Source organism: Pseudomonas ovata, from assembly GCF_003131185.1.
In the GTDB taxonomy this organism is placed as follows: Bacteria; Pseudomonadota; Gammaproteobacteria; order Pseudomonadales; family Pseudomonadaceae; genus Aquipseudomonas; species Aquipseudomonas ovata.
The window spans coordinates 281080-329724 of sequence record NZ_QFFU01000005.1 but is presented as its reverse complement, the minus strand read 5'-3'; the positions used below and the strand labels follow the sequence as shown (position 1 = coordinate 329724).

Genomic DNA, 48645 nt, shown 5'->3' with positions numbered 1-48645 from the left:
AGGCGCTGCCTTAGTAGTGCAACTTGCTCTTCGAGCACGCCCATCCTGGACTGCATCTTCGCAAGCATCTGCTTGAGCAATTCAGGATCATCAGGAAGGTTGTCGGGCACGAAATTCATTCCCTGGATTATACCGAATCAGGCCACGAATCGCGGCGTCAAAACCTGATGGGGACGGTTACGCCAAAGGTCAAAGCCGTCGAGCATCCAATTGAGCTCCTGGACAGTCAGGACAATTGCTTCGTCGGTCACATCGGGCGATGTTTTGAAACGCTCAGACTCCAGGCGCTTGAGCCAAAGGCAGAAGCCGTTGCGCTCCCAGTACAAGATCTTCACGCGGTTGCGTGGCTTATTAAGGAAGACGAATAGCACGGGGTCGAACACCGCAACCTTGATGTCCAACTCGACCAAGGCTGCCAGACCGTCGATGGATTTTCGGAAGTCGACGGGCTTGGGGTACAGATACACTTTTTCGACTTTTGCATCAGGACGCATCATGGTTGGCGGGCTCCAGAAAGAAATCGGGAGCACAGCATCCGGGATCAATCAGCGGCTTTGAATGTGGGGTTCATGGAGCGCTTACGACCGGTCGGGCCGTTGCTCAGCGTGTTCGCCACCGGGTCGTAGATCTTGAACATCGTGGAGCTGTACGGGATCAGCAGGATCCGGCCATCGGGCAACTCTTCAGCACCGCTGAAGTACGGGCTGCCGGTCAGTCCGTGAGCCGGGCCCAAGGTGAACTCGTTGGTCACCGGGTCATAGATACCGATGTTGGCCGAGGTGCCAGGCACCAGGATCACCTTGCCCGTGACGCTGGAAACGACGGCGCCGAAGTAGCCGATGCTGCCGGTGCCCAGGTTGGGGCCCAGGCGAAACTCGCCAGTGCGGATATCGTACAGGCCGATGTTCGGCGACAGGGTCGGAGCCATCACCACCAGGCCGGTTTCCGGGTGCAGGCACCCGCCACGGAAACGGGCCGATCCGACAGGCACCGCAGGACCGTCCGAATAGGTCATGCGCACCGGATCGTACAGACCGATGTTGCCTTTGCTGTACGGGATAAACAGCACCTTGCCATCGGGCAAGTTCACAGAGCCATAGAACTTGTCGGCAACGGTAGTTGTAGACGGCCCCGAAGCAAATGTATTTGGCTTGGTGGTCGAAAGTCCTTCAATGGCCTTACGAACTTTGTAGGCGTGTGGGAAGAACGAAAGAACTTTATGATCGAATGCAGATACGCGCATGATATTCCTTAAGGGGTAGCCGGGTTGCTGACAATTTTCACAACAGGAACACTGGTTCCCGCGACGATTTCTTTTTCCATTACTTTGGCAATGCGGATCTGCCGTTTGCCCGCTGTTCGTTCGTTATCGTAAATAACGAAGATTTCGCCGTTATCGCCAAACTCGACAATCGGGTAAGAGACCTGGCCGGTGGAACTGGGCTCAAGTACGACCCGGTAGGGATAGGTGGCGCCGTCGTCGTCCGACAGCCCCACGGTCAAGGTCCGGCGGATCAGGTCGTTGTTCCAGCAGAACAGCAGGCGGCCCGAGGGCGTGCGGCCCAGCCACATGCGAGACGATGAACTCGGGGCGCAGGTGTTGTAGTCCTGCCAGGCGGTCCAGCTCTTCATCAGGTCGGTGCTGACCGAGTACAGGATCTGCGAGGACTCACCTGTCCAGCGCAGCAAGGCCAGCACGCTGCCGTCCGATCGCTGTACAAACTCGGTCTCGAAAAAACCACTGTGTTGCGTGCCGTTGTTAGGCGGCAACTGCGACAGGTGTTTGATCTTTTGATTGCGCCAGTCGAACGTATCCGATCCATGATCCCCACCTACCGCAAAGCAGTGATCAGGTTTACCGTGGCATCTCTGGCGAGCAGTTCCACGGCAGCAGCGCTTCGTAGTCTGCTACCGAAGAGGCATGCGGCAGCCGCTCCAGTACGTGGCGCAGCCACGTATAGGGCTCCTGGCCGTTGATCTTGGCGGTCTCGACCAAGCTATAGATCTGTGCGCTGGCGGTGATTACCTGTTCAGGGGCCTTCTCACGCAGCTGCTGCAGCCAGCCTTTGTTGACATCCTGCAGCATCGGGTACGTGACTTTGTTGGTCTGCACGGCCGCGTTCAGACCATGGAAACCGACCATGATGCGGTCCAGAGCGATTTGCTTCTGGACAGCGGCCGAGTACTTCGCATGGAAATCCAGAAACTTGGCCCAGGCGTCAATCTTCGCGTAGGACAGGCTGACATCAGATTCAGTACCAGAAGGAGCTGTACCAGGCGAAGCTGAACCCGCTGACCGCCCGGATCCGCAACATTCTGAAAAGCCGGCAGGTCGGCCTGACCTACTACTTCGCCGGCGAGGCCTTTATCAAGGATGGCAACGTCTATCCCATCAACAACGAGGACTATTTTGAGTTCGGCAAGCTGCGTTTGAAGACGCTGCAGAAGGGTGTTCAGGTCAAGCTGGAGCGCGACGGCAAGCGGTACAACGAAGAATGGCTGCGCCTGTTGTGGATCTGCTTTGGCAGCCAAGGGATTGCCGCCTTGCTGTTCTTCTTCGGATCGTTGTTCTGTGAGCAGATCCGCGCCAGGTTCCAGTCGTATCCGTTTCTGGAACTCACCGGCCAAGCCGGTGCCGGCAAGACCACGTTGCTCAACCTGTTGTGGAAACTGTTGGGAAGGGAAGGGTATGAGGGCTTCGACCCGATGAAGTCCACGAAGGCGGGGCGGTCCCGTCTTATGGGCCAGGTGTCAGGTATGCCGGTGGTGTTCCTGGAAGCCGATCGGAAGGAAGAAGATAAGCACTATGTCAAAGCCTTCGATTGGAACGAACTCAAGGACTTCTTTGGCGGCGGCACGCTGGCCACCAAGGGCATGAAAACCGCTGGTAACGAAACCTATGAGCCGCCGTTTCGCGGGACCATCGCCATCAGCCAGAACGCAGCAGTGGTTTCCGACGAAGCCATCATGACCCGTATCGCCAAGCTGCACTTTGTCCGCCCGACTGTTACGCCGGAGAGCCGCGCTGCAGCTGATCGCCTGAATGCTTTGGACGGTACAACCTTGAGTCACTTCCTGTTGCAAGCGCTGCGTAAAGAATCTGTGGTGATGGACATGTTTGGCCAAAGCATGCCAGGCCATGAGACTACGCTGCGTCGCCTGAACACGCACTGCTACGCCTGCAGTACTGAGCTGCCGGCCGAGAGTGGTTGCAAGCAGTGTGGCAACGCTTTGCGTGGCTCGATCAGGGTGGAGCGGATCATCAAGAACCACGCCCAACTGTTGAGCCTGCTCGACAGCATCCAACTGGTGGTGAAGCTGGAGCCGTACCAAGTCGAGGCGACCCAGCGGCAGATTATTGAAATGGCCTTGGAGCGGCAGAGCGTCACCAGCGCCGATCATCAAACTGTTGCGGAGTTCTGGCAGGTCTATGAGTACCTGGAATCGATCTACGACGACCCGTTGGTCAACCACAGCAAGAACCCGGATGTCATCGCCATCAACCTCAACGAGTTTGCTGAGCGGGCTGCCGAGCACCGTCAGAAACTGGCAGATGTCACCACCCTGAAAAGCCTTCTGAAAGAGTCTCGCAGTCGCAAATACCTTGATTACAAGGCGGTGGACAGTGCTGTGCGCTCGGCGCAGGCCATGCGTAATTCATTGGTAGGACGGTGCCCGACGGTTAAGTGCTGGATCTTCAAAGCCGGGGACTGATCGCCATTTGCTGACGCCGGCAGTGCCGGCATAAAGAAAGGCGCAGAGGAGCTGCAACTCCCCTGCACCAACCACCACCAGGAGTAACGCTATGGACGCACAACACCAAAGCGGCAGCGAGACGAAGGCTACCACATCGTCCCGAAAGCTGTTGGCCACCGCCATGATCGGCGCGGCCTTGATTGGCTATCAGGTGCACAAGACGCCCGATGCCCGAACCCGGCTTGAGAGCCTGGCCAGCTTGGCTTATCGGATGGGGGACATCAGCGAAGTGGAGGCGGCCATTGTATACAAGGCTATGGCGCGTACTGGCCAACATCTGAGGACTGCATGAATAAGACCAAAAGTTTTCCGTGGAACATTGACCTGCCCAGCGTCTGCGACCAGTGCGGCCGATGGCGGGTGCAGGGTAATCATGCTCAATGCAGCAAGCGTCGGCAGCAACAAAGTGCCCAGCTTAGAGCCCAGCAAAAGCAGTGATCACGTCCAGTAGAAGATGACCTGCAGCACACTAGGCCCGGAAACGGGCCTTTCTTTTTTATAGCGTCAGACTATTGCTACACGCTTAAGCATAAGGGCACACCATGAACGGAGTCGAAGCCAGGGGCAATTCGGTCCGCATCTATTTTCGCTACAACGGGGATCTGTGTCGTGAGCCTGTTCCGGGTGGTAACACCGAGGCCAGCCGGGCTCAGGCCAAGCGACTGGTCGACATCATCGAGTACGAGATCCAGGCCGGCACCTTTGAATATTCCCGTCATTTTCCCAACTCAGCCAGGCTGACCGATAACACCTTTGGTCATTACCTGGACCTGTGGTTGAGCATCCAGAAGAACAATGTCGCGGCCACCACCTATCGCGGTTACTCCAACAAGGCAGAGGTTCACGTCAGGCCCAAGTGGGAGAAGGTGCAGATCGACAGAATCGATCACCTGGATCTGCAGGAGTGGATACAGGGCACGCTGTCGGCACGCCTCGGCAACAAGACCATCCGCGACATCATCAGCAATGTTCGACAGGTGTTCAGGCTGTACCGCATGCGTAAGAGGGTGGCGCACGATCCGACCGAAGGTTTGCATGTGCGTTTGCCCGATCCGGCGCAGCCGGACCCATTCACCAAGGCGGAGATCGCGCAGATTCTGAGCACGCCCACCAGCCGGACTTACGAGCTGCTGATGATGCAGTTCATGATCTGGGCCGGGCCGCGTGTATCCGAGGCGCTGGCCCTGGCGTGGGAAGACGTCGACCTGCAGACAGGGACTGTGACATTCCAGCGATCAAAGGTTCACGGTGCGTATCGAGTGACGAAAACCCGGCGCTCGACGCGCAAGGTGCAACTGTTGCGACCGGCGCTCGATGCGCTGCGCAAGCTCAAGGTCTTATCGGCCAGATCAAAGCCGCATACGGTCGACGTGGTGTAGCGTGACAACCGGACTGTTCGGCAACACAAGTTGCACTTTGTGTTCCTCAATACCACCACGGGCGAGCCGCACGTCAATGACTTCAGCATCCGCGATCGGTTCTTCAAGACGCACCTGGAGTATGCCGGCGTGAGGTATCGCGGGCCTGGCCAGTGCCGGCACACCTATGCCAGCCAGTTGCTCAGCAGCGGGGTGGTTTCGATCGACTGGATCGCTGAGCAGATGGGTCACACCAGCAGCAACATGATCCGCAAGCACTATGGCACCTGGATCAACGAGGACGGCCCGGATGTGATCAGCATGCTGGAGCACGCCCTGCAGATGTAGTGCTAATTCCCAAAATGTTCCCATGGAGCGTCCCATGGGCCATTTTTCAGACGACGAAAACCACGAAGCCCCTGATTTTCTTCAATGAAATCAGGGGCTTCGCGTTTCTTCAATATGGCGGTGAAAGAGGGATTCGAACCCTCGATACGATTTCTCGTATACACACTTTCCAGGCGTGCTCCTTAAACCACTCGGACATCTCACCGTATCTCGCGTCACATGTTGTGTCTGCCGAGGCGCGCTAATTTAGTCGAAGGTCCTTGCCAATGCAAATCTTTTTTTCAGATTTTTCATGTGCTTAAGCAGAAAACCGGTTTTCGCTGATCAGCGGTTCTGCAGGAACACCACATAGCCCGCGAACCCCGGGCTGTCTTGCAGGTAATCCGGGGCTTGCCATTGGCCGCCCTGGATCAGGCCGACCTTGAAGGGCAGGCCCAGTCGGCTCAGGCGCGGCAGGTAGGCGCCGTAGTCGGGAATGCTGTGGCGGCCCTGGTAGGTTTGCACCACCACCTCGTCAATCACGCCCTTGAGCTGGCCGATGGTGCTGGCGTCGGCGTTGCTGCTCCAGTCCATCAGGCCGGTGATGCTCAGTCGGTAATCAGCCGGCAGGCGCTGGCGCAGGTCACGCAGGAAGGCCACGTATTCGTCCAGGTAACGGGTGCGGGCGTCGAAGTCGATCTGGATGCCCATCACCGGGTTGCCGGCCTGGCGCCAGCGTTCGACCTGGCCGAGCAACTGGCGGTACACCGAGTCCGGCCAGCGCAGGGTATGGGCGCGGTACACCACCCACAGTTGCGCCTGCGGCAGGCGCGCCACGCTTGGGCCCTGGGCGACGAAGCGCACCTGCGGATCGCGGCGCGACTGGCTGATCTGCCCTTGCAGCACATACAGCGTGCGCGCCTTAGCCAGCACCGGCTGGGAGGCGACGCCGCCCCACAGCCAGAAGGCATCGTAGTCGCGGGCATCGACGGTGGCCTGCGCGGGCAGCGTGCCCAGCAGGCCGAACAGGGCCAGCCAGCGCCAGGCCTTGTAGGCGATCACCAGTAGTACTGCAGGGTCTTGCCCCACTGCGTGGTGGCGTAGCTGCTTTTCAGTTGCTTGAACCAGGCCTTGCGCACGGCCGGCTCGACCTCCTGGCCGCCGCAACTGTTGTAGCCGGCCGGACCGTAGCAGTTGATGGCGCGAAACAGCGCATAGGCCTTGTCAGTGGCGGCGGCCTTGGGGTTGGCGATCACCAGGCGGTAGCCGTCGAGTCGCGAGAACACCGGTCCGCTGAAACCCGGTGCGCTGCCGCCCAGTGTGTCGGCGTCACGACGCTGGTCCAGCGGCATGCCATCGAGGCGGTTGCGCAGGATGAATTCACCCAGGCAGTTGAGCGCCTGCGGGTTTTTCGCATCGGTTTGCAATGTCGCTGCCGTTTGCACGATGGCCGGGCAGGTGTAGCCCGACTCGGCCTTGTCGCCTTGCCACTGAAACAGTGCCAGCGACGGGCCGGGTTGATAGACGTAGCCCAGGCCGTAACCGAGCTTTTCATCGGGCAGGGGCGAGGGCAGGCGTTTGAGGTCTTCGGCGAAGTCGTTGTACCGACCGCGCATCAGGTCTTTATACAGGAGCACGAACAGTGCCAGATTACGCTCGCTGGCATCCAGGCCCTGGCTGGCCTGCTGGCGCAGCAGGTCGGCATCGGCGACATGGCTGAGCAGGATATTGCGTACCTGGCGCGACGTGATCGGTGAGTCACTGGCGAAAACGCGGGACAGTTGTTCGTCGCGCTCGAAGCTCATGGCCAGCGCCAGTTCCAGTTGTTCGCGCTGCAAGGGCGCCTGCGCCTTGGGCAGCAGGTCCAGCCAGGTCTGTTGCGCGCCTTTCCAGTCCTGGCGCGCCTCCAGTGCCAGGCCGCGCAGGATGTGCCGGCTCAAGCCCAGGTAATCCAGGCGTTCGCCCGGCGTCGGGGCCGGCGGCAGGTGCTTGAGGGCTTGCCCGGGGTCGTCCTGGCGATACAGCGCATGGGCGGCCAGCAGGTATTCGTACAAATCAGGCTGGTCGGCAAACACCGCCCGCTGGGCCTGCAGGTCGGCCAGGGTCAAGGGCGGGGTCGCCTGCTCGCGCATTTTCATCAGGTCGCTGACGGCCATCAGCATCGGGTCCTGCAATGGGCCGGTGCTGCGCATCAACAGCTTGATATCGACCTCGTTGACCAGTTCATCCAGGCTCAGGTTACGCCGTTGATCATCGGCTTGCGCCAGTTGCCAGGCGTAATCGTCGGCCAGCGCAGGGTCGTTGCCGCCCAGCCAGTGCACACGGCGCAAAAGCCCCTTGGCCGACACCGCATAGGCGCCGTCGGGCCAGGTGCTCAGGTAGTGGGCAAATCCCTGTTCGGCCTGTTGCAGCAGGGTTTTGTCCACGCGCGCCAGGTCAAGCTCGCTGTATTCGTTGAAGGCCGTTTCCTGCACATGATTGAGTGCCGTACGCGCGCCCATGTAGGTGGCGGTCTGTTGCAGCCAGGGCTGGGGGCTGTTGGCCAGGCTGGCAAAGCCCTGGCTGGCCTCGTTAAAACGTCCACTGTAGAAATCGCTGGCCGCACGCAGGTAAGTGGCGAACGCCTGGGCGCTGGCCGATGACAACTGTGTCGGCATCAGGCTGACTTGTTGCTCAGGCGTCCAGCTGCATGCGCCGAGCATTTGCAGGCGGCTGTCGGCCAGTGCCTTGCGCTCGCTGTCCGAGGTGTCGGTGCTGTCCAGCACCTGGCCGATGAATGCCGCGGCGCTGTCGCGATCATTGCTGCGACAGCGGCTGCCTTCACCGTTGAGCAGGTCGGCGCCTGCGGTGCTTTGCGGTACGGTCAGGCCCAGGCGTTGCAAAGGAGCGACCAGAGGATCGGAGCGCTCGACGGCGGCTTGATCGGCGGCGGGTGCGACCGGGTAGAGCCGCGAAGCAGGGAAGGGCACCGGGCCATAGCCTTGCTCAAGGTCGGTGGCATTCAACGGCTGCGGCTTGAGTGCCAGCGCGCCCTTGTCGGCCAGCAGCAGGCGCAGGTTGACCTGGCTGTCGTTGCCCGGGCTGAGAAAGGCCAGGCTGCTGCAGATCGACAGGTCCTCCTTGATCATTGACCAGCGTGGGTAGCATGAATCATCGCCGCTGGCGTAAGCGCCGGTGGCGAAGGTGGAGCCGGCAATCAGGGCAGTCAACAACTGCGTGCGCATGAAATGTCCTTGAATTCAAAGGCAGAATAAAAGAGAGGCGAAACAGGTCGGCGCGCATCATAGCCTGCGGTTTTAATCGTGCGCCTGCATGTGTCGAAAATTCCCACCTGCTTTACAGCATTCGCTTGAGCGTATCGTCCTTGCGAATGAAGTGATGCCAGAGCGCCGCTACCACATGCAGACCGGCGACATAATAGAACAGGGTGGCAAACAGCTTGTGCAGGTCTTCGAAATACTCCGCCGTCCGCCCTGACGTCGGCAGCGGCCAGGGAATGGCGGCGTCGGTGAACAGGATCGGCAGGGCGCCTTTTTCCACCATCACCGTCAGCAGGCCCAGCACCGGCTGGACGAACAGAAAAGCGTACATCAGGTAATGCGTCAGGGTGGCCACGCGGCGCAAGGTGCCCTGCAGCGGCGGGGTAATGGCCGGTGGTGCATGGCGGCGGCGCTCGGCCAGGCGGAAAAAGGCCAGGCCCAGCAGCAGCAGGCCGGTCCAGTAATGGCTCTGCACCACCAGTACGCGGTACTCCGACCCCCGGGTGAACTGGGTGCGGCTCAGAATCAGGCAATAGGCCAGGATCACCAGGCCGGCCATGAGCCAGTGCAGCCAGCGAGCTCTGTGAGAATAGCGTTGGTCAGGCAAATCAGCCAAGGCAGGGTCCTTGTGGTCAGCAAAGCGCCATGAAAAGGATTGTTGTGTAATCGCAAGCAAGGTACATGCCTGAGTCCTGGCTGATCATTGCGTGGTCTTGAGCTGGAAGATGCCACCGTTGTTTTCACAGTCGTTGCGGGCCTGGGCCTGCTGTTCGATCTGGTAATACCAAGTGATGATTTGTGCGCCTTCGGGAATGGTCGGTGGGTCCTGTCCGGGATCGCGGCTGGCCGAGCGTTCGTTGCTCAATGATTCGGCGGTCAGGGTGGCCGTGCAGGAGGCCCGTGCATCGGCCGGGCAGTGCGCCACCCTTTGCTTGGTGCTGGGGCTGACCCCCTGGTCTTCACGGCTGCATGACCAGTTGATCGAACCCTCGGGCATGTGCGCGTACTCGTAACAGATGTGCGTCTGCACCACCGGCACCTGCTCGCTGGCCTGTTCGGTGCGTACATCGCACGCCTCGCCCCACGCCAGCGAATACCCCAGGCTGGCAATCAATGCGATCACACCTTTCATGATCGATCCCTCAATCAATGACAGGCCTGTGCTTTTGTGCGGACCTGTATTCGGATGAGCCCTGGCGGCCTCGAAAAGTTCAGTCCCGGTTGACCGGCGGTTGCCTGTATTCATTGGTTATTCAGCACGGAACCTGCCCGTTCGACAGGCTTCATATGCTTTGAATAATGTGGCGCCCGGTGTCTGTTTGCCGCCGCCGGACGAGATAAGGAGTGAGCGTTCTTGACCCGAGCCAATACGCCTGTCGGCCACCCACAGCCGGTATCGGCCCTTTCGATCAATGTACTGAGCATGAACATGCACATGGGCTTTGGCTTTCTCAATCGCCGCTTCATCCTCCCGGAGTTGCGCGATGCCGTGCGCAGCGTGTCAGCCGACATCGTGTTTCTCCAGGAAGTGCATGGTGAGCACCAGCGCCATGCCAGTCGCGTCAAAGGCTGGCCGACGCTGTCGCAATACGAGTTTCTGGCCGACAGCATGTGGAGCGACTTCGCCTACGGGCGCAATGCCGTGTACCCGGACGGCGATCATGGCAATGCACTGCTGTCCAAATACCCGATCGTGCGCCACGAAAACCTTGACGTTTCGATTCATGGCACCGAGCAGCGCGGGCTGCTGCATTGCGTGCTGGATGTGCCTGGTTGCGGCCATGTACATGCGATCTGCGTGCACCTGGGCCTGCGTGAAAAACACCGCGAAGAGCAGATCGGCCTGATGGCGCAACTGGTCAAGCGTCTGCCCGAAGGGGAGCCTGTGATCGTTGCCGGCGACTTCAACGACTGGCGCCAGCGCGCCGATGCCTTGCTTGAGGGCACCGGCTTGCATGAGGTGTTCGTGCGTCATGCCGGGGCACCGGCCAAAAGCTTTCCGGCCCGCTGGCCCTTGCTGCGGCTGGACCGTATCTACGTGGCCAATGCCACATCCAGAAGACCACACGTGCTGAGTAACCGGCCCTGGTCACATCTTTCCGATCATGCACCGTTGGCGGTGGAGGTGACTTTATGAGTGAAGCACAATGGTGCGACGGTAACTCGGTGGAGTTGCTGATCAATGGCGAGGATTTCTACAGTGCGGTGTTCGACGCCATGCGTCAGGCGCGTCGACAAGTGCTGGTGGAGACGTTCATCATTTTTGAAGACCGCGTCGGCGAAGCGCTGCAACAGGCGCTGATCCAGGCGGCGCACAACGGCGCGCAGGTGGTGGTGACGGTCGACGACTACGGCACCTGCGATTTGAGTTCGGTGTTCGTCAAGCAGATGATCGATGCCGGCATCCAGATCCAGCTGTTCGACCCGCAGCCACGGCTGATGGGCATGCGCACCAACCTGTTTCGCCGCCTGCACCGCAAGGTGGTGGTGATCGACGGCGAACAGGCGTTCATCGGCGGCATCAACTACAGCGTCGACCACATGACCGACACCGGGCTGACTGCCAAGCAGGACTATGCCGTACGGGTGCGTGGGCCGATCCTGGCTGACATTCACCGCAGCACCCTGCAGATGCTCAGCCAGACCGTTCGCGAAGGGCTCAAGCCGGTGCCGCTGACACTCGAACGTGCCGGCACCGCGCGCATGCTGCTGGCCGAGCGCGACAACCGCCAGCACACCACCGACATCGAAGAGCAGTACCTCAAGGCCATTCGCCAGGCCAGATCGCGCATTACCCTGGCCAACGCCTACTTCTTTCCCAGCTACCGTTTTTTGCGCGAGTTGCGCAATGCCGCCCGGCGCGGGGTCAAGGTCACGCTGATTCTGCAAGGCAAGCCGGACATGCCGTTCGTGCGGGTCTGCTCGCGCCTGACCTACACCTACCTGCTGCGCGACGGCGTGGTGATCCACGAGTACAAGCAGCGTGCCCTGCACGGCAAGGTGGCGCTGATCGACCATGAATGGTCCACGGTAGGCTCCAGCAACCTGGACCCCTTGAGCCTGGCCCTGAACCTGGAAGCCAACCTGTTCATTCGTGATGCGGCCCTGAATCAGCACCTGCAGGATCACCTGCTGGGGCTGGCCGCTGCGCACAGTGTGCCGATCACGCTCAAGGGCGCGGCGCGCGGGCAATGGTGGCGGGCGCCAATGATCTTTCTGTGCTTTCACTTCCTGCGTCATTTTCCGGCGATTGCCGGTCTGTTCCCGGTCCATGGCCTGCGCCTGAAGCCCTTGCGGGCGGCCGACATCATGCCGGAGGCAAAGGTCATCAAGCAGCAACAGGATGCGGTTCAGGAAATGCCCAGTCAGGAGAAACCATCATGAGCCAGGCCAGCGCTACGCAAGATTCCAGTCAGGCTTCGCCACGTTGGGTATGGGCCAAGCGTCTGCTCAAGCTGTTTTTCTTCATTGCCGTACCGATACTGCTGTTCATGCTGATCAAGAACATCGACTGGCAGGAGGTCAAGAAGGCTCTGCAATCCTACAAGGCCAGCACCCTGGCCATCGCGGCACTGGTGGCGGCGGCCAGCTACCTGACCTACTGCGGCTTCGACATTCTGGCGCGGTATTACACCCGGCATAAACTGAGCGTCGCGCAGATCATCCCGGTGACGTTCGTCTGCTATGCCTTCAACCTCAACCTCAGTTCCTGGGTCGGCGGTATCGCTTTGCGCTACCGGCTGTATTCGCGACTGGGACTGGATGTACCGACCATTACGCGGGTGCTGAGCCTGAGCCTGATCACCAACTGGCTGGGCTACATGCTGCTGGCCGGGTTTGTGTTCGCCATGGGCTTTCTGAAGTTGCCACCGGAGTGGTCCATTGGCAGCGGCAGCCTGCAACTGATCGGTGTGGCCTTGCTGGCGGTGTGCCTGGCGTACCTGCTGGCCTGCCGGTTTTCCAAGCGGCGTTCATGGACGATCCGTGGCCAGGAACTGACCCTGCCGTCGCTGACCCAGGCACTGATCCAGGCCAGCCTTGGCGCGCTGAACTGGTCGCTGATGGCCATGGTGATTTTCACGCTGTTGCCGGAAAAAGCCTTTTACCCGGCCATTCTGGGCGTGCTGCTGATCAGCAGCATTGCCGGGGTCATCACCCATATTCCGGCCGGGCTCGGGGTGCTGGAAACCGTGTTCATTACGCTTTTGGCACACCAGTTTTCCAAGGGCACCTTGCTGGCCGCGTTGATCGGTTACCGGGCGATCTACTTCCTGTTGCCGTTGATGCTCGCCGTGGTGGTGTACCTGGTGCTGGAGAAGAGCGCCAAGCGCATCAGTGCGAAAAACCGCGAGAAAACGCAAGGCCAGTCGGGGGACTAGTCCCCCGGCGGTCAATCAATGCCCCAGCCGGGCAAACATCTTTACGGCGTCCACCGCATTGTTGGTGCCTTCGCTGATTTTGACGATCACAGAGCCGGCCTGGTCTGCCAGGTCGACACCCTTGATCGCATTGCTGCGGGTGTTGTCCATGCTGTCGATGGCCTGGCGGGTTTCGGTCTGGATCATGCCGATCATTTCGGAGATCTCGGCCGTCGAACGGCTGGTGCGACCGGCCAGTTGCCTTACTTCATCAGCCACTACTGCAAAACCGCGGCCCTGATCGCCAGCGCGGGCAGCCTCGATGGCGGCATTGAGGGCCAGCAGGTTGGTCTGGTCGGCAATGCTGCGAATGGTGTTGACGATGGCGGTGATCTGCTCGGAACGGGCGCCCAGTTGCGCAACGATGCGTGAAGAATCCTCGATGTTCATCGAAATCTGACGCATCTCACTGGCCGCCTGCTGAATCACCTCAGTGCCGTGTTCAGTGACCTTACGGGTCTCTACCGAAATGTGATACGCCTGGGCGGCGCTGCTGGCATCGCGTTCGTGCTCCTCGACCCGCGGAGTGATGTCGGAGGCAAACTTGACGATACGGTGCAGTTTGCCATCAGCGTCGTACACCGGATTGTAGGTGGCCTCCATCCAGCGGACCTGGCCATGGCGGCCTACACGTTTGAACTGCCCGCTGAAGAATTCGCCCTTGTTCAGGCGCCGCCAGAAGTCGGCGTATTCGCTGCTGTTGGCCACCTCGCTCGGGCACAGCATGCTGTGGTTCTTGCCGACCAGTTCGGCCTCGCTGTAGCCCATGGTCTGGCTCAGGTTGGCGTTAACCTTGAGAATGCGGCCCTCAAGGTCAAACTCGACGATCGCCATCGCGCGGTCAATGGCGTGCAGCTTGTTGCGCGCTTCATTGGCCTCCTCGATGCGGGCGGTGACATCGGTGGCGTACTTCACGACCTTCAACACCTTGCCGGTGCTGTCGCGCACCGGGTTGTAGCTGGCCTCGAGCCAGACGGTACGGCCTTCGCGCCCGACCCGGTGAAACGTCTGGCTGACGAAATCGCCGGCGCGCAGGCGGGTCCAGAGCTTGTCGTACTCGGGGCTGCGTACATCGTCGGCGGTGCAGAAGATCCGGTGGTGCTTGCCCAGGATGTCTTCCAGACGATAGCCCATGACTTTGAGAAAGTTTTCGTTGGCGTGCAGGACGTTGCCATTGAGGTCGAACTCGACGCTGGCCATCGAGCGATTGATGGCTTCCAGCAGGCACGCTTGCTGGTCGATGGTCTGCTGGAGGGCGGCGAGGACTTTCTTGTTGGAATTGAATAGCATCATGGTATGACTCGCAAAGAGATGGCACACGGTTTCGGTCCATGTCTTCTATGTACCTGGCCCGGATCCTGGGGCGCCCGGTGGGGCTGGGAGCAGGCACACATGCTGTCCTGTGCAGTGATGGCACTATAGAGGGCATTCCTGATTTTTGTACAACCCATTTGTCAGCCGCCGACAGAAGGGAAAGGCCCGGTGCAGAACGCCCGAGGCCGCGTTCGACGCGGCCTCGGGCAATAGTGGCACTTGCTGCCTGACGCGGACATTCAATCCTCCAGATCCACCTGCTCGTGAATCTCGTCGACCTTCAATTCCAGCCGGTACGCCACGGCGATAAAAAGCGCCTGGCACAGGCACAAGGTGGCACTCAATGAGCGGAAGGCGAACGAGCTGCCTTCATTGACCAGCAACACCGAATTGGCCCGCTTGGCCAGCGGCGACAGGTTGCTGTCGGTAATGATCAGGGTCTTGGCCTGGTTGTGCTGGGCGATGCGCAGGCAGTGCTGGGTTTCCTTGCCGTACGGGGTAAAGCTGATGGCGATCAGCAGGTCGGTGGAACGGATGCTGCGCATCTGCTCGCGATAGCCGCCGCCCAGCCCGGAAATCAAATGGATGCGCTTGTTGGTGTGCTGCAGGTTGTAGACCAGGTAATCCGCCACGGCAAACGAGCGGCGCACCCCCACCACATAGATGTTTTCAGCGTTGACCACCAGGTCGACGGCTTTCTCGAAGGCTTCGTCATCAAGGTCGTCGCTCAGGCGCTCCAGGCCAGACAAGGTTGCATTCACACATTCACGTGCCAGGTCGCCGGCCCCGGCCTTGTGCGCCTTGTCGGCGATCATGCTGCGGATGCGTTGCTGGTAGTTCTGCACCGGCGTGGTCTTGTGCGTATAGGCATCGCGAAACAGTGCCTGCATTTCGCTGAAGCCACTGAAACCGAAGCGCTGCGAAAACCGCACGATGGCCGAAGGGTGAACCTCGCACTCGCGGGCGATATCGCTGATGCGATCGACCATGATCCGCCCGCTCTGCTGGCTCATGTAGCTGGCAATGCGCTTGAGCTGGCGCGGCAATTCTTCGTACTGCTCGGTGATCATGCGCAACAGGTCGTCGGCGCTGATCGGAACGGCAGCGACGGTGTCTGGCTGGGACGGCGGCTCGATGCTGGACATGACTTCAATCCTTCTTGCTTGTTCTTCTATGGCGCGCGTTTCGTCAGGCAAACCCGATCGATCACGGCCCAGGCAACCACGGTGGGCAGGCAAAGCCCCTGGCCACTTTAACCTACCTCGACGGGTAACGGGGCGCCTGGCTGGTTGTGGAATAAATTTTCCAATAGAAAAAATTATAGAATAAATATTGATTGGTGGGGCGAGACGTTCTAGTCTGCCCACACCAAGAACATTTCGCGCGGCAGTTGTGCGTGATGCAGGCTGATAAAAATAACAGGAGCCACCATGGGCCAGACTCGCTTTGCCACTGGGCGTCAGTTGGATCTGATATGCCTCGGACGCCTGGGCGTCGATCTCTATGCGCAGCAGGTCGGCGCACGCCTTGAAGACGTGTCCAGTTTTGCCAAATACCTGGGCGGCTCGTCCGCCAACATCGCCTTCGGCACAGCCCGGCTGGGCCTGAAGTCAGCCATGCTCAGCCGGGTGGGCGACGATCACATGGGCCGCTTTCTGGTCGAGTCGCTGGCTCGCGAAGGCTGCGATGTCAGCGGTATCCGCTGCGACCCCGAACGCCTCACCGCCATGGTGCTGCTGGGCCTGAAAGACCGCGAGACCTTTCCGCTGGTGTTCTACCGCGAGAACTGTGCCGACATGGCGCTGCGTGCCGAAGACATCGACGAGCAACTGGTCGCCTCCAGCAAGGCGCTGCTGATCACCGGCACGCACTTCTCCACCGAGCAGGTGTTCCGCGCCAGCAGCCAGGCGCTCGACTATGCCGAAAAGCACAACGTACGGCGGGTGCTGGACATCGATTACCGTCCGGTGCTGTGGGGCCTGGCCGGCAAGGCTGATGGCGAGACGCGCTTTGTGGCCGACCAGAAGGTCAGCCAGCATGTACAGCGCATCCTGCCGCGCTTCGACCTGATCGTCGGCACCGAAGAAGAATTTCTGATTGCCGGTGGCAGCACCGACTTGCTCACGGCCTTGCGCAAGGTGCGCGAACTGAGCGCCGCGACCCTGGTGGTCAAGCTTGGTCCGCAAGGCTGCACGGTCATTCACGGCGCCATTCCGGCGCGCCTGGAAGATGGCGCGATCTATCCAGGTGTGCGGGTCGAGGTGCTCAATGTACTGGGCGCCGGCGATGCCTTCATGTCCGGCTTTCTCAGTGGCTGGCTCAAGGACGCCGATGATGAACGCTGCTGCCAGTTGGCCAATGCCTGCGGCGGCCTGGTGGTGTCGCGCCATGCCTGCGCCCCGGCGATGCCGACCCCGGCCGAACTCGATTACCTGTTCAACAGCCCGGTACCGATCACCCGGCCCGACCAGGACGTGGCCTTGCAACGTCTGCATCAGGTCAGCGTGCCGCGCAAGCAATGGAAGCAACTGTTCATCTTTGCCTTCGACCACCGCGGGCAACTGGTCGAGCTGGCGCAACAGGCCGGCCGCGAACTGAGCAGCATTCCTTACCTCAAGCAACTGTTCATTCAGGCCGTGGCCCGGGTCGAAGCCGACCTGGCCCGGCGTGGCATCGAGGCTGATGTCGGGCTGCTGGCCGACCAGCGTTTCGGCCAGGACGCGCTCAATGCCGCCACCGGGCGTGGCTGGTGGGTGGCCCGTCCCGTGGAAGTGCAGGGCTCGCGGCCGCTGGCCTTCGAGCATGGCCGTTCGATCGGCAGCAACCTGATCAACTGGCCGGCCGAGCAAATCATCAAGTGCCTGGTGCAATACCACCCCGATGACGAGCCGCTGCTGCGCCTGGAGCAGGAAGCGCAGATCAAGGGCTTGTACGAGGCGTCCAAAGCCAGCGGCCATGAACTGCTGCTGGAAATCATCCCGCCCAAGGATCATCCGTCCACCCATCCCGATGTCATGTACCGCGCCTTGAAGCGCCTCTACAACCTGGGCATCTACCCGGCCTGGTGGAAGATCGAGGCGCAGGACGCCGACGTCTGGCGCCAGCTCGATGAGCTGATCCAGGAACGCGACCCGTACTGCCGTGGCGTGGTGCTGCTGGGCCTGAATGCACCGGTGCAGGCGTTGGCCGAAGGCTTTGCCCAGGCACGTGACAGCCAGACCTGCCGCGGCTTTGCCGTGGGTCGCACGATCTTTCGCGAGCCCAGCCGCGCCTGGCTCAACGGCGAGATCGACGATGAAGGCCTGATTGCCCGGGTGCAGGACATCTTCAGCGGCCTGATCGAGTCCTGGCGCACCAGCCGCGCCTGAAGCACACCCTTAACGAATGATTCAGCGATAACAACAAAAAGGTACAGCCATGTCTGTTTCCGACACCTCTATTCGCATTGGCATCAACCCGATTTCCTGGAGCAACGACGATCTGCCGGCGCTGGGCGGCGAGACGCCGCTGGCCACGGCGTTAAGCGAGGGCCAGCAGATCGGCTACGAAGGCTTTGAACTCAACGGCAAGTTTCCCAGAGACGCCAAGGGCGTAGGCGATGTCTTGCGCCCCTATGGCCTGGCGCTGGTCTCGGGCTGGTACTCCAGCCAGCTGGCACGGCGCTCGGTGGCCGAGGAAATCGAAGCCATCGGTCCGCACCTGGACATCCTGGCGCAGAACGGCGCCACGGTGATGGTCTACGGTGAGGTCGCCGATTCTATCCAGGGCCTGCGCATCCCGCTGGTCGAACGTCCGCGCTTTCATACCGAGGCGGCCTGGCGCGAGTACGCCGACAAACTCACCGAGCTTGCGCGTTTCACCCTGTCACGCGGCGTGCGCCTGGCCTATCACCACCACATGGGCGCCTACGTCGAGTCGCCGGCCGACATCGATCAACTGATGGCCCTGACCGGCAATGAAGTCGGGCTGCTGTTCGATTCAGGCCACTGCTACATGGGCGGTGGCGACCCACTGGCGGTGCTGAGCAAGCACATCGGGCGGGTCTGCCATGTGCACTTCAAGGATGTGCGCAAGGCCGTGGTGCAACTGGCGCGCAATAACCTGTGGAGCTTCCCGGACTGCATCATCAACGGCACCTTCACCGTGCCGGGCGACGGCGACATCGACTTTGCGGCCCTGCTGAACGTCTTGCGCCAGGCCGGTTACCACGGCTGGCTGGTGGTCGAGGCCGAGCAGGACCCGGCCGTTGCGCCCAGCTATGCGTACGCCAAGAAGGGCTACGACACATTGCGCCAATTGCTGGCCGACGTTCGATAACAACCATAGCGTTGCCTGAGAAAGGAGGGCTGGACCATGAATCTGTTGACCAAGAGCAACCCCCAGGGCCGCGACATTGTCGCGCTGCAAGAGGGCGTTCTGGACTACGTGGGCTTTGCCGCCTACCGCCTGGAGGGGGGCGAGCAACTGCCGCTGGCCGCTGGCGACAAGGAGTTGTGTGTGGTGCTGCTGGCCGGGCACGTCAGTGTCAGCGGCGAGGCACCAGGACAGGGGGCCTTTGATTGGGACAACATCGGTGGTCGCCAGTCGGTATTCGAAGAGCAGTCACCCTTTGCCGTCTACCTGCCGGCCGACAGCCAGGCGCTGTTCACGGCTCGCGGGCCTGCCCATGTGGCCGTGTGCGCGGCCCCTGGCGACCGTGCCCAGGGTTTGCCGGCACGCTTGATCCGGCCCGAAAGCATGAAGCGCAGTGTACGCGGCAAGGGCGCCAACACCCGTTATGTGTGCGACATCCTGCCGGACACCGAGGTGGCCCACTCGCTGCTGGTGGTCGAGGTGCGCACGCCGTCCGGGCATTCGTCCAGCTATCCGCCGCACAAGCATGACCAGGACAACCTGCCGCATGAGAGCTTTCTGGAGGAGACCTACTACCACCAGGTCAACCCGCCGCAGGGCTTCGTGTTCCAGCGCGTCTACACCGACGACCGCAGCATCGACCAGGCCATGGCCGTGGAAAACAACGACCTGGTGACCGTGCCCAGGGGCTATCACCCGGTCAGCGTGCCTTATGGCTACGAATCGTACTACCTCAACGTGATGGCCGGCCCCAAGCGCGCCTGGCAATTTCACAACGACCCGCAACACAGCTGGTTGATGGACCTGTGAACCGTATCGCCAGCCCGCAGGGTGTTGCAGACCACCCACAATCGTCCAACAAGAATACGGAGTCAGTGTCATGAGTGATTCACCGGTCATCGGCCATTACATCAACGGCGAGCTGAACGACGCCGCCGAGCGCTACAGCGATGTCTTCAACCCCGCCACTGGCGATGTCCAGGCGCGTGTGGCACTGGCCAGCGCCCACACCGTCGAGCAGGCCGTTGCCGCTGCCCGCGCGGCGTTCCCGGCCTGGTCCGAGCAGTCGTCGTTGCGCCGGGCGCGAGTGATGTTCAAGTTCAAGGAACTGCTGGACCGTCACCATGACGAACTGGCCGAAATCATCTGCCGCGAACACGGCAAGGTGTTTTCCGACGCCAAGGGCGAGGTGGTGCGCGGCATCGAGATCGTCGAATTCGCCTGCGGCGCGCCGAACCTGCTCAAGAGCGAGTTTTCCGACAACATCGGTGGCGGCATCGACAACTGGAACCTGCGCCAGCCCCTGGGCGTGTGCGCCGGCATCACCCCGTTCAACTTCCCGGTCATGGTGCCTTTGTGGATGATCCCGATGGCCCTGGTCACCGGTAACTGCTTCATCCTCAAGCCGTCCGAGCGCGATCCGTCGGCCAGCCTGCTGATGGCGCGCCTGCTCAAGCAAGCCGGTCTGCCCGATGGTGTGTTCAACGTGGTGCAGGGCGACAAGCTGGCGGTCGACACCCTGTTGCAGCACCCGGACATCGAAGCGGTATCGTTCGTCGGCTCCACGCCGATCGCCGAGTACATCCACCGCGAAGGCACCGCCCGCGGCAAGCGCGTGCAGGCCCTGGGTGGCGCCAAGAACCACATGATCGTGATGCCCGATGCCGACCTCGACCAGGCCGCCGATGCCTTGATCGGCGCCGCCTACGGCTCGGCCGGCGAGCGCTGCATGGCCATCTCGATTGCCGTGGTGGTCGGTGACACCGGGCAGAAACTGATCGACAAGCTGCTGCCGCGCATCGACCAGCTCAAGGTCGGCAACGGCATGCAGCCCGACAGCGACATGGGCCCGCTGGTCACGGCCGTGCACAAGGCCAAGGTCGAAGGCTATATCGACCAGGGCGTCAAGGAAGGGGCAAAACTGATTGTCGATGGCCGTCACTTCAAGGTGCCCGGCGCCGAGAACGGCTTCTTCGTGGGCGCCACGCTGTTCGATCATGTCACCACCGACATGCAGATCTACAAGGAAGAAATCTTCGGCCCGGTGCTGGGCCTGGTGCATGTACCGGACTTTGCCAGTGCCGTGGCGCTGATCAATGCCCATGAGTTCGGTAACGGCGTGTCGTGCTTCACCAGCGACGGGGGCGTGGCCCGCGCCTTTGCCCGCTCGATCAAGGTCGGCATGGTCGGCATCAACGTGCCGATCCCGGTGCCGATGGCCTGGCACTCGTTCGGCGGCTGGAAGCGCTCACTGTTCGGTGATCACCACGCCTATGGCGAAGAAGGCCTGCGCTTCTACAGCCGCTACAAGAGCGTCATGCAGCGCTGGCCGGACAGCATCGCCAAGGGCGCTGAATTCAGTATGCCTACGGCCAAATAACCCTTTTGTGCAAAAAAACCATGTGTAGGAGCGACCAACGGTCGCGAAAGGGCGGAACAGGCAGGCTGTTGATTGCCTGAGATACAGCATTCGCGACCGTTGGTCGCTCCTGCGGTGTGTCTGCACGTTATAGGTTGTGCCCGAACGGTGGTGGCTCATGCACCCCCATACAGCCACATTCAATCATTCAATCATTCAATGCGTTGCGGAGAACAATAATGAGTCAACCCCTGCGTTTTGCCCTTAACCGTATGGTTGCCCCGCGCCTGCCGCTGCCTGAGTTCATCGAACTGGCGGTCAAGCTGGGGGCCGATGCCATCGAGATTCGCAACGACCTCAAGGGCATTGAAATCGAGGATGGCACCGCGCCGCAGACGGTGCGTGAACTGTGCGAGGCCAAAGGCATTCGCGTTCTGTCGATCAACGCCCTGTATCCCTTTGATGTCTGGAACGAGGAACGCCGTGAGCAGGCCACCCGCCTGGCCCGTTATGCCCGTGACTGCGGCGCCGAAGGCCTGGTGATGTGCCCGTTGAATGATCGCGGCGACACCCGCAATGCCGCGCAGCGCGCCGCCGGCCTGCGCACCGCACTGACCCACCTGGGCCCGATCCTGCGCGAGCACGGCCTGCTGGGTTTCGTCGAGCCGCTGGGCTTCGAAGAGTGCTCGCTGCGTCTCAAGCGCCAGGCGGTCGAGGCCATCAAGGCCGTCGGCGGGCTGGACGTGTTCCGCCTGGTGCACGACACCTTCCACCATCACCTGGCCGGTGAAGTGGAAATGTTTCCCGAGCTGACCGGGCTGGTGCACATTTCCGGGGTCGAGGACGCCGAGGCGCCGCTCAACACCATTCGCGACGGTCACCGGGTGCTGGTGGGCGAGGGTGACATTCTCGGCAATGCGCCACAGATCGAGCGCCTGCTGGCCAGCGGCTACACCGGCTACCTGTCGTTCGAACCCTTCGCCGAGAGCGTACACGCCCTGGACGACATTCAGCAGGCGCTGGTCAGCAGCATGGACCATCTGCAGAAATCGTTCGGCTAGCCGGCCGGCGACCGGGCCGTTTTCTCACCACCACAAGGGGCGAGCATGACTACTACACGATTGACCATGGCCCAGGCCCTGGTCAGGTTCCTGGACAACCAGTACGTTGAAGTCGACGGCGTACAGACCAAGTTCGTCGAAGGCATCTTCACCATTTTCGGCCACGGTAACGTGCTGGGCATCGGCCAGGCGCTGGAGCAGGACAGCGGCGACCTGGTGGTGCACCAGGGCCGCAACGAGCAGGGCATGTGCCACGCCGCCATCGGCTTTGCCAAGCAGCACCTGCGGCGCAAGATCTACGCCTGCTCGTCCTCGGTCGGCCCGGGCGCGGCCAACATGCTGACCGCCGCGGCCACCGCCTCGGCCAACCGCATTCCGTTGCTGCTGTTGCCCGGCGATGTCTACGCCAGCCGTCAGCCGGACCCGGTGTTGCAACAGATCGAGCAGTTCCACGACTTGAGCATCAGCACCAATGACGCGTTCAAGGCCGTGAGCAAATACTGGGACCGCATCAACCGTCCCGAACAACTGATGAGCGCCGCGCTGAGCGCCATGCGCGTGCTGACCGACCCGGCCGAAACCGGCGCTGTGACCCTGGCGCTGCCGCAGGACGTACAGGCCGAAGCCTACGATTACCCCGACAGCTTCCTGCAACGCCGTGTGCACCGTATTGACCGGCGTCCGCCGACCCGCGCCATGCTTGACGACGCCGTGACCCTGTTCAAGGCCAAGCGCAAGCCGCTGCTGGTCTGTGGTGGCGGGGTGCGCTACTCCGGCGCCGCCCAGGCCCTGCTGGCCCTGGCCGAGCGCTTCGGCATTCCGTTTGCCGAGACCCAGGCCGGCAAGAGCGCGGTGGTTTCGGCGCATCCACTGAACATGGGCGGGCTGGGTGAAACCGGCACCCTGGCGGCCAACCAGCTGGCCAAGGAAGCCGACCTGATCATTGGCGTCGGCACCCGCTACAGCGATTTCACCACCTCCTCGAAATGGCTGTTCCAGTACCCTGACGTGCAGTTTCTCAACCTCAACGTCGGTGCCTTCGATGTGCAGAAACTCGACGGCGTGCAGGTCCTGGCCGATGCCAGGGAAGCGCTGGAGGCGTTGTTGTCCGCTGTTGAGGGCAGCGACTGGTCCAGCGCCTGGGGCGAACACCCGGCCCGGGCCCGCGCCGAGCTGGATGCCGAGGTCGACCGGGTCTATGCCGTCGACTACCAGGGCGCTGACTTTGTGCCGGAAATCAATGACCACCTCGACCCTGCGGTGTTGCGCGAATTTATCGAGCTGACCGGTTCGTGCCTGACCCAGAGCCGTGTGCTGGGCGTACTCAACGAAAGCCTGCCGACGGACGCGGTGATTGTCGCCGCCGCCGGCAGCCTGCCCGGTGACCTGCAGCGGGCCTGGCGCAGCACCGGGGTGGACACCTACCACGTCGAGTATGGCTATTCGTGCATGGGCTACGAGGTCAATGCCGCGCTGGGGGTCAAGCTGGCGGCACCGGAGCGTGAGGTCTATGCGCTGGTCGGTGACGGTTCGTACCTGATGCTGCACTCCGAACTGGTCACGGCCATTCAGGAGCGGCGCAAGATCAACATCATCCTGCTCGACAACATGACCTTCGGCTGCATCAACAACCTGCAGATGGAACACGGGATGAACAGCTTCGGCACCGAGTTCCGTTATCGCAACCCGGAAACCGGGCGTCTGGACGGCGGCTTCGTGCCGGTGGATTTCGCCATGAGCGCGGCGGCCTACGGCTGCAAGACCTACAAGGTCAGCACCCTCGAGCAACTGCACGAGGCGCTGGCCGATGCACGCCGGCAAAGCGTGGCGACCCTGATCGACATCAAGGTATTGCCCAAGACCATGATCCACAAGTACCTGTCGTGGTGGCGCGTCGGGGTGGCCGAAGTGTCCACCGTCGGCACCACCGCGCAGGTGCATGAACAGCTCACTAAACAACTGGCCAAGGCCCGCCAGTACTGAGGCCGCACGCTCAGAACCCGTAGGAGCGGCTTGGGCCGCGAATGGCGCGCCACGAAATCATGGCGCGCCTTTATGCCCGGCCACAGCGAATCATCGTCTGGCCGAGCCTTTGGTTTCAAAGGCATGCAAACGGCAATTCCCAACATTCAAGGAGCATTGAAATGGCGTTGAAATTAGGTGTTATCGGTACCGGTGCAATCGGCCGCGATCATATCCGTCGCTGCAGCAAGACCCTGCTGGGCAGTACGGTGGTGGCTGTCACCGATATCAACCTGCAACAGGCCGCGCAGGTGGTCAGTGACCTTGGCCTGACCGCCGAGGTGTATCCCGACGGCCACGCACTGATCCAGGCACCGGAGGTGGAGGCGATCCTGGTCACCTCCTGGGGCCCGACCCACGAAGAATATGTACTGGCCGCGATTGCTGCCGGCAAGCCGGTGTTCTGCGAAAAACCCCTGGCGGTGACGGCCGAGGGGTGCCGGCGCATCGTCGATGCCGAGATCGCTTTTGGCCGGCGCCTGGTGCAGGTGGGCTTCATGCGCTCCTATGACGAAGGCTACCGTGCGCTCAAATCGGTGATCGACGCCGGCACCATCGGCGAGCCGCTGATGCTGCACTGTGCCCACCGCAACCCGACCGTGGGCGAGAACTACAAGACCGACATGGCCATCACCGACACACTGATCCATGAGATCGACGTGCTGCGCTGGCTGCTCAATGACGATTACGTGTCGGTGCAGGTGGTGTTCCCGCGCAAGACCGGCAAGGCCTTTGCTCACCTCAAGGACCCGCAGATCGTCCTGTTCGAGACCGCCCGTGGCACGCGTATCGACGTCGAGATCTTCGTCAATTGCCAGTACGGCTACGACATCCAGTGCGAAGTGGTGGGCGAGAGCGGCATTGCCCGCCTGCCGGAGCCTTCGCAGGTGCAGCTGCGCAGCGAAGCCAAACTGTCCAATGCCATCCTTACCGACTGGAAGGACCGCTTCATTGGTGCCTACGATGTCGAGCTGCAAGCCTTTATCGACGGCGTCGCGGCCGGCAAGGTCGGCGGTCCGTCGGCCTGGGACGGCTATGCGGCTGCGGTGACGGCTGATGTGTGTGTGGCGGCGCAGCAGAGCGGCGCCATCGAGAAGGTCGCCCTGGGCGCACGCCCGGCTTTCTACGATTGACAACCGGCTTGCCTGAAGGTCGCGCCTCAAGGGCGCGACTGTGACCTGCGTGGCTGACAACTATAAAAGGAAACCACCATGCGAATTGCGCTTGACCCCTACATGTACCGCCATCTGCCCCTGGGCAAGATGGTCGACAAGACCGCCGAGCTGGGCTACGAGTACATCGAGCTTTCGCCGCGCGAAGATTTCATGCCGTTCTATAAATACCCGCGCGTCGACCGGGCGCGCATCAAGGAGTTTCGCAAGGCCCTGAGCGATGCCGGGGTCAAGCTGTCGTCGTTGCTGCCGCTGTACCACTGGGCCGCGCCCGACGAAGACCTGCGCATCGCTGCCGTGCGCAACTGGAAACGTGCCATCCAGGTCGCTGTGGAGATGGACTGCGACCTGATCAACACCGAATTCAGCGGCCAGTCGGACAACGCCCTGGTGTGTGAAAACCAGTTCATGAAGTCGATGGACGAGCTGATTCCGCACTTCGAGCGCGAAGGCATCAAGCTCGACATCCAGGCCCACCCGTATGATTTCTGCGAGCGCAACAACGAGTCGGTGGACATCATTCGCGGCCTGGACTGTGATTGGCTCAATTACCTGTACGCGGCACCGCACACCTTCTTTTATGACGACGGCGTGGGCGATATTGCCTCGATGCTCAAGTACGCCGGCGACAAGCTGACCCATCTGATCATCGCCGACACCTTCAATCACCGTGCCTCGTCGAACCTGCGCTACATCGTCAACCCGCCAGGCGTGACCGCCACCGTGCACCAGCATCTGGACATCGGCCAGGGTGACGTCAACTGGGAGGTGTTCTTCTCGACCCTGCGCGACATCAAGTTCGATGGTATCGCCACCGTGGCGGTGTTCGCCTGGGAAGAGCGCGCCGACGAGTCCAGCCGCTTCATGCTGGAACGGGTGAGCCGCGAACTGCTCAGATAACCCATCATGGACCCGTGCCATCGACTCAAAGGAGAACACCATGCGCATCGGATTGGTGGGTTATGGAAAAGGAGGGCGTTTCTTTCATGCGCCGTTGATTGCCAGTCTGGCCGACGCGACCTTTGTCGGGGTGGTGACCCGTTCACCGGAACGTCGCCAGGCACTGGCCCGTGACTACTCGCAGGTGCAGGCTTTTGCCAGCCTGAGCGAACTGGTGGCTGCCGGGGTCGATGTCGTGGCGATTTCCACACCGCTGGCGGCCCGGCATGGGCAGATTCTGGAAGCCATCGAGCTGGGCGTTTCAGTGGTCAGCGACAAGCCCTTCGCTCAGGATCAAGATCAGGCCCGCGAGCTGATCGAAGCCGCCCGGCAGCGTGGTGTGTTGCTCAGCGTCTACCAGAACCGGCGCTGGGACTCGGATTTTCTGACGGTGCGCAAGCTGATCGACAGCGGCGCCCTGGGCCGGGTCGCGCGTTTCGAGTCCAGTGTGGAGCGCTATTCGCCGACCTCGGTGGGCAAGCTGAGCGGCGGTGGGGTGCTGCGCGACCTTGGCAGCCATCTGGTGGACCAGGCGCAGCTGCTGTTCGGGCCGGTACAGCAGGTGTATGCCGAGCTGCAATACGCCACGCCGCACCACGAAGTCGATCACAGCTTCTTTGTCGCCCTGACCCATGCCAGCGGGGTGGTGTCGCACCTGTCCGGCAGTTGCCTGCAGAACTGCCCAAGGCCCAGGTTCCGGGTCAGTGGTAGCAACGGCTGTTACACGGTCGATGGGCTGGACGTTCAGGAAGAACAGGCGCTGGCTGGTCACACACCGCTCAGTATCGGTGACAACTGGGGGGTTGAAGAGCACCGGCGCTGGGGCTGGTTCGAGCATGGCGAGCACCGCGAACGGGTGCCTTCGGAGCGTGGCTGCTGGCTGCGTTATTACCAGCAGTTGCAAATGGCGATCGACACCGGTGCGGCCAATCCGGTCGATCCGCTTGAGGCCTTGAACACCACCAGGGTGCTGGATGCGGCGCGGCAGAGTGCCAGCAAGGGGTGTGTCGTGACGCTCTGAGCGGCGGACTGAATCGCGACGTTCATGGGTCGTTCAATCATAGGCAAGGCCCGTTTCTCCCCGGGAGAAGCGGGCCTTTTTGCGTCGGTCAAGAAACAGAAAATTAAACGGAATAAAATTCTAAAATGTGTTGAATTGGAAAAAAATTTCCAATAAAGTCGTTTTCAGGTTGCCGACTATCGAATCACCTTCGCTGTAGGTTTGTTCCTACAGCGCCAGGGTAAAGCCAACAAAAACAAAACTCAGATAGGTACCGTCAATGAAAGCCTCCATGCCTGGCTCCCGGGCCACTCGCGTCACCGCCGCTGCCTTGTCACTGTGCAGCACCCTTGCCGATCGCCTGCTGACCCTGATCGGTCGCGGCATGTGCGTCGAGCACAAGAACTGGCTGCTGTTCAGCATGCCGGGCGCCGCCGGCATTCGTATCCCACGCTGATTGTTCCTGCCCATGCCCGGCGGCCTCGCCATGCCTTTGGCGTGCCCGCTGCACACAACAACAAGAATCCGGAGACAGACCTTCATGAAGATCAAGACCACGTTCACCTCCCTGGCCCTGACCCTGATGCTCGGCAGCGGCACGGCGCTGGCCGACATCAATATCGGCGTGCTCATGCCGCAGTTCGATGACATCTGGCTGACCTACCTGCGCGAGGACATGGCAGCCAAGGCCAAGAGCATGCCCGACGGGGTCAAGCTGCAGTTTGTCGATGCGCGCACCGACGTCAACAAGCAGCTCGACCAGGTGCATGACCTGATCGGCAAGAAGGTCGACGCCTTGATCGTCAACCCGGTGGACACCGCCGCCACGGCCGCCATCACCAAGGCCGCGCTCGCCGCCGGCATTCCCCTGGTGTACGTCAACCGCAGCCCCGACGATCCGAAGCTGCCCGAAGGCGTAGCCACCGTCATCTCTGACGAGAAAGAGGCCGGCCGCCTGCAGATGCAGTACGTGGCCGACAAGCTCGGCGGCAAGGGCAAGATCGTGGTCTTGCTGGGCGACCTGGCCAACAACGCCACCCGCAACCGCACCGACGGGGTCAAGGAGATCCTGGCCAAGTACCCGGACATCAAGATTGACCAGGAGCAGACCGGTATCTGGCAGCGCCAGCGCGGCATGGACATCACCAACGACTGGCTGACCCAGGGCCGCGAATTCAATGCCGTGGTCTCCAATAACGACGAGATGGCCATCGGTGCGGCCATGGCCCTCAAGCAGGCCGGCAAAAAGCCTGGTGATGTAGTGATTGCAGGTGTCGATGGTGCCCAGGACGGTCTGCGCGCCGTGAAGACCGGGATGCTCACCGTGTCGGTGTTCCAGGACGCCAAGGGTCAGGCCAACGGCTCGATCGAGACCGCCGTGAAGATGGTCAAGAAAGAGAAAATCGATACGCAGATGATGGTGATCCCGTATCGTCTGATCACCGCCGAAAACGTCGATACGTTCAAATAAAACCCAAAACGACAACGTACAGGCCGGGGGGATTCTGGCCTTTAATCCCCCCGCAGACTGTTGCATGAGGAGCTTGTCATCATGTCTGATTCCGCTACCGCTGCCCGTCATGCTTTGCGCGACAGCCAGCCGGCCTTCAGCGCCGATTCGAGCGAATACCTGCTGGAAATCGCCCATATCAGCAAGCGCTTCCCGGGTGTCGTGGCACTCGATGATGTGCAGCTGCGGGTCCGTCCCGGCAGCGTGCTGGCCCTGATGGGCGAGAACGGCGCCGGCAAGTCGACCCTGATGAAGATCATTGCCGGCATCTACCAGCCCGACGAGGGCGAGATCCGTCTGCACGGCCGGCCTGTCGTATTCGCCACCCCCCTGGCCGCGTTGCAATCGGGCATCGCCATGATTCACCAGGAACTCAACCTGATGCCGTTCATGAGCATCGCCGAGAACATCTGGATCGGCCGCGAGCAGCTCAACGGGCTGCACATGGTCGACCACGGCAAGATGCACCGCTGCACCGCCGAATTGCTTGAGCGCCTGCGCATCCGTCTGGACCCCGAAGAGCTGGTGGGCAATCTGAGCATCGCCGAGCGGCAGATGGTCGAGATTGCCAAGGCCGTGTCGTACGACTCGGACGTGTTGATCATGGACGAGCCGACTTCGGCCATCACCGAGAGCGAGGTCGAGCACCTGTTCTCGATCATTGCCGACCTCAAGGCCCAGGGCAAAGGCATCATCTATATCACCCACAAGATGAGCGAGGTGTTCCAGATCGCCGATGAAGTCGCGATCTTTCGCGACGGCACCTACGTCGGCCTGCAGCGGGCCGAGCAGATGGACGGCGACAGCCTGATTTCGATGATGGTCGGCCGCGAACTGACCCAGTTGTTTCCCGAGCGCGAAAAGCCCATCGGCGAGGTAATGCTGTCGGTGCGCAACCTGACCCTGGACGGCATTTTCAAGGACGTGTCGTTCGAGCTGCATGCCGGCGAGATTCTCGGCATCGCGGGCCTGATGGGCTCGGGCCGTACCAACATCGCTGAAACCCTGTTCGGCATCAGCCCAAGCAGCAGTGGCGAAATTTTCCTGGACGGCCAGCCGGTGCGCATCAGCGACCCTCAGCTGGCGATCAGCAAGGGCTTTGCCCTGCTGACCGAAGACCGCAAGCTCACCGGCCTGTTTCCGTGCCTGTCGGTGATGGAAAACATGGAAATGGTGGTGCTGTCCAACTACGCCGGCGGCGGTTTCATCCAGCAGAAGGCCTTGCGGACATTGTGCGAAGACATGTGCAAGAAGCTGCGGGTCAAGACCCCGTCGCTGGAGCAGTGCATCGACACGCTTTCAGGCGGCAACCAGCAGAAAGCCTTGCTGGCCCGCTGGCTGATGACCAACCCGCGCATTCTGATTCTCGACGAGCCGACCCGCGGCATTGACGTGGGCGCCAAGGCCGAGATCTATCGCCTGATCTCGTTGCTGGCCGGCGAAGGCATGGCGGTAATCATGATTTCTTCCGAACTGCCTGAAGTGCTGGGCATGAGCGACCGGGTCATGGTCATGCATGAAGGCGAACTGATGGGCACGCTGGCACGCAGCGAGGCCACCCAGGAAAAAGTCATGCACCTGGCGTCGGGCCATTCGGTTCATTGAGTCATCCAGGCGCTGGTCCGTACAGGAACAGGCCTTACAAGAACAAGAGGAACAGCAGATGAGCAACGCGATTTCACAAAACAAACCAGCCCTGGCGCCGGCCAAGGCCAAGCGCCGGATCCCCACGGAACTCAGTATCTTTCTGGTGCTGATCGGCATCGGCCTGGTGTTCGAGGTGTTCGGCTGGATCGTGCGCGACCAGAGCTTTCTGCTCAACTCCCAGCGCCTGGTGCTGATGATCCTGCAAGTGTCGATCATTGGTCTTCTGGCCATTGCGGTGACGCAGGTGATCATCACCACCGGTATCGACCTGTCCTCAGGCTCGGTGCTGGCGCTGTCGGCGATGGTGGCGGCCAGCCTGGCGCAGACCTCTGATTTTTCCCGGGCGGTGTTTCCATCGCTGACCGACCTGCCGGTGTGGATACCGGTGGCGGCGGGGCTCGGGGTCGGCCTGCTGGCGGGCGCGATCAACGGCAGCCTGATTGCGATCACCGGGATCCCGCCTTTTATCGTGACCCTGGGGATGATGGTCTCGGCCCGTGGCCTGGCCCGCTATTACACCGAAGGCCAGCCGGTCAGCATGCTGTCGGATTCCTACACGGCCATTGGCCAGGGTGCCATGCCGGTGATCATCTTCCTGGTGGTGGCGGTGATCTTCCATATCGCCCTGCGCTACACCAAGTACGGCAAGTACACCTACGCCATCGGCGGTAACATGCAGGCGGCGCGCACCTCGGGCATCAACGTCAAGCGGCACCTGGTCATCGTCTACAGTCTCGCCGGTCTGCTGGCAGGCCTGGCCGGTGTCGTGGCCTCGGCGCGTGCCGCCACCGGGCAGGCCGGCATGGGCATGTCGTATGAACTGGACGCCATTGCGGCGGCCGTGATCGGCGGCACCAGCCTGGCCGGTGGCGTGGGACGCATCACCGGCACGGTGATCGGCGCCCTGATCCTGGGCGTAATGGCCAGCGGCTTTACCTTTGTCGGGGTCGATGCGTACATCCAGGACATCATCAAGGGGGTGATCATTGTCGTGGCCGTGGTGGTCGACCAGTACCGCAACAAGCGCAAGGCCAAGCGCTGAAACGTGTTGAGCGGCTTCAGCCGCGAAGAGGCCTGCCTGTTCATGACCTTTTCGCGGCCAAGGCGCATCGCCCCGGCCGCGCCTGCGGACCCTTGCAAACGGGGCGATATTCGCCCACAAACGCAACTATAAGGCCGCTGGCTGTTAAAGCCTGAACGGCAGCTCCCGATACAGAAGCATCCTCCCTCTGTGCTTCACAAGGATCTGCCATGCGCCTCAATCACATGAACATCGCCACCCGGGCGTGCCTGAGTTTCGGGCTTATCGCCGCCCTGGTCGTGTTTCTCGGCCTGTTTGGCATGTACAACGCCTCGAACATTCGCGGTGCGCTGGTGCAGACCGAAGAGGTTACGCTGGCCGGCAGCCGTTCCCTGGCACAGATTCGCGATAACCAGTTGGGCATCCGGGTCATCACCCTGCGCATGATGCTCAACCGCGAGCCGGCGGTGCTGACCCCGACCCTGGCACGGCTGGAGGTACTGATAGGGCAACTGGACACCTCGATGCAGAGTTACCAGAAGGTGGTCACGCCCCAGGCCCAGTCGGCCTTCAACGAGATGCTGACGACCCTGGCCACTTACCGGCGCCTGCTGGACGAGTACCGCAACCTGTCCAACCAGAACCGCCTCGACGAGATGCGCGGCTTGCTCAATGGTGGCATCCAGGACGCGTCGAACAAGACCGGCGAGCTGTTTTCCGAACTGCTGCGCATCAATATCGAGCAAAGCGCAGCGTCCACGGCCCAGGCTACCGAGCGTTATGACAGCACGCGGCTGTGGTCGATCCTGGTGCTGGTCCTGGCCCTTGTGCTGACCTGCGTATTGGCCTGGGGCCTGATCCGCAGCATCGTCAGGCCGCTGCGCGAAGCCATCGAGCTTGCGCGTGCGGTGGCGGATGGTGACCTGACTCACCGCTTGCAGGCACAGGGCACCGATGAGCCGGCGCAACTGATCGAGGCCCTGGCGCGCATGCAGGACAACCTGCGCGAAGCCTTGGGCCTGATCAACCAGACCGCCGTGCAACTGGGCCAGTCGAGCAACGACGTTGGCCAGATTACCCAGCGCAGCCTGAAAGAGACGGCCCAGCAGCATGACGAGATCGAACAGGCCGCCACGGCGGTCAACGAGATGACCGCGGCGGTGGAGGAGGTGGCCAGCAATGCGGTGTCCACCTCGCAGGTGTCCGATGACTCCCAGCGCATTGCCGAACGTGGCAACCGGCAGGTGCAGCACACCCTGGCGACCATCCGTACCCTGGGGCAGGGCATGCAGCAGGCCTCGACCAATATCGGAGAGCTGGCCGAAGAATCGCAGAAGATCGGCAAGGTGCTGGATGTGATCCGCGCCATTGCCGAACAGACCAACCTGCTGGCGCTCAACGCCGCCATTGAAGCGGCCCGGGCCGGCGACGCCGGACGCGGTTTTGCGGTGGTCGCCGATGAAGTGCGGGCGCTGGCCGGACGCACCCAGACCTCGACGCTGGAAATCGAGCAGATGGTTTCCACCATCCAGAATGGCACCCAACTGGCCGTGCAGGCCATGCAGGGCGGTACCCGCCAGGTCGACGACACCCTGCAAAGCGCACAGGCCACCGGGCAGGCGCTGGAAGAGATCAACCAGTCCATCGTGTCTATTCACGAGCGCAACCTGGTGATCGCCAGCGCTGCCGAAGAGCAGGCCCAGGTGGCGCGGGAAATCGACCGTAACCTGGTCAATATTCGCGACCTGTCGGTGCGTACTTCGGAGGCGTCCACTGAGACCGGTCGTTCGGTCAATGCCTTGCGTGGCACGGTCAGCGCCTTGCAGGAGATGCTGGGACGCTTTCATTTATAGAACAGGACCGGGAACCGGATCGCATCGATCCGGTCAGAGGCCTGCGTTCTGATGGGGAAAGACCCTCGGTTTTTGGGGGTTTTCCCGCAATTGTTCGACATTAGGCGCCCCAGTGGGTTGCCGAGTCTGCAAGGCGGCCTTAGACTGCCGCCCCTCGTGAACGGAGTGCGCCGCAGCGCCCTGCAGCCCTGAGGCTGACAAAGCCTGCCCGCGACACTCTCCTGACCGGCTAAATGCACGTTTTTTATTAGAGAACTCAATGACAAAGGAACAGTTGCTGGCCATGCCGGCCGATGACTACATGAACGCCGAGCAGCAAGCTTTCTTCGTCAAGCTGTTGCAGTCCATGAAGGTCGAGATCCACGAGCGTATCGAGAAGAGCCGTATTGCCATCGAGAGCCTGGACACCCCGGCCGACCCAGCCGATGCCGCATCTGTCGAGGAGGAGCGCCACTGGCTGGTGAACTCCATCGAGCGCGACCAGCGCATGCTGCCGCAACTGGAAATGGCCCTGACGCGCATCACTGAAGACACGTTTGGCTGGTGCGATGACAGCGGCGAGCCGATCGGCCTCAAGCGCCTGCTGATTAGCCCCACTACCCGTTACTGCATCGAAGCCCAGGAACGCCACGAGCAGATCGACCGGCACCAGCGTCAGGTCTGATTACAGCCGCAGCCGCAGCCGCAGCCGCAGCCGTAGCCGTAGCTGGCGGCTGGGTTGTCTGGGCTGGCTGGGTTGGTCTGTGAGAGGGGTTCCGGCCCTCTTCGGGCCGGGTTACTTTGTCTTGGCAAAGTAACCAAACCGTTTGCTCCTGGCTGGGCCCCTGCGGGGTTCCCTCCTTCCGGCGCCACTCCATCGCGCCGCGCCGATGGGCCGTCCCTGGCCCAGCAGCGCTGGCTCGGCATCCATGCCTCGCTCCCCGATTCCGCGACACCTCCACTCGGCCTGCGCCCAAGTCGCGATCTGTGTCGTCTGTGATATTTGCGTAGAAGATCAACAGCAACAGCAACAGCTTTTGCTCTGCTTTTCATGCGCGAGGGTGCAGGCGACGCAGAACGCGACTTGTGCAGGCCGAGTAGAGGCGTTGCGCAGGGGGGAAAGGGCCAGGACGGCCCGTTAGCCGCTTGGGCCAGGGACGGCCCATAAGCGGCGACCCCCGGAGCAATGCCGGAGGGAGGGGACCCCGAAGGGGCCGGAACCAGGAGTAAACGGTTTGCTTGCTTTGCCAAGACAAAGTAAGCCGGCCCGAAGAGGGTCGGAACCTCTCCCAAAGACAAACCACCGCCCGCAAGAACAACACGATCCCGATTACCCAATTACCCAAGCCCCGAGCCTACGGCCAATGGCTGATAGCAAATAGCTGTTGGCTGGCGTTAAATACCCGTTGATAACAAAAATATCAGCAGGGATCAGGGATCATGACCGACAGCGTATCGTCTGCAGGGAAGCCGGCCATGGCCGGCGCGCAGGCTCCAGCGACACCTTCCGTATTTTCGTATGGCCTGCCACTGGGCCAGAGCCTGGCATTTGTTCTGTTACTGGGCGCCATGGCGTTCACCGACTTGGCGCTGTGGCTGACCGTGCCGCTGGCCCTGGCCCTGATCTGGTGGCCGCACCTGCGCAAGCGCCAGATGCCGTCAGGCCCGGTCGACACCGCACCCGGCGACATCAACGGGCTGACCCGCGACTTGTCCTTCACCACCAGCCACAACGCCTTGTCAGCGGCCAGCGTGGCCTTTTCCGTGCGCCAGTTGTCGGCCAGGGTCCAGTCGCAGCTCAAGGCCGCCGAACAGGTGGTCAGCAACGCCGAAGTGATGATCGCCACCGAGCAGCAGACCGCCCAATTGAGCCAGCAGGCCCTGGCGGCCGCCAGCCAGGCCCGGCACAGCAGCGAAGCCGGACGCAGCGTGCTGGTCGAGTCCATCGAGCGCATGCACCGCCTGAGCAAGAACGCCGTCGACAGCCGCCAAGTGATCGAAGCCTTGAGCTTGCGCAGTGAAGAAATCCAGCGCGTGGCCCAGGTCATCCAGTCGATTGCCAGCCAGACCAACCTGCTGGCGCTCAATGCCGCCATCGAAGCGGCGCGTGCCGGTGAGCACGGGCGCGGATTTGCCGTGGTGGCCGATGAGGTGCGCGGGCTGGCCAAACGCACCGCCACCGCCACCGAAGAGGTCGGGCAGATGGTCAGCGATATCCAGCAGCGCACCGGCCAGGTGGTCGAGCAGATTCGCCTGCTGACCGACGATCTGGACAGCGGCGTGCGTCAGGTCGAAGGTACCGGCCAGCAGCTCGAACACATTGCCCGTCTGGCGGCCGGGGTCGAGCGCCAGGTTAGCGAGATTGCCCAGGGCGCGCAGATCAATCAGGAGCAACTGGCCAGCCTGTTCGTGGCCGTCGAGCAGATGCGCGGCGACCTGGCGGTCAGCGACCAGCAGACCCGGCACCTGGCCCAGGCGGCGGTGCAGATGGAAGGCCAGGCCGAGACCATCAGTGAACGCCTGGCCGAGGTGGGTCTGGATGACTACCACCAGCGCATCTATGACCTGGCGCGCGAAGGGGCCCGGCAGATCGGCTTGCGCTTCGAGGCTGACATCGAGCAGGGCCGGGTCAGCCTCGATGATCTGTTCGACCGCCACTACCAGCCGATCGCCAATACCGTGCCGCCGCGCTTTCATACCCGTTTCGATCGTTACACCGATCAGGTCCTGCCCGGGATCCAGGAGCCGCTGCTCACGCGTCATGAAGGCCTGGTCTTTGCCATTGCGTGCACCCAGCACGGGTATGTGCCGACCCATAACGCGGCGTTCAACCAGCCGCTGACGGGCGATCCGGTGGCAGACACCGCCCATAACCGCAGCAAGCGCAAGTTCGATGATCGCACCGGTATTCGTTGTGGCAGTCATCAGCAATCGGTGCTGCTGCAAACCTATACCCGCGACACGGGCGAGTTGATGCACGACCTGTCGGTGCCGGTCATGGTCAAGGGGCGGCATTGGGGTGGTTTGCGCCTGGGCTATCGACCCGAGCGTGTGTAAGGCACGGCGGGTCGTGAAGTCGTGGACTACAGGCCTTGTCGACAAGAAGGGCCTGAAAGTTCGCGTGAGTGGTTATAAGTGATTGATTAACGGACGTTCCAGAGAGGGCCAGGCTTTAAACAAAGATTTATATAATGTTTCTTTTTGTGTGGGAAATTTCCGAAATATTCATCCTCTATTGACTGCCGTCTTCAACTGAGCAAGCTGTTTATAAAGCGCCTTTAAAAACGCTTATCAATAGTTTGGCATCAGCGGTATCTAAGGATGGATATAGGATGAATAAGCAAGTCTATGGCAGTGGGGCCATCGCGCCCCTTCAGGCCCTGCAAAGGCGGGTCACCGTACGGGTCGGCCTGTTTTTCGACGGCACCGGCAATAACCGGGTCAACACCCGGATCGGCGCGGCGTGCCGCGCGGGCATGGCCCGGGGCAAGGTTGAACACAGCCGCGCGTGCGCCGGGCGCCATGCGCGTCCCGACAGCAGTTACAGCAATGAATTAAGTAATATCGCCTGGTTGTTCGAGTTGTACCGCGACCAGAAAACCGCCTGCCAGCACAATGGCGGATGGCAGGTGAGTGTGCCGCTGTATATCAGCGGCGTGGGCACGCACTCCGGTGGCCGTGACTCATTGTGGCCGGGCCTGAGTTTCGGGCGTGGGCATACCGGCGTGCTGGCCAAGGTGGAGCGGGCCCTGGTCAAGCTTGAAGCGGCCCTCAAGGCATTTGCCCTGGACAATCCCGACTGTGTCATCGAAGCACTGGAACTGGATGTGTTCGGCTTCAGCCGGGGCGCCGCGTCTGCCAGGCACCTGGTCAATGAGGTGCTCAAGCAGGCCAAGGGCGATCTGCAGACGCTGCTGGCCAACCGGGAGCTGTCCTGGAGCACGGACTTTGCCTGGGAGCGGGGCAGTGTCCGGGTCAAGGTTGTCGGCCTGTTCGACACCGTGGCGGCCATCGGTGGCTGGCGCGACCTGGGAAATGTGCGTGATGCCAACAACCGTCGGGTCAATCTTTACCTGCCGCCTGATTGCGCCGAGCACGTGCTGCATCTGGTGGCGCGTGACGAGTCGCGGCGCAACTTTGCGCTCAACAGCGTCGCGCCGGTCTGGCCGCGTGAAATCGTGCTGCCGGGCGCGCATTCGGACATTGGCGGCGGCTATCCGGCACACATGCTCGAAGAGGTATTGATTACCCGGCCGCGCACCAGTGTGATCGGTCGCGACGTGGCATTCGAAGACTGCACCGCCTGGCAGCAAGCCACTGATGAGCTGCACGCCATGGATCGCGATGAGTGGATCGATCCGCTGGATTGCGGCGCCTGGCTGGGCGTGGAGGGTTCGCAGGTGTCGCGTTCGGGCTGCGGCACCGGGTTTGGCAGTCGTCTGGTGATGGCGGCGGTGTGTTTGCGGCGTCCTGTGTGGGGGGACCTGGCGCGCGTGCACTTGCGCATCATGCATGCGCTGGCCTGTGACGAAGGGGTGCCGCTGGAGCCGCTGGAGAATATCGAGGCGTTGGCGCTGGTGCCGCCGCTACAGGACATCGCCCAGCGCCTGCTCGGTCAGGCCCGTGGCGACACTCAGGGACTGACACCCGGACAGGAACGCCTGTTGCGCTGGCACTATATCCATCACTCGGCGCACTGGAGTCCGATCATCGGCACGTTGGGAAGCCTGGGCAAAGGACTGTTCGTGCATGCGCCACAACCAGGCGGCAGGACGGTGCATCCCAATGTGGCGCTGCCAGGTTATCCGCATTGATGGCTTGGCACTGCAGGACACCAGCCGGCCCCTGATGCAGGGGCCGGCTGGTGTTCATCAACCCTGCTGCACAGTCGCCGGTTGCGCGTGCAGGCGCAGGTTCAGTTCATCGACGATGGGCGCCCATTCGGCGTCCATGCGCAACTCTTCCTTGAGAAAGGCGGCTTGTTGCGGGGTCCAGAACTCAGCGTCGATCAGTTTGACGTCATCGGGCAGCCTGTGGGCGGTTATAAAGTTTTCGATGCTGGCTTCATCTGCATCAAGGCCTAATTGCTCGAACAGCTTTTCCAGGCTTGGGTTTACCGGTTCCATGTGATCTCCTCGCGTGACGTGATGGCTGTTCACTATCGGAGCACAGACCTGCGCGGGAGTTCGATCAATATGGCAGACGGACGCCGGGTAGCCAAATGCTATGAACTGCCTGCAGGCTCGGGATGTCATTGTTTGAGAGAGTCGGTAGAATCGCCGCCGGCCTCGCGCCGTAATCAGGAGTTTCAGCCGTCGCGCATCAGGAGTGAGCATAATTATCGTTGGCCGTTGGACAGGCTCCAGTCGGTCTATTTTCATTTGGTGAGGGGTTTGTACTTTGGCTGTAAGTAACCTGGATACGCACGCTTTATTCGTGCTCGGTGATCTTCGTGCAAAGTTGGTGAAGCTGTTTCAATCGCGCTTTGTCTATGTCGCTGAGCAATCGCCCGATGGCGTCTACATGGCCGAGATCGACACCGAAAGCAACCTGGTGGTCGATGACAAGCCGCGCCTTGAACTCAAGGTCGGTGATCATTTTCGCGCCGCCGTGTTGCCCAGCCGTGAAGGGGGCAAATTCGAGCTGCGTTTTCGTGACATCAAGAAGACGGTCTACGGCCTGGGCGAGTACGCGTTCGTCGAAGTGCCTGAGGGCCACGGCATCGTGTTCAAGGAAGGCCAGGGTGTAGTGCTGGTGTTTGCCGCCCATGAGCAGATCCAGACCGGCCTGTCCAAGGTGCTCAAGGCTGCCGTGGGCAAGGCCGCCAAGTGGCGCAAGGGTGAACTGACCTTTCGCGCCAGCGAGTGACCGTGCCTGCGCCGTTCAGGGCCTGTGCTCCGGACGGTCGCCACTGACCTCCGGCGGTACGGCGTCACCGGCCATGCGCTGGCGAAACAGGCTGGTGCGTGCCAGCAGCAAGGTGGTGACCGGTACGGTGATCGCCAGCAGGATGGGAATCAGCCAGGCGTGTACCACCGGCCCCGATTTGAGCGCTGAAAAGTACAGGATCGAGGCCAGTGCCACGCACCAGGCGCCCAGGGTCGTGGCCAGGGCCGTGGGGTGCATGCGCTGAAAGAAATCCTTCATGCGCAACAGGCCCAGGGCGCCGGTCAGGGTGAACAGGCTGCTGGTCAGCAGCAGGGCGGCGGTGAGTATTTCCACCCACAGCGGTAGCTCTTGCAGGTTGATCATTCGATCACCTCTCCGCGCAACAGGAATTTGGCCAGGGCAAACGAGCCGACGAAACCGAACAGGGCAATCAGCAACGCCGCCTCGAAATAGGTGTCGCTGGCATAGCGTATGCCCAGTACCAGCATCATCAGCATGGCGGTGATGTACAGGTAATCCAGCGCCAGCACCCGGTCCTGGGCCGACGGGCCCTTGAACAGGCGCACCAGGGTCAGCACCATCGCCAGGGCGAAAATGCACAGGCTGGCCAGAATGGCATTTTCCAGCAAGGCACTCATTGGAAGATCTCCATCAAGGGGCGCTCATACGTGGCTTTGAAGTGCGCGATGAATTTTTCTTCGTCGGCGTCTTCAAGATCGAATACATGCATCAGCAGGATGCTGCGGTCCAGGGCCAGTTCCGACCAGACCGTGCCCGGGATGACCGTGCAGACCATGGCCAGCGCCGCGAGACCCTGGGCATCACGCATGTCCAGCGGCACGCTGACGAAAGCCGAGTGTGGGGGCCGGCGCTTGAAGGTCCATACAGTACGGGCCACTTGCAGGTTGGAGTGCAGCACTTCCAGGCCGACCCGCAGAACGAAGCGAATCAGCGTACCAGGCTTGCTGATGCGCACCGGCATGGGCCGCAACGAGGCGAACATCAGCGGTGCCAGAAAGCCCAGCAGGGCACCCAGCAGCAGGTGACCGGCACTGAGCGAGACGTTCAGCACCAGCCACAAGGCCCACAGGGCCAGTGAAAGAAACGGGGCGGGGAACAGTCGTTTCATGGTTGTACCTGCGACGTCTGGACCAGCGGGCCGGGTACCGGGCGGGTGGCCATTACCGATTGCACATACTGCAGCGGCTCATGCAGGGCGGCCGCCGTGTCCTGGGTATAACGCAGCAGCGCCTCGGCCTTGAAGGTCAGGGCCACGCAAATGCCCAGCAGGATGACGATGGGCAGGTACTCGCTGTGGCGCAGCAAGGGCGGGGCTATCTCGTAAGGGGTCCAGAAACGCTGCACGCCCAGCCTGACGAACGACATCAGCGAGGCCAGCCCCGAGAAAATCAGCAGGCTGATCAGCAGCCAGGCCTGGACCGACAGCGGTTCGTCCTGCGCCACGTTCAGGCCCAGCGGGTTGAGCAGGGCGCTGAGCAGGGTCAGCTTGCCGATAAAGCCTGACAACGGCGGCATGCCAATGATCAGCAGCGCGCACGCCACAAAGCACAAGCCCAGGAACGCCATGGTCATGGGAATCACCTGGCCGACCACGATGTTCTCTTCTTCGTCCAGGTTGCTGCCCCGTGGCGGGTGCAGGGACTCCAGGTTATGCGGCAACTGGTCGACTTCCTCCTCGTCGCTGAACTGATTGGCCGAACGTGAGCGCTCGATCAGTTCGCCCAGCAGGAACAGGGCGCTCAGCGCCAGGGTCGAGCTGACCATGTAGAACAGCGCGCCGCTGGTCAGGCTCGGCTGGCCGAAGCCGATGGCCGACAGCAGGATGCCGGCCGACACCAGAATGCTCAGGCTGGCCATGCGCTCCAGGCGCTGGGCGGCGATGATCGCGACAGCCGCCGTGACGATGGTCACCATGCCGCCGTAGACCAGCCAGTCGCCGCCAAAGTACGCCGAGTCGTCGGCGTGACCGGAAAACAGCAGGGTCCACAGGCGCAACACGGTGTAGATGCCGACCTTGGTCATGATCGCGAACATCGCGGCCACCGGCGCACTGGCCGCCGAATAGGCCGGCACCAGCCAGAAGTTCAGCGGCCACATGCCGGCCTTGGCCAGAAACGCCGTGGCCAGAATCGCCGCACCGGCATGCAGCAGGCCACGGTCGGCTTCGGCCACTTGGGGAATCTTGACCGCCAGGTCGGCCATGTTCAGGGTGCCGGTCACGCCATAGATCAGGGCTGCACCGATCAGGAACAGCGACGAGGCCAGCAGGTTGATTGCCACATAATGCAGCCCCGCCGAGACCCGTGCCCGTCCCGAGCCATGCAGCAGCAAGCCGTAGGACGCCGCCAGCAGTACCTCGAAGAACACGAACAGGTTGAACAGGTCGGCGGTCAGGAAGGCGCCATACAGGCCCATCAGTTGCATCTGGAACAGGGCGTGGAAGCTGGCGCCGGCCTTGTCCCAGCGGGCCAGGGCAAACAGCAGCGCACACACGGCGATGATGCCGGTCAGCACCAGCATCAGGGCCGACAGGTGATCGACCACCAGCACGATGCCAAAGGGCGCTTCCCAATTGCCCGGCATGTACACGCCGATCGAGCCCATGGTGCCGGTCTGCTGCACCGACATCAGCAGCCGGATCGAGACGCCCAGGCCGATCAGGGTCGAGAGCAGGTTGATACGGGCCTTGAGTGGCCGGTGTTTTTCGCCCAGCCAGAGCATCAGCCCGGCGGTCAACAGAGGCAGCAGGATCGGGATGACGATCAGTTGATTCAACGCACTCATGCCTTGGGCTCCCGACCGTCGACATGGTCAGTGCCGGTCAGGCCCCGCGAAGCCAGCAGCACCACCAGAAACAGCGCGGTCATGGCAAAGCTGATGACAATGGCGGTCAGCACCAGGGCCTGTGGCAGCGGATCGGTGTAGTGGAGCAGGTCCTGCGGCACGCCGTCCTTGATGATCGGCTCCTTGCCGATGAACAGGCTGCCCATGCTGAAGATGAACAGGTTGACGCCGTAAGACAGCAGGCACAGCCCCATGATCACCTGAAAGGTCCGCGGGCGCAGGATCAGCCAGACCCCGGAGGCGGCCAGCACACCGATGGCAACCGCAATCACTTCTTCCATTTACAGGGCTCCTTTTGCTGAGAGGGCGGGCGCCGAAGCGGGTATGGAGGGATTGGGCGTCGACGGGGCGGGATCAGGACTGGCTACCGGCTTGGGCAGCAGGGTTGGGCGATGGCTGCGCACCGACTGGTGGGCCAGGGCGGTGAGGATCAGCAGCGTCGAGCCCACCACCACGGCGTACACGCCGATGTCGAAGAACAGCGCACTGGCCACATGGATCTCGCCCAGGACCGGCAGGTCGAGGTGCGCGGTGTGGGTGGTCATGAACGGATAACCCAGCGCCATCGCGCCCAGGCCGGTGAGCACCGAGCACAAAAGGCCAGCGCCGATCCAGCGTTGCGGGCGCAGGCTCATGTGCGCCTCGACCCACTGGGTGCCGGCGACCATGTATTGCAGGATGAACGCCACCGACATCACCAGGCCCGCGACAAAACCACCGCCTGGCTGGTTATGGCCGCGCATGAACAAGTACATCGACACCATGAACGCCACTGGCAACAGCAGGCGTACCAGCGCGGCCGGCACCATCATGAAGCCCAGCGCAGTGTCGCTGGCGCTGCGCGGGTTGACCAGGTCGGTGACCACGTCGCGGGCCAGCAGGCGCTGCTGGGACGGCAGCGGGATGCTTTCCTTGGGCGGGCGGAAGCGGCGCAGCAGGGCGAACACGGTCAGCGCCACGATGCCCAGTACGGTGATTTCGCCAAAGGTGTCGAAGCCGCGGAAGTCCACCAGCATCACATTGACCACGTTGGTGCCGCCGCCCTCGGGCAAGGCCCGGCTCAGGTAGAAGGACGAGATCATGTTGGGGGTCTGGCGGGTCAGCATGGCATACGACAGCACGGCCATGCCGGCACCGACCAGGATCGACAGGCTCAGGTCGCGTATGCGTCGGCCGCGGGCGCGCAGGCGGGTGCTGACCGGTGGCGGCACATCCTCGCTGCGTCGCGGCAGCCAGCGCAGGCCCAGCAGGATCAGCACTGTGGTGACCACCTCGACCACCAGTTGGGTCAGTGCCAGGTCGGGAGCGGAGAACCAGACGAAAGTGATGCAGGTCATCAGGCCGCAGACGCTGACCATGATCAGGGCGGCCAGGCGATGGTATTTGCCTTGCCAGGCCGCGCCCAGTGCGCAGGCAATGGCGATCAGCCAGAGCGTGACGAACACCCCGGAGCCGGGAATCTTCGGCCGGTCGCCCCAGCTCAGGCCGCTGGAATACAGCGGCATGAAGCCCAGGGCCAGCGCCGCCAGCACCAGCAGGAACAGTTGCCGCTGCAGGCGACGGGTGCTCACCTGGCGCTCGAAGCGCCGTGCCCAGTGCATCACCATGACCAGGATGCGCTCGAAATAGCGTTTGCCATTGAGGCGGCCGATCAGCGGCGGCTGGCTGAAACGGTCGTGGCGGAACGATTTGCGCAGCAGCAGGTACAGGATGATGCCGCCGGCCATGGCCACCAGGCTCATGATCATCGGGGTGTTCAGGCCATGCCAGATGGCCAGGCTGTACTCGGGCAGCTCGCCGCCCACCACTGGTTGCGCCGCCGCCGCCAGCAGCGGGGCCACCGACTGGGCCGGGAAAATGCCGACTATCAGGCAGGTCAGCACCAGGAACTCGACCGGCAGGCGCATCCAGCGTGGCGGCTCGTGCGGGGTGATTGGCAGGTCCTTGGCCATCGGGCCGAAGAACACGTCCACCGTGAAACGCAGCGAATAGGCCACGCTGAAGGCGCCGGCAATGGTCGCCACCACCGGCAGCGCCAGCTCGACCCACAGGGTGGAACTGATGAACACGGTTTCGGCGAAGAACATTTCTTTGGACAGGAAGCCGTTCATCAACGGCACGCCCGCCATCGAGGCGCTGGCGACCATGGCCAGCGTCGCGGTGTACGGCATCATTCTGAACAGCCCGCTGAGCCGGCGAATGTCCCGGGTACCGCTTTCGTGGTCGATGATGCCGGCGGCCATGAACAGCGAGGCCTTGAAGGTGGCATGGTTGAGGATGTGAAACACCGCCGCCACCGCCGCCAGCGGGCTGTTCAGACCCAGTAGCAGGGTGATCAGGCCCAGGTGGCTGATGGTCGAATAGGCCAGCAGGCCCTTGAGGTCGTTCTGGAAAATCGCTGCATACGCTCCCAGCAACAGGGTGCAGGCGCCGGCCCCGCTGACGATCCAGAACCATTGCTCGGTGCCCGACAGCGCCGGCCACAGGCGGGCCAGCAGAAATACCCCGGCCTTGACCATGGTCGCCGAGTGCAGGTAGGCCGAGACGGGTGTGGGGGCTGCCATGGCGTGGGGCAGCCAGAAATGGAAGGGAAATTGCGCGCTCTTGCTCAGTGCACCGATCAGGATCAGGGTCAGCAGCACCGGGTACAAGGCATGGGCGCGAATCGCATCGCCTGCTTCCAGCACCCGGTCCAGGTCATAGCTGCCGACCACATGGCCGAGGATCAGCATGCCCGCCAGCAAGGCCAGCCCCCCCGCGCCGGTCACCAGCAAGGCCATGTAGGCGCCACGCCGGGCGTCGCTGCGGTGGTGCCAGTAGCCGATCAGCAAGAATGAAAAGAGGCTGGTCAGTTCCCAGAAGAACACGATCTGGATGATGTTGCCGGACAGCACCAGCCCCAGCATGGCGCCCATGAACGCCAGGAAAAAGGCAAAGAAACGTGGCACCGGATCGTCGGGCGACATGTAGTAGCGCGCATACAATGACACCAGCGCCCCGATGCCCAGCACCAGCATGGAGAACAGCCAGGCAAAGCCGTCCATGCGCAGCACAAAATTCAGGCCCAGGCTGGGCAGCCAGAAGTACTCCTCGCGTATCACGCCGCCATCGACAATCTGTGGATACCACAACGCGACCTGAAGAGCGCCGGTCAGGGCCACCAGACCGGCCAGGAAGGACTCGGCGTTACGGGCATTGTGCGGCAGAAAAGCCGCGATACAGCTGCCGATGAAAGGCAGAAGCAGGAGAACTATCAGGGACATAGGCTTCTTATCTGCGAAGAAATGTTAAGCATCATACGTGCCAGAGCGTGCATGGCCAAACGCGCACCTGTCGAATTTTCCTACAAAACATGTCGGCAAAATCGGTTCCAGTCTTAAATCGACGAACGGGTCGATCCGTGATGAAGGCTACAAAGCAGGCATAGGGCTATCAGCTACGACCCCCAGGAAGCCCTGAAGGTGCCGGGCCATAGCCGGAAATATCGGCAAGCGACCTGCGCGTTCGTGCAGCCTGTCAAAGCGCTGTTGTACCGCGCAGGCATTACAGTCGGGCATGTGCCCGATAGCCAAGGTGCTCAAAGGGGATCTGCCATTGAGCACGGCAGTTGTTTATCAACGTTTCGCAGCACCCTGTTCAACCATGGCGCGCCAGGTCTGAACGCTGGGTCGCGCCTGCATCCTGGTGTGCCATGCGCGCAGCGAGACACATTCCTCTGGCACAGGCAGTTTCACCAGCGAGGCGAAGATCATGCCGCCGAGCACGGCGATGTCAGCCATCGAGAATGTATTTCCGGCCACGAAGGGCTGATGCTGCAAAAGCGTGTCGAAATAGCGCATGCCCCGGATGGCCTTCTCACCCATCCTGGCGCCCCACTCGGCATTCTGGTACAGCTCGACCTTGGGGCCCAGACCCGCCGTGGCGTGATGGAAGTAGGTGCTGACCGCATCGAGGAATTCAATCTCGGCGCGCTTGGTCATCATGTGGATCAGGCCTTGTTCCAGGGCGGTTCTGCCCGTCAGTGTCGGATCACCGTCCAGGTTATCCAGATACTGGGTGATCGCAGTGCATTCAGCGATCAGCACCCCACCCTCAAGCTCGAGCACCGGAAGGGTTCCCGAGTAATTGATGGCCAGAAACTCTGGCGTCTTGTGCTCGCCGGTCCAGAGATTGACCGGTACGAATTCAACCTTCGACAGCAGCCCTTTTTCGGCAAGTGCAATACGCACCCGGGCCGGATAGGGGCCATCGAACCAGTCATGAATCTTCATTGGAGAGATCATCGAAGCGTCTGTAGGGGGCTGTGAAAAAGTCATGTCAAATTACCTGCCTGTCAGTTGGTAGGTAAAGAGTGTGCTCGTTTTTTGAGTGTGTCAACCCCTACCTGTCAGTTGGCAGGTTTGCATGGGCGGCGTAGAATCCGCCTATCGATGCGTCAGCAAAATCCAGGCGAGGGTTACAGCGTGAGCGAAAATGCTCGAGAAGCGATTCTGGCGGCGGCTAAATCAGCGGCCCAGTTGCACGGTTACAGCGGCATCAATTTCCGCAGCATCGCCGAAGAAGTCGGTATCAAGAACGCAAGCATCTACTACCACTTTCCCAGCAAGGCCGATCTGGGGGCGGCGGTTGCACAGCGCTACTGGCAGGACACACTGGGAATGCTCGAAGACATACGTGCCGCTCATCCCGATCCGCATCGGTGCCTGCAGCTGTACCCGTCGATCTTTCTCAAGTCATTGAGGGACGGCAACCGGCTTTGCCTGTCCAGCTTCATGGCTGCCGAACATGAAGACTTGCCTGACAAGGTCTCGAAAGAGGTCAAGGCGTTTGTGGAGGTCAACGTCAAGTGGCTGGCTGCGGTATTGATGGAGGCAGGCTGCAGTGACGCGCGCGACAGTGAACATCGAGCCCTTGCCATCTACACCGCCGTTGCCGGTGCGCAACTGGTCGCACGGACCTGTGCCGACACTCAGGTGTTTGATCAACTGATGCTGACCTACCGCAAAGCAGGCCTGATCCCGGGCTGATGGTACGCAGCCCATGCCGGTTCAGGCGTTGCCCTCATTTATGGACAGGGCCTGACAGGTCTTTGAGCAGCGTGGCACTGCTCAAAGGAGTTGAACCGGTTGCAGGCGCAGCAGCTTTCACAAATTGATGCCCGGCAGTGGCCGTGTCCTGCCGCAAGGCTGTGAATCTGGCACCCCGGCCACCGGGCAGGCGCTCGTTCAGGTCCGGCGAGGCGCCGGCCAGCATGGAAAACAGCGTGGTCAGGCGCGGCTGTTGGGCGCGCCACTGGCGAATCATGTCGAAGGTGGAAGGTTTGGCAGGACGCTTGCCGGCCAGGCGTATCGCCTCATTACGGCGGGTGATCAGGTCCTGCTCATAGGTCTCGGGGAACTGGGCCTTTTCGATCAGGGGTTGGGATTTGTAATGGTCCAGTACCTGGTCGTAGATCTTGAGGCGATGCCCGGTACGGTTGTACTCCTCGGTGGCCTCGGCAATGACCTTGAGTCCCCAGGCTTCGTGCTGGTCATAGGCTTCTGTGCGGGCTGCACGTCGTTCGTTAAGCGTGAACGTTCCACTGTCGTCATAGGCAATGGCGGTGAGTAACTCCGGGCGAAGACCTTTGAACGGATTGGGCCCCGTGCCATTTTCAAAGTCCGTGGCTTTTCTGGCCCGGGCCAGTAGGTCCGGATCTTCTGTGTCTGGCCGCTGCGCATTATCTTTTCCGCTGGACTTTATATAATCGGCCGGCCAGAGTTCATTCATGGCGGCTGTAAATCTTTGTCGCAAACCCTCGCGGCTCAAGGTGTTTTCACGTTGCTCTGCGCGTTGCAAGGCTTCACTCAATTGGCGGGAGGCCGGTGAAATGTGATTGGCCTCACCCAGAGAGGTGAGTATTGAGGAGGGCATTTTATTGGCGGTGTGGGTCTTTTCCTGTTGTGCAGCGTTAAGGGCCAAACACTTAGCAGGCAGCAACGAGTCGGAAATCTTCATGTCGATCATGAGTGCTCCATCTAACGAATGTTGTCTGGAAAAATGTTCTCAGGTTTTATTGTGAACAGGCAGTTATAGGCCACTCGACAGAACGTCGGCAGAGAACGCCTGGTCATTCAGGTATAAGGAAACTCGCTCACTTATAGGCTCAAACGGCAGTCTGGCTGTATTGGCCTGAAGTTGTTTCTCGCCGTTGCAAAGTGTTGCGGGCTGATTGGATAGTGGTATGAGTTGAAGCGCTTGGTTATCAGGCTTTTTTGATTGAGGTTGTAGGATTTTTCTTTGAATTCAATTAATGAATAAAGATTCCGATAGGTTGGCGTTGGCGCGTTTTTCACTGACACAGCGCCAAGGCGGAACGCTGTCGCGCAGCACACCTGGGGCCGGGTAGGAGCGCGCTTGCCGGAATGCCGGACCACCGCGACCGAGTGCGCAGCGCTCGCAAAATCTCGGAAACGCTGAAAGTTCATGATCGATACTTTTGCGAAACGCCACAAATTTACGACTGCTAACGCAGCCGGTCGCGGGCAAGCGCGCTCCTACAG

43 protein-coding genes, 1 tRNA gene and 4 pseudogenes are annotated in these 48645 nt (G+C 61.6%); 26 read left to right on the top strand and 22 right to left on the bottom strand.

The window, feature by feature from the left end; all coding sequences use genetic code 11:
* Window positions 1–137: 137 nt before the first annotated feature.
* The 5 genes and pseudogenes from tnpB to DGA31_RS10130 form a co-directional block, all read right to left on the bottom strand.
* A complete protein-coding gene (tnpB, locus tag DGA31_RS10150; protein ID WP_007247730.1) occupies window positions 138–497 on the bottom strand; it encodes an IS66 family insertion sequence element accessory protein TnpB in 360 nt (119 codons plus the stop codon).
* A 44-nt stretch (window positions 498–541) separates the two neighbouring features.
* Window positions 542–1090 carry a Kelch repeat-containing protein gene (locus DGA31_RS10145; protein ID WP_152035011.1) on the bottom strand — a complete coding sequence of 183 codons (549 nt, stop codon included), beginning with the start codon at window positions 1088–1090 and terminating at the stop codon, window positions 542–544.
* Window positions 1091–1251: 161 nt separating this feature from the next.
* The gene (locus DGA31_RS10140) at window positions 1252–1770 is read right to left on the bottom strand and encodes a sialidase family protein (protein WP_109512428.1); all 519 of its coding nucleotides are present in this window, start codon (window positions 1768–1770) and stop codon (window positions 1252–1254) included.
* An 85-nt stretch (window positions 1771–1855) separates the two neighbouring features.
* Window positions 1856–2020 (bottom strand): annotated as a pseudogene (locus tag DGA31_RS10135) (transposase domain-containing protein); the annotation flags it as partial.
* A pseudogene (locus tag DGA31_RS10130) lies at window positions 2009–2257 on the bottom strand (P2 family phage major capsid protein); the annotation flags it as partial. The pseudogenes DGA31_RS10135 and DGA31_RS10130, both read right to left, overlap by 12 nt.
* Before the next feature lie 173 nt (window positions 2258–2430).
* On the opposite strand from DGA31_RS10130, the gene DGA31_RS10125 reads away from it, so the two are divergent.
* The 3 genes and pseudogenes from DGA31_RS10125 (at window position 2431) to DGA31_RS10115 (ending at window position 5462) form a co-directional block, all read left to right on the top strand.
* Window positions 2431–3714, top strand: coding sequence for a hypothetical protein (locus DGA31_RS10125; RefSeq protein ID WP_241509557.1), 1284 nt, complete (start codon window positions 2431–2433; stop codon window positions 3712–3714).
* A 91-nt stretch (window positions 3715–3805) separates the two neighbouring features.
* Window positions 3806–4048: a hypothetical protein gene (locus tag DGA31_RS10120; RefSeq protein WP_109512427.1), complete on the top strand. Its 243-nt coding sequence runs from the start codon at window positions 3806–3808 to the stop codon at window positions 4046–4048.
* A gap of 250 nt (window positions 4049–4298) precedes the next feature.
* Window positions 4299–5462, top strand: a pseudogene (locus tag DGA31_RS10115) (tyrosine-type recombinase/integrase).
* Between the two features lie 115 nt (window positions 5463–5577).
* On the opposite strand, the gene DGA31_RS10110 reads toward DGA31_RS10115, so the two are convergent.
* From DGA31_RS10110 to DGA31_RS10090, 5 genes are all read right to left on the bottom strand, one after another.
* Window positions 5578–5667: transfer RNA gene (locus DGA31_RS10110), tRNA-Ser, on the bottom strand.
* A gap of 119 nt (window positions 5668–5786) precedes the next feature.
* Window positions 5787–6503 (bottom strand): DUF3142 domain-containing protein, encoded by a 717-nt coding sequence (locus DGA31_RS10105; RefSeq protein WP_241509556.1) that lies wholly within the window; start codon window positions 6501–6503, stop codon window positions 5787–5789.
* The gene (locus DGA31_RS10100; RefSeq protein WP_109512426.1) at window positions 6500–8665 is read right to left on the bottom strand and encodes a PA5441 family protein; all 2166 of its coding nucleotides are present in this window, start codon (window positions 8663–8665) and stop codon (window positions 6500–6502) included. The genes DGA31_RS10105 and DGA31_RS10100 overlap by 4 nt, the downstream gene beginning before the upstream one ends.
* Window positions 8666–8777: 112 nt before the next feature.
* Window positions 8778–9317 carry a cytochrome b gene (locus tag DGA31_RS10095; RefSeq protein WP_277749395.1) on the bottom strand — a complete coding sequence of 180 codons (540 nt, stop codon included), beginning with the start codon at window positions 9315–9317 and terminating at the stop codon, window positions 8778–8780.
* 84 nt (window positions 9318–9401) lie between these two features.
* On the bottom strand, window positions 9402–9833 hold the full coding sequence (locus tag DGA31_RS10090; protein WP_109512424.1) for a hypothetical protein: 432 nt from the start codon (window positions 9831–9833) through the stop codon (window positions 9402–9404).
* A 222-nt stretch (window positions 9834–10055) separates the two neighbouring features.
* Between DGA31_RS10090 and DGA31_RS10085 the strand changes: the two genes are divergently transcribed.
* Genes DGA31_RS10085 through DGA31_RS10075 form a run of 3 tightly spaced genes read left to right on the top strand, consistent with a single transcriptional unit; the run spans window position 10056 to window position 13080 of the window.
* Complete coding sequence (locus DGA31_RS10085) at window positions 10056–10838, top strand: endonuclease/exonuclease/phosphatase family protein (RefSeq protein ID WP_161959173.1); 783 nt, start codon at window positions 10056–10058, stop codon at window positions 10836–10838.
* On the top strand, window positions 10835–12085 hold the full coding sequence (gene clsB, locus DGA31_RS10080; RefSeq protein ID WP_109512423.1) for a cardiolipin synthase ClsB: 1251 nt from the start codon (window positions 10835–10837) through the stop codon (window positions 12083–12085). Before DGA31_RS10085 ends, clsB begins: the two co-directional genes overlap by 4 nt.
* Window positions 12082–13080, top strand: coding sequence for a lysylphosphatidylglycerol synthase domain-containing protein (locus DGA31_RS10075; protein ID WP_056840211.1), 999 nt, complete (start codon window positions 12082–12084; stop codon window positions 13078–13080). The genes clsB and DGA31_RS10075 overlap by 4 nt, the downstream gene beginning before the upstream one ends.
* A gap of 15 nt (window positions 13081–13095) precedes the next feature.
* On the opposite strand, the gene DGA31_RS10070 is transcribed toward DGA31_RS10075, so the two are convergent.
* A complete protein-coding gene (locus tag DGA31_RS10070; protein ID WP_109512440.1) occupies window positions 13096–14409 on the bottom strand; it encodes a methyl-accepting chemotaxis protein in 1314 nt (437 codons plus the stop codon).
* A gap of 263 nt (window positions 14410–14672) precedes the next feature.
* The gene (locus DGA31_RS10065) at window positions 14673–15578 is read right to left on the bottom strand and encodes a MurR/RpiR family transcriptional regulator (RefSeq protein ID WP_056840210.1); all 906 of its coding nucleotides are present in this window, start codon (window positions 15576–15578) and stop codon (window positions 14673–14675) included.
* 285 nt (window positions 15579–15863) lie between these two features.
* On the opposite strand from DGA31_RS10065, the gene DGA31_RS10060 reads away from it, so the two are divergent.
* The 18 genes and pseudogenes from DGA31_RS10060 (at window position 15864) to DGA31_RS09985 (ending at window position 38163) form a co-directional block, all read left to right on the top strand.
* Window positions 15864–17801: a bifunctional 5-dehydro-2-deoxygluconokinase/5-dehydro-2-deoxyphosphogluconate aldolase gene (locus DGA31_RS10060; RefSeq protein ID WP_109512422.1), complete on the top strand. Its 1938-nt coding sequence runs from the start codon at window positions 15864–15866 to the stop codon at window positions 17799–17801.
* Window positions 17802–17850: 49 nt separating this feature from the next.
* Window positions 17851–18750, top strand: a complete 900-nt coding sequence (gene iolE / locus DGA31_RS10055) for a myo-inosose-2 dehydratase (RefSeq protein ID WP_056840208.1) — start codon at window positions 17851–17853, stop codon at window positions 18748–18750.
* A 36-nt stretch (window positions 18751–18786) separates the two neighbouring features.
* On the top strand, window positions 18787–19596 hold the full coding sequence (gene iolB, locus DGA31_RS10050; protein ID WP_109512421.1) for a 5-deoxy-glucuronate isomerase: 810 nt from the start codon (window positions 18787–18789) through the stop codon (window positions 19594–19596).
* A gap of 70 nt (window positions 19597–19666) precedes the next feature.
* A complete protein-coding gene (locus DGA31_RS10045; RefSeq protein ID WP_109512420.1) occupies window positions 19667–21166 on the top strand; it encodes a CoA-acylating methylmalonate-semialdehyde dehydrogenase in 1500 nt (499 codons plus the stop codon).
* A gap of 218 nt (window positions 21167–21384) precedes the next feature.
* The gene (locus DGA31_RS10040; RefSeq protein ID WP_056840205.1) at window positions 21385–22206 is read left to right on the top strand and encodes a TIM barrel protein; all 822 of its coding nucleotides are present in this window, start codon (window positions 21385–21387) and stop codon (window positions 22204–22206) included.
* 45 nt (window positions 22207–22251) lie between these two features.
* Window positions 22252–24189 carry a 3D-(3,5/4)-trihydroxycyclohexane-1,2-dione acylhydrolase (decyclizing) gene (gene iolD / locus DGA31_RS10035; RefSeq protein ID WP_109512419.1) on the top strand — a complete coding sequence of 646 codons (1938 nt, stop codon included), beginning with the start codon at window positions 22252–22254 and terminating at the stop codon, window positions 24187–24189.
* A 161-nt stretch (window positions 24190–24350) separates the two neighbouring features.
* Complete coding sequence (gene iolG, locus DGA31_RS10030; protein WP_056840203.1) at window positions 24351–25361, top strand: bifunctional inositol 2-dehydrogenase/D-chiro-inositol 1-dehydrogenase; 1011 nt, start codon at window positions 24351–24353, stop codon at window positions 25359–25361.
* A gap of 78 nt (window positions 25362–25439) precedes the next feature.
* Window positions 25440–26300 carry a sugar phosphate isomerase/epimerase family protein gene (locus DGA31_RS10025; RefSeq protein ID WP_056840202.1) on the top strand — a complete coding sequence of 287 codons (861 nt, stop codon included), beginning with the start codon at window positions 25440–25442 and terminating at the stop codon, window positions 26298–26300.
* Between the two features lie 40 nt (window positions 26301–26340).
* Entirely contained in the window at window positions 26341–27360 is a 1020-nt protein-coding gene (locus DGA31_RS10020; protein ID WP_109512418.1) for a Gfo/Idh/MocA family protein, read from the top strand.
* Between the two features lie 271 nt (window positions 27361–27631).
* Entirely contained in the window at window positions 27632–27796 is a 165-nt protein-coding gene (locus tag DGA31_RS29970) for a hypothetical protein (RefSeq protein WP_153811670.1), read from the top strand.
* A gap of 84 nt (window positions 27797–27880) precedes the next feature.
* Window positions 27881–28810 (top strand): substrate-binding domain-containing protein, encoded by a 930-nt coding sequence (locus DGA31_RS10015; RefSeq protein ID WP_056840200.1) that lies wholly within the window; start codon window positions 27881–27883, stop codon window positions 28808–28810.
* 81 nt (window positions 28811–28891) lie between these two features.
* The gene (locus tag DGA31_RS10010; protein ID WP_109512417.1) at window positions 28892–30454 is read left to right on the top strand and encodes a sugar ABC transporter ATP-binding protein; all 1563 of its coding nucleotides are present in this window, start codon (window positions 28892–28894) and stop codon (window positions 30452–30454) included.
* A gap of 58 nt (window positions 30455–30512) precedes the next feature.
* A complete protein-coding gene (locus tag DGA31_RS10005) occupies window positions 30513–31538 on the top strand; it encodes an ABC transporter permease (RefSeq protein WP_109512416.1) in 1026 nt (341 codons plus the stop codon).
* Between the two features lie 209 nt (window positions 31539–31747).
* Window positions 31748–32515: pseudogene (locus tag DGA31_RS30685) on the top strand (MCP four helix bundle domain-containing protein); the annotation flags it as partial.
* A complete protein-coding gene (locus DGA31_RS30680) occupies window positions 32507–33370 on the top strand; it encodes a methyl-accepting chemotaxis protein (RefSeq protein ID WP_421957959.1) in 864 nt (287 codons plus the stop codon). The pseudogene DGA31_RS30685 and the gene DGA31_RS30680, both read left to right, overlap by 9 nt.
* A gap of 259 nt (window positions 33371–33629) precedes the next feature.
* Window positions 33630–34034, top strand: a complete 405-nt coding sequence (locus DGA31_RS09995) for a TraR/DksA family transcriptional regulator (RefSeq protein WP_056840196.1) — start codon at window positions 33630–33632, stop codon at window positions 34032–34034.
* Window positions 34035–34789: 755 nt separating this feature from the next.
* A complete protein-coding gene (locus DGA31_RS09990; protein ID WP_109512415.1) occupies window positions 34790–36406 on the top strand; it encodes a methyl-accepting chemotaxis protein in 1617 nt (538 codons plus the stop codon).
* A gap of 275 nt (window positions 36407–36681) precedes the next feature.
* On the top strand, window positions 36682–38163 hold the full coding sequence (locus DGA31_RS09985; RefSeq protein WP_109512414.1) for a T6SS phospholipase effector Tle1-like catalytic domain-containing protein: 1482 nt from the start codon (window positions 36682–36684) through the stop codon (window positions 38161–38163).
* A 57-nt stretch (window positions 38164–38220) separates the two neighbouring features.
* Here DGA31_RS09985 and DGA31_RS09980 read toward each other — a convergent pair whose 3' ends face one another.
* Complete coding sequence (locus DGA31_RS09980) at window positions 38221–38475, bottom strand: DUF2789 domain-containing protein (protein WP_056840130.1); 255 nt, start codon at window positions 38473–38475, stop codon at window positions 38221–38223.
* A gap of 274 nt (window positions 38476–38749) precedes the next feature.
* On the opposite strand from DGA31_RS09980, the gene DGA31_RS09975 reads away from it, so the two are divergent.
* On the top strand, window positions 38750–39217 hold the full coding sequence (locus DGA31_RS09975; protein ID WP_109512413.1) for a hypothetical protein: 468 nt from the start codon (window positions 38750–38752) through the stop codon (window positions 39215–39217).
* Window positions 39218–39232: 15 nt separating this feature from the next.
* Here the strand turns inward: DGA31_RS09975 and DGA31_RS09970 are convergent, their stop codons facing one another.
* From DGA31_RS09970 to DGA31_RS09940, 7 genes are all read right to left on the bottom strand, one after another.
* Window positions 39233–39601, bottom strand: a complete 369-nt coding sequence (locus tag DGA31_RS09970; protein ID WP_056840128.1) for a Na+/H+ antiporter subunit G — start codon at window positions 39599–39601, stop codon at window positions 39233–39235.
* Window positions 39598–39876 carry a K+/H+ antiporter subunit F gene (locus tag DGA31_RS09965; protein ID WP_056840127.1) on the bottom strand — a complete coding sequence of 93 codons (279 nt, stop codon included), beginning with the start codon at window positions 39874–39876 and terminating at the stop codon, window positions 39598–39600. The genes DGA31_RS09970 and DGA31_RS09965 overlap by 4 nt, the downstream gene beginning before the upstream one ends.
* Window positions 39873–40367 carry a Na+/H+ antiporter subunit E gene (locus DGA31_RS09960; RefSeq protein ID WP_056840126.1) on the bottom strand — a complete coding sequence of 165 codons (495 nt, stop codon included), beginning with the start codon at window positions 40365–40367 and terminating at the stop codon, window positions 39873–39875. Before DGA31_RS09960 ends, DGA31_RS09965 begins: the two co-directional genes overlap by 4 nt.
* Window positions 40364–42043 carry a monovalent cation/H+ antiporter subunit D gene (locus DGA31_RS09955; RefSeq protein ID WP_056840125.1) on the bottom strand — a complete coding sequence of 560 codons (1680 nt, stop codon included), beginning with the start codon at window positions 42041–42043 and terminating at the stop codon, window positions 40364–40366. The genes DGA31_RS09960 and DGA31_RS09955 overlap by 4 nt, the downstream gene beginning before the upstream one ends.
* Window positions 42040–42384 carry a Na+/H+ antiporter subunit C gene (locus DGA31_RS09950; RefSeq protein WP_056840124.1) on the bottom strand — a complete coding sequence of 115 codons (345 nt, stop codon included), beginning with the start codon at window positions 42382–42384 and terminating at the stop codon, window positions 42040–42042. The genes DGA31_RS09955 and DGA31_RS09950 overlap by 4 nt, the downstream gene beginning before the upstream one ends.
* On the bottom strand, window positions 42385–45366 hold the full coding sequence (locus DGA31_RS09945) for a monovalent cation/H+ antiporter subunit A (protein ID WP_109512412.1): 2982 nt from the start codon (window positions 45364–45366) through the stop codon (window positions 42385–42387).
* Between the two features lie 351 nt (window positions 45367–45717).
* Window positions 45718–46374, bottom strand: a complete 657-nt coding sequence (locus DGA31_RS09940; protein WP_122802290.1) for a glutathione S-transferase — start codon at window positions 46372–46374, stop codon at window positions 45718–45720.
* A gap of 192 nt (window positions 46375–46566) precedes the next feature.
* On the opposite strand from DGA31_RS09940, the gene DGA31_RS09935 reads away from it, so the two are divergent.
* Window positions 46567–47130, top strand: coding sequence for a TetR/AcrR family transcriptional regulator (locus DGA31_RS09935; RefSeq protein WP_109512439.1), 564 nt, complete (start codon window positions 46567–46569; stop codon window positions 47128–47130).
* Window positions 47131–47164: 34 nt separating this feature from the next.
* Here the strand turns inward: DGA31_RS09935 and DGA31_RS09930 are convergent, their stop codons facing one another.
* Both DGA31_RS09930 and DGA31_RS29565 read right to left on the bottom strand, forming a co-directional pair.
* Entirely contained in the window at window positions 47165–48109 is a 945-nt protein-coding gene (locus DGA31_RS09930; RefSeq protein WP_152035009.1) for a hypothetical protein, read from the bottom strand.
* Window positions 48110–48240: 131 nt separating this feature from the next.
* Window positions 48241–48570 (bottom strand): hypothetical protein, encoded by a 330-nt coding sequence (locus DGA31_RS29565; RefSeq protein WP_152035008.1) that lies wholly within the window; start codon window positions 48568–48570, stop codon window positions 48241–48243.
* Window positions 48571–48645 lie beyond the last annotated feature (75 nt).

Excerpts from the sequence above, each read along its gene's own strand:
- DGA31_RS09950 (WP_056840124.1), bottom strand. The coding sequence starts at position 42,384 with ATGGAAGAAGTGATTGCGGTTGCCATCGGTGTGCTGGCCGCCTCCGGG.
- DGA31_RS30680 (WP_421957959.1), top strand. The coding sequence starts at position 32,507 with ATGCAGGACAACCTGCGCGAAGCCTTGGGCCTGATCAACCAGACCGCC.
- DGA31_RS10070 (WP_109512440.1), bottom strand. The coding sequence starts at position 14,409 with ATGCTATTCAATTCCAACAAGAAAGTCCTCGCCGCCCTCCAGCAGACC.
- DGA31_RS10060 (WP_109512422.1), top strand. The coding sequence starts at position 15,864 with ATGGGCCAGACTCGCTTTGCCACTGGGCGTCAGTTGGATCTGATATGC.
- DGA31_RS09990 (WP_109512415.1), top strand. The coding sequence starts at position 34,790 with ATGACCGACAGCGTATCGTCTGCAGGGAAGCCGGCCATGGCCGGCGCG.
- DGA31_RS09980 (WP_056840130.1), bottom strand. The coding sequence starts at position 38,475 with ATGGAACCGGTAAACCCAAGCCTGGAAAAGCTGTTCGAGCAATTAGGC.
- iolD (WP_109512419.1), top strand. The coding sequence starts at position 22,252 with ATGACTACTACACGATTGACCATGGCCCAGGCCCTGGTCAGGTTCCTG.
- DGA31_RS09995 (WP_056840196.1), top strand. The coding sequence starts at position 33,630 with ATGACAAAGGAACAGTTGCTGGCCATGCCGGCCGATGACTACATGAAC.
- DGA31_RS10015 (WP_056840200.1), top strand. The coding sequence starts at position 27,881 with ATGAAGATCAAGACCACGTTCACCTCCCTGGCCCTGACCCTGATGCTC.
- DGA31_RS29970 (WP_153811670.1), top strand. The coding sequence starts at position 27,632 with ATGCCTGGCTCCCGGGCCACTCGCGTCACCGCCGCTGCCTTGTCACTG.
- DGA31_RS10100 (WP_109512426.1), bottom strand. The coding sequence starts at position 8,665 with ATGCGCACGCAGTTGTTGACTGCCCTGATTGCCGGCTCCACCTTCGCC.
- DGA31_RS09985 (WP_109512414.1), top strand. The coding sequence starts at position 36,682 with ATGAATAAGCAAGTCTATGGCAGTGGGGCCATCGCGCCCCTTCAGGCC.
- DGA31_RS09945 (WP_109512412.1), bottom strand. The coding sequence starts at position 45,366 with ATGTCCCTGATAGTTCTCCTGCTTCTGCCTTTCATCGGCAGCTGTATC.
- DGA31_RS09940 (WP_122802290.1), bottom strand. The coding sequence starts at position 46,374 with ATGAAGATTCATGACTGGTTCGATGGCCCCTATCCGGCCCGGGTGCGT.
- DGA31_RS09965 (WP_056840127.1), bottom strand. The coding sequence starts at position 39,876 with ATGAGTGCCTTGCTGGAAAATGCCATTCTGGCCAGCCTGTGCATTTTC.
- DGA31_RS10005 (WP_109512416.1), top strand. The coding sequence starts at position 30,513 with ATGAGCAACGCGATTTCACAAAACAAACCAGCCCTGGCGCCGGCCAAG.
- DGA31_RS10090 (WP_109512424.1), bottom strand. The coding sequence starts at position 9,833 with ATGAAAGGTGTGATCGCATTGATTGCCAGCCTGGGGTATTCGCTGGCG.
- iolE (WP_056840208.1), top strand. The coding sequence starts at position 17,851 with ATGTCTGTTTCCGACACCTCTATTCGCATTGGCATCAACCCGATTTCC.
- iolB (WP_109512421.1), top strand. The coding sequence starts at position 18,787 with ATGAATCTGTTGACCAAGAGCAACCCCCAGGGCCGCGACATTGTCGCG.
- iolG (WP_056840203.1), top strand. The coding sequence starts at position 24,351 with ATGGCGTTGAAATTAGGTGTTATCGGTACCGGTGCAATCGGCCGCGAT.
- DGA31_RS10040 (WP_056840205.1), top strand. The coding sequence starts at position 21,385 with ATGAGTCAACCCCTGCGTTTTGCCCTTAACCGTATGGTTGCCCCGCGC.
- DGA31_RS10020 (WP_109512418.1), top strand. The coding sequence starts at position 26,341 with ATGCGCATCGGATTGGTGGGTTATGGAAAAGGAGGGCGTTTCTTTCAT.
- DGA31_RS09930 (WP_152035009.1), bottom strand. The coding sequence starts at position 48,109 with ATGATCGACATGAAGATTTCCGACTCGTTGCTGCCTGCTAAGTGTTTG.
- DGA31_RS09960 (WP_056840126.1), bottom strand. The coding sequence starts at position 40,367 with ATGAAACGACTGTTCCCCGCCCCGTTTCTTTCACTGGCCCTGTGGGCC.
- DGA31_RS10010 (WP_109512417.1), top strand. The coding sequence starts at position 28,892 with ATGTCTGATTCCGCTACCGCTGCCCGTCATGCTTTGCGCGACAGCCAG.
- DGA31_RS10025 (WP_056840202.1), top strand. The coding sequence starts at position 25,440 with ATGCGAATTGCGCTTGACCCCTACATGTACCGCCATCTGCCCCTGGGC.
- DGA31_RS10065 (WP_056840210.1), bottom strand. The coding sequence starts at position 15,578 with ATGTCCAGCATCGAGCCGCCGTCCCAGCCAGACACCGTCGCTGCCGTT.
- DGA31_RS09955 (WP_056840125.1), bottom strand. The coding sequence starts at position 42,043 with ATGAGTGCGTTGAATCAACTGATCGTCATCCCGATCCTGCTGCCTCTG.
- DGA31_RS29565 (WP_152035008.1), bottom strand. The coding sequence starts at position 48,570 with ATGAACTTTCAGCGTTTCCGAGATTTTGCGAGCGCTGCGCACTCGGTC.
- DGA31_RS10045 (WP_109512420.1), top strand. The coding sequence starts at position 19,667 with ATGAGTGATTCACCGGTCATCGGCCATTACATCAACGGCGAGCTGAAC.
- DGA31_RS10120 (WP_109512427.1), top strand. The coding sequence starts at position 3,806 with ATGGACGCACAACACCAAAGCGGCAGCGAGACGAAGGCTACCACATCG.
- clsB (WP_109512423.1), top strand. The coding sequence starts at position 10,835 with ATGAGTGAAGCACAATGGTGCGACGGTAACTCGGTGGAGTTGCTGATC.
- DGA31_RS09970 (WP_056840128.1), bottom strand. The coding sequence starts at position 39,601 with ATGATCAACCTGCAAGAGCTACCGCTGTGGGTGGAAATACTCACCGCC.
- tnpB (WP_007247730.1), bottom strand. The coding sequence starts at position 497 with ATGATGCGTCCTGATGCAAAAGTCGAAAAAGTGTATCTGTACCCCAAG.
- DGA31_RS10075 (WP_056840211.1), top strand. The coding sequence starts at position 12,082 with ATGAGCCAGGCCAGCGCTACGCAAGATTCCAGTCAGGCTTCGCCACGT.